We start from the raw sequence: 57671 nt of genomic DNA on the forward strand, positions 1-57671 counted from the left end.
CTAGGCAAAATTGCTGATAAGAGGTGTGTTAAAAGCAGTACTAGGCAAAATTGCTGATAAGAGGTGTGTTAAAAGCAGTACTAGGCAAAACCGCTGATAAGAGGTGCGTTAAAAGCAGTACTAGGCAAAATTGCTGATAAGAGGTGTGTTAAAAGCAGTACTAGGCAAAACTGCTGATAAGGGTAGTGTTAAAAGCAGTACTAGGTAAAACTGCTGATAAGAGTATCTATAAAAGCAGATTTGAATACAAAATGAAGCTTAAGACATAAATATCCTAAAACTTTAAAAAGAGCAGAAATTCAATTTTAATAATGAATTTCTGCTCTTATTTTTGAATAAAAATGAATATTCTCAACGATTTTGTAAAGTGCTGACGCCTGAGGGAATAGTATGAGTGAGAGACTACAGGCTCGAACCATACCCCTAGGCAAGCATGCACGAACAAAATCGTAAGATTGTATAAAAAGGTAGGCAAACATGCACGAACAAAATCGTACGATATGCTTATTTATTTTGATTAATTATTAAAATAGTAATATAATAATTAAATTCAGTAAATTAAGGAGCGTTACACATGAAGAAACTATTTTTAATCGTTGGAATATCTTCTATAGTGTTAAGTGCATGTGGCGTAAATAGTGATTCAAGCAATCATTCAAATACAGAAGATAAATCATCTACAGAAGAACAATCTAATGGTCAAAATAACAAAAATAATCAAAAAAATGAGCAACCTAATATTAAGAAGAAAGATGGCATAACTTATGTTGATGGTCATGTTTTCGCAAATAAGAAAGTAGACTTACCTAGTGATTACGCACCAGGCGAAAATAGAACTGCAAGAACTGATTTGAACCAACTGATTCAAGATGCTAGAAATGATGGATTAGATGTTGTTTTTAGAAGTGGATACCGTTCATATGAAGAACAAGAACAGTTATATAATGATTATGTAGCAAGAGATGGAGAAAAAGCAGCAAATCAATATAGCGCGAAACCAGGTAAATCAGAACATCAAACTGGATTAGCATTTGATGTGGGATCTAATAAAGCGACTGATGATTTTAGAAAATCTTTTGGTAATACAAACGAAGGAAAATGGATTAAAGAGCATGCACATAAATATGGTTTTATCGTTAGATATCCTAATGGTAAAGAGAACATTACAGGTTATCAATATGAACCTTGGCATTTAAGATATGTAGGTAAAGATTTAGCAAATGAAATAAATAAGCAAAATACAACATTAGAAGAATACTATAATTATGGTATGTAAGAAGCGAAAAGTTCGCTTCTTTTTTTATGTGAATCAACCTATTTAGTTTCGGAATTTAAAGGTAAAAATGCTATAATTAATCTTATGATATTTAAAGGAGTTTAACTATGTACGATATAAAGTTATGGAAACATGTGTTTAAATTAGATCCTGCTAAATCCATTACAGATGAGGATTTAATGATGGTATGTGAATCTGGTACTGACGCCATTATAATTGGTGGTACAGATAATGTTACAGAAGATAATGTATTAAATCTTATGAGTCGTGTTAGACGCTATCCATTACCATGTGCTTTAGAAATTTCTAATATTGAAAGTGTTGTACCTGGTTTTGATTTTTATTTTGTACCGAGTGTATTAAATAGTAATAAAGTTGATTACCACAATGGTATACTTCAACAAGCAATAAAGAAATATGGTTACATGATGGACTTTGATGAAATATTTCTTGAAGCTTATGTCGTCATGAATGAGGATAGTAAAGTTGCTAAACTGACAGATGCTAGAACTCATTTGGATATTGAAGATTTGATAAGTTATGCAAGAATGGTCGACAAGTTATATCACATGCCAATATTTTATTTAGAATATAGTGGGAAATATGGAAATGTTGATGAAGTGAAAGAAGTGAAAGAACATTTAGAAAATGCTCAGTTAATATATGGTGGCGGCATTAACAATAAAGAAAAAGCTAAAGAGATGGCTGAATTTGCTGATACAATCGTGGTTGGCAATATTATATATAAAGATTTGAAGAAAGCTTTACAAACAGTAAAAGTAAAACAATAAAGGAAGGTTTTTATGAACGCATTGTTAGATAGAATGAATGACGAACAAAAACAAGCAGTCCAAACAACTCAAGGCCCATTACTTATTATGGCAGGTGCTGGTAGTGGTAAGACAAGAGTGTTAACACATAGAATTGCATATTTATTAGATGAAAAAGAAGTTAATCCATACAATGTGTTGGCTATTACATTTACAAATAAAGCAGCTAAAGAGATGAAAGAAAGAATTAGTCATTTAGTTGGACCTGAAGCTGAAAGCATTTGGATTTCAACATTCCACTCAATGTGTGTAAGAATCTTAAGACGCGACATTGATCGTATAGGAATTGAAAGAAACTTTACTATTATTGATCCTACTGATCAAAAATCAGTTATAAAAGAAATTTTGAAAAAGGAAAACATTGATAGTAAAAAGTATGAACCTAGAACATTTATTGGAGCAATATCAAACCTTAAAAATGAATTAAAGACTGCCGAAGATGCAGAAAAAGAAGCAAATGATTTCTATGCAATGATGGTTGCACGTGTATATAAAGGATATCAAAATAAATTATTGAGAAATCATGCGTTGGATTTTGATGATTTAATTATGATGACGATTCAACTGTTTGATCGTGTACCTGAAGTATTAGAATTTTATCAAAATAAATTCCAATATATTCATGTGGATGAATATCAAGATACAAACAAAGCGCAGTATACACTTGTTAATTTATTAGCAAGTAAATTTCAAAATATTTGTGTAGTGGGTGACTCTGACCAATCTATTTATGGTTGGAGAGGCGCGGATATTAAAAATATTTTATCGTTTGAAGAAGATTATCCAAAAGCACAAACAATCTTTTTAGAACGCAATTACAGGTCTACAAAAACGATTTTAACAGCTGCTAATGAAGTAATACGTAATAATTCAGAGCGTAAACCAAAAGCTTTATGGACAGATAATACATCAGGTGAAAAAATTAAATATTATGAAGCTACAACTGAAAGAGACGAAGCGGAATACGTTATTCGTGAAATCTTAAAGAAAAAACGAGAAGGCTATAATAATCAAGATATAGCTATATTATATAGAACGAATGCTCAATCTCGTGTACTTGAAGAAACATTCTTGAAATCAAATATTCCTTATACAATGGTTGGCGGAACGAAATTCTATGATCGTAAAGAAATTAAAGACATACTTAGTTATTTAAGATTAATTTCAAACAGTAATGATGATATAAGTTTTGAAAGAATTATTAATACACCTAAACGTGGTGTAGGTCCAACATCTGTTCAAAAAATCGCACAATATGCAGCTATGAATAACTTGAGTTACTTTGATGCTTTAGGTGAAGTTGATTTTATAGGATTATCTAAAAAGGTCACTCAAGAAGGTGCTGATTTTTATGAGATGATGAATAACTTAATGCAACAGCAAGAGTTTTTATCTATTACTGAACTTGTTGAACAAATATTAGATAAATCTGGATATAGACGTATGCTTGAAAATGAACAAACGATTGAATCTCAAAGTAGACTTGAAAATATTGATGAATTCTTATCAGTTCCTAGAGACTATGAGAAAAATACACCTATAGAAGAACAATCACTTATGAATTTCTTAACAGATTTATCATTAGTTGCAGATGTTGATAATGCTGATCTAGAAGCGGGCGTTACATTGATGACAATGCACTCTGCAAAAGGATTAGAATTTAAAGTTGTCTTTATAATTGGTATGGAAGAAAGTATTTTCCCACACTTTAGAAGTTTACAATCTGGCGAAGAACATGAAATGGAAGAAGAGCGAAGAATCGCATATGTTGCTATAACACGTGCTGAACAAGAGCTTCATTTATCTCACGCCACAACGCGTACATTATTTGGTAGATCTCAAGCTAATATGAAATCTAGATTCTTAAAAGAAATTCCAGAAGATTTACTGGATGGTGTTAAGCCGAAAACTTCATTTAAAACAAAACAGACTTCTGCACCGAAACGTGGATTTGCAGGACGTATGAATACGCAACAAAAACCAGAAACTTCATGGAATGTTGGTGATAAAGTTACTCATAAATCATGGGGAGAAGGTATGGTCAGTGCTGTAAATGATAAAAATGGTTCAGTTGAATTGGATATTATATTCAAAAAAGAAGGACCAAAACGTTTATTAGCTCAATTTGCACCAATTGAGAAAAAGGGAGAGTAAACTATGGATGAATTAAAAACAAGAGTTGAAGAACTTCATCAACTGTTACATCGTTATAATCGCGAATATCATGTATTAGATAACCCAACAGTACCTGATAGTGAATACGATAAGTTATTAAATGAATTAATTTCTATAGAAGAACAGCATCCTGAATTAAAGACGGCTGATTCACCAACTGTTAGAGTTGGTGGACCACCGTTATCTCAATTTGAAAAAATTAATCATGACACGCCTATGTTGTCTTTAGGGAATGCTTTTAATGAGGAAGACTTAAAAAAGTTTGACCAACGAGTTAAAGAAAAAGTAAATCATGTTAAATACACTTGTGAATTGAAAATTGATGGGCTTGCAGTTTCACTAAAGTATGTTAACGGACGCTTTGTGCAAGGCTTAACACGAGGTGATGGCACAACAGGTGAAAATATAACCGAAAACTTAAAAACAATACATGCAATCCCTTTAACAATTAAAGAACCACTATCTATAGAAGTTCGTGGTGAAGCATTTATGCCTAGAAAGTCATTTATGTCTTTAAATGAATTTAAAGAGAAAAATGGTGACCAACTTTTTGCCAATCCTAGAAATGCAGCTGCAGGTTCTTTAAGACAGCTCGATTCTAAATTAACCGCAAAAAGAAAACTTGATATATTTCTATATAGTGTAAATGATTTAACAGAAATAGAAGCGGCTAGTCAATCTGAAGCATTGAATAATTTAGACGAATTAGGATTCAAAACGAATAAAGAAAGAGAAACTTTTGATGATATTGATGGGGTCTTATCTTTTATTAGTAAATGGACGGAACAAAGAAATCAACTGTCCTACGATATTGATGGTATAGTCATAAAAGTAGATGATCTCAGTCAGCAAGAAAAACTGGGCTTTACACAAAAGTCTCCGAGATGGGCAATTGCATATAAATTCCCAGCTGAAGAAGTGTTAACAACTTTAAAAGATATTGAGCTTAGTATTGGAAGAACTGGTGTCGTAACACCTACAGCATTACTAGAACCTGTTAAAGTAGCAGGGACAACTGTATCAAGAGCATCTTTACATAATGAAGACTTAATACACGAAAAAGATATTCGTATAGGTGATAAAGTTATTATCAAAAAAGCTGGAGATATAATACCTGAAGTTGTTAGAAGCATTGTTGAAGATAGAACTGACGATAGTGAAGTTTACCATATGCCAACGCACTGTCCTAGCTGTGAACATGAGTTAGTCAGAATTGAAGGAGAAGTTGCGTTAAGATGTATAAATCCTAAATGTCCTGCACAACTTGTTGAAGGTATGATTCACTTTGTTTCTAGACAAGCAATGAATATTGATGGTCTAGGTGATAAAATAATAGAACAACTTTATCAAAATGATAAAATTAAAGATGTTGCTGATTTATATTACTTAACAGCAGAAGATTTGTTACCTTTAGAACGTATGGGTGAGAAAAAAGTTCATAATTTATTGACTGCAATCGAAGCATCAAAAGAAAAGTCTTTAGAACATTTATTGTTCGGATTAGGTGTTAGACACCTTGGAACAAAAGCTAGTAGAATTATATCTGAAAAATATGAATCAATTGATCGATTATTTGAAGTGACAATTGATGATTTAACATTAATACCTGATGTAGGGCATAAGATGGCTCAATCACTTGTTACTTATATGGAAAATGAAGATATTAAAGTATTAATAGACAAGCTAAAAAAGAAAAATGTTAATATGTCTTATACAGGTACAAAACAATCTGAAATAGAAGGTCATCCTGATTTTAGTGGAAAAACATTTGTGTTAACTGGTAAAATGGCAGAGATGTCAAGACCAGAAGCTACAAAAGTAATCCAATCACTTGGTGCAAAAGTAACAGGAAGTGTAACAAAAAATACAGATGTTGTTATTGCTGGTGAAGATGCAGGTTCCAAACTAGAAAAAGCTGAAAAATTAAATATCGAAGTTTGGTCAGAAGAAGATTGGTTAAACAAATATCGTAATATCAATGAATAGAGGTTAAAGATATGAAAAAAGGGTTTCTTATTTTAGCGTCTGTAATATTGCTTTCAGCATGTTCATCAGATACTACTCAAAAAGCAGATCAAGAAAAATCTGATAAAGAAAAAGAGCAAACAAAACAAATATCTACAGGAATGCAAATTTCTAGCGATTATTACCGTACTTTATTACCATTCAAAGTCAGTGCTGCTAGAGGATTAACACAAGACAACATGATTTCAAGTTATAACAGTGAAGCATTCGAAAGTGGTTTGTTAGATATAAGTAAACAAACATTTTCACCAGATGATTACCTATATAGAGATGGACAGTTTTTAGATAAAGATACAGTAAGTGCGTATTTAGCACCTAAATATACTAAAGCAGAAATTAAGGATATGAGTGATGAAGAAAAAGAGCAAAGTAAAGCTAAAGAAAACCTAGGACTCAATCCAACGCATGATGGAGAAACAGATCCTGAAAAAATAGCAGATAACTCACCTACATACTTATCTCATATAATCGAACAAGACTATTTCACAGAAAGTGATGCTAAAAAACAAAAAATATCTGGAATGACAATTGGTTTAGCAATGAATAGTGAATATGTTTATCAAAAAGAAGATTATGGTGAAACTTATACTAAAAACTTAGATAATAAAGAAGTTCAGAAAAAAGGTAAAGAGATGGCTGAAGAAATATTATCTCGCTTACGTGTAAGAGATGATCTTAAAAATGTTCCTATTAATTTTGCTATCTTCATTCAATCAGGTGAAGGTGATATTAAACCTGGAAAATTTGTTGCCCATGCGTCTAGTGAAGGCGGTAAAAGAACAGTAAAAAGTTGGGAAAAAATTAATCAAAAAAATGTTACACTCCCATCTTCTGAAGCATCAAACTTAGACAAAAATTTAAATACTAATTTTGAACAGTTTAATCAAGACTTACAAAAGTACTTCCCGAATTTCACACAATCAGTTGGTACTGGTAAGTTTGATGATGACAAACTTACTGAACTTGAAGTGAAAATTCCACTTGATTATTATGGAAAAGCTGAAGTAATAGGGGTTACACAATATGTAGCTGATTTATCTCAAAAATATTTCAAAGGTGTAGATGATATTGAAATATCAATTGTTGATGGGGAAGAACCACAAGCTTTAATTACAAAAGATAAAGACGATGATGAACCACAAATTCATATTTATAAGTAGTGATTAGAACAGAAATTTATTTTATAAAAATGTTTCTCTATAACAAAAAAGCTCTGAACAACCTTTAATAGGGTGTTCAGAGCTTTTTGTTTAATTAGTCTTCTTTTAAAACACGATTCATATGATCTAAACTATCAATAACTTCTTTTGTTGGTTTTTTAGTAAATGAACTTACTACTACTGTAACAACGACGTTCGTAAAGAAACCTGGAATGATTTCATATAGTTCGAATATGCCGCCATGACTCTTCATCATAATCCAAAATAATACAACGATAGAAGAAGTAACCATACCTGCAATAGCGCCGTTCTTAGTTAAACCTTTCCAATATAATGACATTAATACAAGTGGACCAAATGCAGCACCAAATCCTGCCCAAGCATTACCTACAAGGTTTAAGATTGTGTCGTTAGGTGTCCATGCAAGTAATATAGCTATAACTGCAACTAATAATACTGCAAATCTACCTATCAAAACAAACTCTTTATCACGGTCTGCTTCAAGACCACGCTTTCTAGTTATGATTCTGTAGAAGTCTTGTGTTAAAGCACTTGATGTTACTAATAATTGTGAAGATATTGTACTCATAATAGCTGCTAAAATAGCTGCTAAGAAGAATCCACCAATTAATGGATGGAACAATACTTGACTCATTAAAATAAATATTGTTTCTGGATTATCTATTGTATGACTTGTTTCATGAATGTAAGCAATACCTGTTAAACCTACTAAACATGCACCAATTAATGAAATAGCCATCCAACCTATACCAAAACGTCTAGCTTTAGGTAATAATTTGTGAGATTTAATTGACATAAATCTTACTATAATATGTGGTTGTCCAAAATAACCAAGGCCCCATGCAATTAGACCAATAATACTAATAGCTGAAGTACCTTTAAATAAATCTAAGTTTGATGGTTTAACTTCTGCCACTGTATTAAAAGTGTCTAAACCATTTAATGTTAATAATGCCGCAATAGGTACCATTACCATTGCTATTAACATAATCACACCTTGGAAGAAGTCTGTAAGTGAAACAGCTAAATATCCTCCAAAGAAAGTATATAATACAACTATACCACCCGTTATGATAATACCTAGTCTGTAGTCAACTCCGAAAGCACTTTCGAATAAAGTACCACCAGAAACCATACCTACTGAGGTATACAACGTAAAGAATACTACAATAATAATCCCTGAAATAATTTTTAATACATGTGTATCATCTGCGACACGTTTCTCAAAGAAATCTGGAATTGTAATTGCATTTCCAGTATGTTCAGTATAAACACGTAATTTCGGTGCTACTAATATGTAATTTAACCATGCACCTACTGTTAAACCGATTGCTAACCATGTTGCTGATAATCCAATGTTGTAAACTTCACCTGGAAGTCCCATAATCATCCAACCACTCATATCGGATGCACCAGCGGATAATGCTGTTACATAAGGACCTATACTACGGCCACCTAGCATGTACTCATCTAAATTGCTTGTTGATTGTTTATAAGCATAATAACCAATTGCTAATAAAACTACAAAGTAGACTATAATCATGAAGTAAGTCTGCCAGCCTGAAGCAACTCCAGAACTAACGTCAATTTGTCCTAAAATAAACATATTCCCGCTCCTTTATTTTTTATATTTTTTAAAGTTGCACATTGACCATTATACACAACTGAAATAATAATCAAAGGGTAAAAAGTAACTTTTGTGCTTATCTAGTCTACCATGTTTATTAAATTGTGTCACAATTTGTCCACAAATATAAATTATGATAAGTTGCTTAATAGCTTGTTCTATAAGCGTTTTCGCAAGATGTGATTTAATATTTTTATAAGTCTAAATTTTAATGAATAAAATTTTAAAAAGAATTTTAATTTTTTAATATTTTTTCCATTTCGTCGAACTTTTTAATGTCTTCAGGAGCTTTCGTAAATAGACTGACTAATATTGTTAATACGAGACTTGATATAAATCCTGGAATAATTTCATAGAATTCAAAAATGCCACCGTGATCTTTCATGAATATCCAGAAAATAACAACGATTGAACCAGATAAAATACCTGCAATTGCTCCATATTTAGTGAGTCGTTTCCAATATAAAGATAACAAGACGAGTGGGCCAAAAGCTGCACCAAAACCAGCCCATGCATTACCAACTAAATTTAAAATCGTATCATTTGGGTTCCAAGCTATGTACATTGCAACTATTGAAACGATTAATACTGATAAGCATCCTACAAGTACGAATTCTTTTTCGTGATCTTTATCTTGTAATGTTTTGCCTCTTATTAACATATAAAAATCTTGAGTTAATGCACTTGAAGTTACAAGAAGTTGAGAAGAAATCGTACTCATTATGGCAGCTAAAATTGCTGCTAAGAAAAATCCAGCAATTAATGGATGAAACAAAATTTGGCTCATAACAATGAATATTGTTTCAGGATTATCCACTTTTACATTTGTTTGTTCGACAAAAGCAATGCCTAGAAGTCCTGTAATACAAGCTCCGATTAATGAAATTGCCATCCAAGATATTCCGATTTTACGAGCTTTAGGCATAAGTTTATGTGATTTAATAGACATAAAACGTACTATTATATGTGGTTGCCCAAAATATCCTAATCCCCAAGCAAGTAAACTGATAATGCCAACAGTCGTCGTACCTTTAAACCAATCTAAGTTCGTTGGCTTGAGTTGACCGACTTCTGCAAAAGTATCTAGTCCATTTAATTTTAATAAAGCTACTATTGGAACAAGGACTAAAGCAAGTATCATAATGACACCTTGAAAGAAATCAGTTAATGAAACGGCGAGATAACCACCAAATAATGTGTATAGAATAACGATACTCGCAGCTATTAATAGACCTACGTGGTAATCTATACCGAAAGCACTGTTGAATAACACACCACCTGCAACCATTCCTGAATGTGTGTATAAAGTGAAAAATATTATAATAACTAGTCCGGAAATCACTTTTACAATTCTTGTATTATCTGATAAACGCTTTTCAAAATAGTCAGGTAAAGTTATCGCATTATCGGTTAACTCAGTATAAATTCTTAATCGAGATGCAACGAGCATATAATTTAACCAAGCACCGATTGTAAGTCCTATCGCTATCCAAGTTGCAGATAAACCAGTGCTATAAACGGAACCAGGTAACCCCATGATCATCCAACCACTCATATCTGAAGCACCTGCTGATAGGGCAGTTACTAATGGCCCTAAGTCTCTACCACCCAACATATATTCATCGAGCGTACTCGTCGAACGTTTGTAAGCATAGAATCCAATTGCTAGTAGAATTGCAAAATAAACAGCAATCATGACATATGTTTCCCAAGTAGTTTCGACCTTAACATTCTTAAATGCATTTCCAAGTATAAACATGAAAAACCACCTCTCACTCATTGACATAAAATTCAGAAAAAATTCTGATAATTTATTATACACAATGTATGCGCTTTCATGAAGCTAATTTTCAATAACTTTAGATTTTTATATGAAAATTTGGTAAAATTGTATGATGTTAGATTAACTAAGGAGGCGTCGCACATGACGAAGGTAACATCTGAGCAAGTTGAACATGTTGCTAATTTAGCTAGACTTGAAGTTTCACAAGACGAAGTCAATGAATTCACAAAATCTTTAGAGAAGATCTTAAACTTTGCAGGACAATTAGATGAAGTTGATACTGAAAATGTTGAACCAACATTCCATGTATTGGATTTACAAAATGTTCTAAGAGAAGATAAGAGTGAATTAGGAATTCCTCAAGAACAAGCATTACTTAATGCTAAAGAAAAAGAAGCGGGACAATTTAAAGTTCCAGCTATTATGAATGAGGAGGACTAAGGCATGACAATTCGTTATGAAACAATTGAGCGTTTATCAGAAATGATTAAAAATAAAGAAATTAAGCCATCTGAAATTGTAAGAGATATTTTTGAAGCAATTGAAGCAGATGATATAAATGTCAAAGCATTCTTAGCTTTAAACAAGGAAGAAGCAATTAAAAAGGCTGAAGAACAAGATAAACTACAAGCTGAAGATAAAATGGAAGGTAAGTTATTTGGTATTCCAATGGGTATCAAAGACAACATTATTACTGAAGGTGTAGAAACTACATGTGCAAGTAAAATGTTAGAAGGCTTTATTCCTATTTATGAATCAACAGTGATGAAACAATTAAATGCTGAAAATGGTATTTTAGTTGGTAAATTAAATATGGATGAATTTGCAATGGGTGGTTCAAATGAGAACTCTTACTTTAAGACAACTGTTAACCCATTTGACCATAAAGCAGTACCTGGTGGATCATCAGGTGGTTCAGCTGCAGCAGTAGCAGCAAGCTTAGTACCATTTGCTTTAGGTTCAGATACAGGTGGCTCAATTCGTCAACCAGCATCTTATTGTGGTGTAGTAGGTATGAAACCTACATACGGTCGAGTATCACGTTTTGGTTTAGTAGCATTTGCATCTTCATTAGATCAAATTGGCCCAATTACACGTAGTGTTAAAGACAATGCATTAATTTTAGAAACTATTTCTGGACACGATGCTCAAGACTCAACAAGTGCGCCAATTGAAAATGTGGATTTCACATCTGAAATTGGTAAAGATATTATAGGATTAAAAATAGCTGTTCCAGAAGAATTTATTGGATCTGGTGTTTCTGAAGACGTTAAGAACTCAGTTAATGAAGCAGTTAAGACACTTGAGTCACTTGGTGCAACTGTAGACCGTGTATCATTACCAAATACGAAATACGGTGTTGCGAGTTACTATATTATTGCATCTTCTGAAGCTTCAGCTAACTTAGCTCGATTCGATGGTATCCGTTATGGTTATCATTCAAAATCAGCTCATACACTTGAAGAATTATATAAAAAGTCTCGTGGAGAAGGTTTTGGAGATGAAGTTAAACGACGTATTATGTTAGGAACATTTGCATTAAGCTCAGGTTATTACGATGCTTACTACAAAAAAGCTCAAAAAGTACGTACTTTAATAAAACAAGATTTTGAAAAAGTATTTAATGACTATGATGTTATCGTAGGACCAACTGCACCAACAACAGCATTTAACATTGGTGAACAAGTCGATGATCCATTGACAATGTATGCAAATGATATTTTAACAATTCCAGTTAACTTAGCAGGTGTACCTTCTATCTCAATTCCTTGTGGTAAATCAAATGGTCGTCCAATTGGTTTACAAATTGTTGGTAAACCATTCGATGAAAAAACATTATACAAAGTTGCTTATCAATACGAAACTCAATTTAACTTACATGATGACTATAAAACATTACAAGGAGTGTGAATCTGAATGCATTTTGAAACAATAATCGGCTTAGAAGTACACGTCGAACTAAAAACAGAATCAAAAATGTTTTCACCATCACCAGCTCATTTTGGTGCGGAACCTAATACAAATACAAACGTAATTGACTTAGCATATCCAGGTGTCTTACCAGTAGTTAACAAGACTGCTGTGGACTGGGCTATGCGTGCAGCAATGGCATTAAACATGGACATTGCTAAAGAATCTAAATTCGATAGAAAAAACTATTTCTATCCAGATAATCCAAAAGCTTACCAAATTTCTCAATTCGATCAACCAATCGGCGAAAATGGTTGGATTGATATTGAAGTAGACGGAGAAACAAAACGTATCGGTATTACGCGTTTACACATGGAAGAAGATGCGGGTAAACTATCACATAAAGATGGTTACTCATTAGTGGATTTAAACCGTCAAGGTACGCCATTAATTGAAATCGTATCAGAACCAGATATTCGTTCACCTAAGGAAGCTTATGCTTATTTAGAAAAATTACGTGCAATCATTCAATATACAGGCGTTTCTGACTGTAAAATGGAAGAAGGATCTTTACGTTGTGATGCAAATATATCATTACGTCCATATGGTCAAGAAGAGTTCGGTACTAAAGCAGAGCTTAAGAACTTAAACTCATTTAACTATGTACGTAAAGGTTTAGAACATGAAGAAAAACGCCAAGCAGAAGTATTATTAGCAGGCGGAGAAATTTTACAAGAAACACGTCGTTTTAACGAATCAACTGGAGAAACAATTTTAATGCGTATAAAAGAAGGTTCAGATGATTATCGTTACTTCCCAGAACCAGACTTAGTACCATTATATGTTGATGATGAATGGAAAGAGCGTGTTCGTAAGACAATTCCTGACTTACCAGACGTACGTAAAGAACGTTACGTAAATGATTTAGGATTGCCAGCATATGATGCTCATGTATTAACATTAACTAAAGAAATGTCAGATTTCTTTGAAGAAGCTATTAAACATGGCGCAGATGTTAAATTAACTTCTAACTGGTTAATGGGTGGAGTAAATGAATACTTAAACAAAAATCAAATAGAATTAAATGATACTGCACTTACACCTGAAAACTTAGCAGGAATGATTAAGCTAATAGAAGACGGTACAATGAGTAGTAAAATCGCTAAAAAAGTATTCCCAGAATTAGCACAAAATGGTGGAGACGCTCATCAAATTATGAAAGACAAAGGTCTTGTTCAAATTTCAGACGAAGCGACATTATTAGGATTTGTTACTGAAGCTTTAGATAACAATCCACAATCAGTAGAAGACTTTAAAAATGGTAAAGGTAAAGCAATGGGCTTCTTAGTTGGTCAAATTATGAAAATTTCAAAAGGACAAGCTAACCCACAAGTTGTTAACCAAATACTAAAATCAGAATTAGAAAAAAGATAAATATAAAGATATAAGTTAGAATTGAGAGACTTATATTAATTAACGCTCATTCATTAGCTAAACCTAATGAATGAGCGTTTTTTTATCGTGTAAGGGACAAAATTCTGAGAAATGTTCGTAAGAGGGGCTGTCACTAAGGAGCATAATTCAGAATTCTGCCAGTTAGCGCAATCTAAGGAGCATAATTCGGAATTCTGCCAGTAAGAACAATCTAAGGAGCATAATTCGGAATTCTGCTAGTAAGAACAGTCTAAGAAGCACAATTCAGAATTCTGCCAGTAAGAGCATTCTAAAAAGCATAATTCGGAATTCTGCCAGTAAGAACATTCTAAGGAACACAATTCAGAATTCTGCCAGTAAGAACAACCTATTTACGCTCTATTATTTGCTGAAAATAACTTTCTTCATTTATGTTATTGCTTGCATGGTCGTTGAGTTAAAGTACAATGGTAATAAATCATATTGATAATGGAGGACTGACTGCACATGACACAATTAAAAATTGCTAAAAATGAAAATGAAGTTAATTTAGAATTAAGTCAAGCTAATAGACATGGTTTAATTGCTGGTGCTACTGGTACTGGGAAGACAATTACTTTAAAAGTTTTGGCTGAGCAATTCTCAAAAGCTGGTGTTCCTGTTTTTATGTCTGATATTAAAGGGGATATTTCTAGCATAGCTGAATCTGGTTCTATCAATGATAAAATTCAAGAACGACTAGACTTATTAAAGCTTGATGATTATAGCAATAATGCGTATCCTGTAACTTTATTTGATATTTTTCAAAAAAATGGTGTTCCTGTAAGAACAACTATTACAGAAATGGGTCCTCTTTTAATTGGTAAATTATTAGACTTGAACAATACTCAGCTTGGTGTTTTAGATATTGTATTTAAAGTTGCTGATGAGAGTGGACTATTACTAATTGATATGAAAGACTTTAAAGCACTCTTAAAAGAAATAAATGCTAATAGGGCCGAGTATGCTGAAAAGTACGGAAATATTTCTTCTGCTTCTATAGGTGCGATTCAACGTTCGTTGTTAAGATTAGAATCTGAAGGTGCAGAAACTTTCTTTGGTGAACCAGCTCTAGAGTTAGAAGATTTTATTAAATTTGATGAGTCTGGTAAAGGTATGATTAACGTATTAGACGCATCTGTCTTATATCAAAAGCCAAAATTATATGCTACATTCTTATTGTGGTTATTATCTGAATTATTCGAGAGTCTACCTGAAGTTGGAGATCCTGAAAAGCCTAAAATTGTGTTCTTCTTTGATGAAGCTCATTTATTATTTAATGATAGTTCCAAGGAACTTATTGAAAAAGTTGAACAAGTTGTACGATTAATTCGTTCTAAAGGTGTAGGGATTTATTTTGTAACTCAAAATCCAATTGATATACCTGAATCTGTTCTCGGACAACTTGGTAACAGAGTTCAACATGCATTAAGAAGTTATACACCTAAAGACCAAAAAGCAATTAAAAGTGCAGCACAAACATTCAGACAAAATGAAAATTTTGATACAGCTCAAGTGATTGGAGAATTAAAAACTGGTGAAGCTCTTATTTCATTCTTAAATGAAGAAGGACAACCAAATATAGTTGAACGTGCATTTATCCGTCCTCCAGAAAGTAAAATTGGTGTAATTGATGAACATGTCAAAAAAGACCTTATAAATAATTCGCCATTGAACGAAACTTATAAAGAAACATTTGATCGAGAAAGTGCTTTTGAAATGCTGCAGAAAAAAATAGAAAAGCAACCAGAAACATCTGAAGAAAGTAAAAGTTCTAAGAAAACTAAAAATACACAAAAAGACTCAGAACCAAAGAAAAAAGAGAAGTCTTCTCAATTCCAAAAAGAAACATCAAAACTACTTTCTACGGTAGGGAGACAAATTGGAAGAGAAATTGTGAGAAATATTTTTGGAACAAAAAGACGCTAATCATTTTTTACTTTCTTATATTTAACATTTGCTTTAATATAAAGATATAAGAAAATACAAGAGGGATCACAATGAAGAAAAAAGCTAGGATCATTTATAACCCAACATCAGGACGAGAAGTATTTAAAAGGGCATTACCTGATGTGTTAATTAAATTAGAACAAGCTGGATACGAGACAAGTGCACATGCTACGACAAGTGCTGGTGATGCAACAAATGCAGCTAGAGAAGCTTTAAAGTACGATTATGATGTTATCATTGCAGCTGGTGGGGATGGTACATTAAATGAAGTGATTAATGGAATAGCAGAAGCTAAAAAACGTCCTAAATTAGGATTAATTCCTATGGGTACTGTAAACGATTTTGGTAGAGCGCTACTTATACCGAATAGTATTATGGAAGCCGTTGACACGATTATTAAAGGTGATTTAGTTCCAGTTGATGTAGGTAAAATGAATAATCGTTATTTTATAAACATTGCTGGTGGCGGAAAAATTACAGAAGTATCATATGAAGCACCAAGTAAACTTAAAACGATGGTAGGTCCATTAGCCTATTATATTAAAGGTTTAGAGATGTTACCTCAAATTAAAGCGACAGATATTCGCATTGAATATGATGGAAATGTATTTCAAGGTGAAGCAATGATGTTCTTAATTGGTCTAACAAATTCTATCGGAGGATTTGAAAAGCTTGTACCTGATGCAGATATTAATGATGGGAATTTCACATTGCTCATTTTAGAAAAAGTGAACATTGCTGAACTAGGTCATATTATGACGCTTGCTTCAAGAGGTGATCATATCAATCACCCTAAAGTTCATTATTCAAAAGCTAAAACAATAAACGTTTCATCATTTGAACAAATTCAATTAAATGTTGATGGAGAATTTGGTGGCGTATTACCTGCTAATTTCTTGAACTTAAAACAACATATAGAAGTATTCTCTAAACTTGAAAGAGTGAAGAGAGAACATGGTATTGAAACGGTAGAAAAAGAACGAGAAAGATTACACGAAGAACTAACAGAAGAATAAATACAGGGGGACATTATTTTGTCCCTTTTTTCTATGTTTAACGTGAAAGAAGGAGTTATTATGGCAGGTATAGTTAATAAAAACGAAATATACACAGGACAAGTGATCGATTTTACACATGAAGGACATGGTGTTGTTAAATTTGATCGTTATCCTATTTTCGTACCAAATGCAATAAAAGATGAAACGATTGAATTTAAAGTTATTAAAGTAAAAAAGCAATTCGCTATCGGTAAATTAATAACAATTAAAGAAGCATCTGAAAAAAGAATTGAACCACCCTGTGAGTATTATAGCGTGTGTGGAGGATGCCAACTTCAACATTTGAGCTATAGAGCACAATTAGAAATGAAAAAAGAACAAGTTGTAAACTTATTTAAACGTAAATCAAACTTTGAAGATACGGTTATTCATGAAACAATCGGAATGGAAAATCCATGGCAATATCGAAATAAATCACAAATACCAGTGGGTAAGAATGAACAAGGCGAAATTGAGTTAGGTTTCTATAGACAGAGAAGCCATGATATCGTAAATATTGACCATTGTATGATACAAGATGAAAAACATGATCAAATTATGATTAAACTTAAAGCTTTATTAGAGCAAATTAATATAAGCATTTATAATGAGCGAAAACATAAAGGTGAGTTAAGACATATCATATTGAGAAGCGGATATTATACTGGAGAAACAATGGTTATATTTGTAACAAACAGCAAACAATTAAGCCATAAAAACAAAATTATAGAATATATCACGTCAGAATTTGATAATGTTGTAAGTATTAAACATAATATAAACTTAGAAAAATCAAACGTTATAATGGGTAATACGTCACATACATTGTATGGACAAGACACGATTTCTGACAAACTCTCAGAATTTCAGTTTAAAATATCTGACTCTTCTTTCTATCAAATCAATCCAGTACAAACAGAGAAATTATATAACAAAGCTTTAGAATATGCACAATTAGATGGAGAAGAAACAGTTATAGATGCATATTGCGGAATCGGGACAATAGGATCTTATATGTCACCAAAAGCTAAACATGTTTACGGCGTTGAAGTTGTAGAGCAAGCTATAGAAAATGCGAAAGAAAATGCAGAAATCAATCATATAGATAATGCGACATGGGAAGCAGGAAAAGCAGAAGAAATCATTTTAAAATGGCAAAAAGAAGGTATAAAGCCAGAAGTCGTAATGGTCGATCCACCAAGAAAAGGATGCGATCAAACATTTATTGAAACTTTAATAGAACTTTCACCTAAGAGAATTGTGTATATATCATGTAATCCAGCAACACAAGTAAGAGATGTAGAGATATTAAAAGGAAGTGGTTATCAATTAAAAGAAATCACACCTGTAGATATGTTTCCACATACTACACATGTAGAGACAGTTGCTTTAATAGAAAAAATAACTGATTAAACAGCTAGCCATTATTACTAATATAATGAGAAGAGGCAGAGACAATTAATTTGTTTCTGCCTCTTCTTTTTGAGCTATTTTATTGTATGAATGCGCATACATCTGTATAAATAAATTAAGGAGGGTTGTTTATGAAGAACGTATTAATGAGTGCCATATCGGTCTGTTTTTTATTGTCTGCTTGTGGTAGTGATTCTAGTAAAGATGCTAGTGAGAAGACTGAAGAAACAAATAACCAAACCCAAAATAATGCAACTAAACAACAGGGTGAATCGGATAATCAAAAAGATAGCAAGGAAACTAAAGGTGTTGAAACAGTGGTTGATAACTTAGATACGCCATGGAGTATTGCGAAGACTAGTGATACTTTTTATTTAACTGAGCGTCCTGGCAAGATTGTTAAGATTAAAGGGGATAAGAAGATAGAACAGAAAGTGAACTTAGAAGAAGATGTATCAACTGCTGCTGAGGCTGGTCTATTAGGTTTAGTTCTTGCACCAGATTTTGAGAATTCTAATGAAGCTTACGCGTATTATACGTATGAAAATAATGATGGACAGTTCAATCGCATCGTGAAGTTGAAACTAGACGGTGATACATGGAATGAAGAAGCATTATTGTTAGATGATATTCCAAGTGGTCAATATCATCATGGAGGAAGACTGAAAATTGGACCTGATAATAAGTTATATGCAACAACCGGTGATGCTTCTGATGAACAAAATGCACAAGATAAAATTTCACTAGGTGGAAAAATTTTAAGATTGAATCTTGATGGTAGTAAACCAAGTGATAATGCATTTTCTAATTCTTATGTTTATAGTTATGGTCATAGGAATCCACAAGGCATGGTTTGGACTTCAGATGATAAGATGTATGCGAGTGAACATGGTAATCAAGCGAATGATGAAATTAATGAAATTACAAAAGGACATAATTATGGATGGCCAGTAATTGAAGGTAATGAAGAAAAATCTAATATGGAATCTCCATTATTCACTTCAGGATCAGATGATACTTGGGCTCCATCAGGTCTTGCTTATCATGATGGGATAATTTATTCTGCTGCTTTACGTGGTGAAGGTATAATGAAGTTTGATATAAATAATAACAAAATGAATAAAGTTGCTTCTGATTATGGAAGAATTAGAGATGTTTATATCGTAAATAATGAAATATATTTCATTAGTAATAATTCCGATGGTAGAGGAAACCCTTCAGGTAATGACGATAAATTGTATAAAGTATCTTTAAGTCAATTGAAATAATAAAATGACATAAATTGTGTAATGATTAGTAATAACGGCATTTATATTTTATAATAAGCATGTAAAGATTATTAAGAATTGGTTTCATGGGGGAGTTAGATGCTTAAAATTGACTTAATTAACAACGTTTCTATTTTAAAAAGATTAGCGTTATTACAGTTTGTTCTATTTCTTTCACTAATACTAATTAGTTTTAAAGTTATAGCAAATGTTGTATATGTTTATGATGAGGGGTTTTTAAGGAATATCGTAACCGGGATAATTAGTTTAATTGTATTAGTATTTGTACATGAATTGATTCACGGTATTTGCTTTAAATTATTTAATCCTTCTTCTAAAGTTAAATATGGTTATATGAATGGTATGTTTTTTGCGACAATGCCTCATGCTATATTTAATAGGAAGCAGTTTTATATTATTTTGCTAGCACCTTTTGTCATAATAAGTTTAGCTTTACTTGTCTCTTTATTATGGCTACAAGTATCTTCTATCATTTATATCTTTTCTTTTCATGGTGCAGCTTGTATAGGGGATTTCTATATGGTTCAAATTATTTATAGTAATAAACAGATGAAATACGTTGAAGATACTGAAGTAGGAATTAATCTATTTTCAGAGAACAAAGACTTACAATCAACAAGTTAATAGAAATTTTGATATAATATATAGGAATTTGGGCAACCAACTTCCTATTTTTTTGTAGAGGTGTATACAATGGAACGGCGAATAATTCATATCGATATGGATGCTTTCTTTGCTCAAGTGGAAGTGAGGGATAATCCAACATTAAAAGGTAAACCAGTCATTATAGGTGGACGAGCTTCTGGTAGAGGTGTGGTTTCAACAGCTAGTTATGAAGCTAGAAAATTTGGTGTACATTCTGCAATGCCAATGGCTCAAGCACATAAACTATGTCCTGATGGTTACTATGTTCGTCCAAGGTTAAATCATTATAGAGAAGTTTCGAATGACATCATGGCTATCTTTAAGAGTTATACAGATATCGTTGAGCCATTATCATTAGATGAAGCATATTTAGATGTTACAGAGCTCGTTAGAAGAGACTTACCAGCTTCAATGATCGCACAGTATATCCAAAGAGATATTTACGATAAGACGCATCTTACATCATCTGCAGGTGTATCTTATAATAAATTTTTAGCAAAACTCGCCAGTGGAATGAATAAACCGAGTGGAAGAACAGTCATAGATTATGAAAATGCACACGATTTATTGATGTCATTACCTATAGGAGATTTTGCAGGTATTGGAAAAGTAACCGAAGAAAAAATGAAAGAAAAAGGTATCCATACTGGGAAAGACTTATATCAATATAATCAAATGGAAATGATTCAGCTATTTGGAAAAAGAGGCGTCAGTTTTTATAATAAAGTGCGTGGTATTGATCACTCTCATGTTAAACCTACAAGAATTAGGAAATCAATCGGAAGAGAAACAACCTTTGAAACAGACCAAAATGATGATGATTTCATATTAAACACTATACGTCAGTTAAGTGGAGAAGTTGCTAATAGAGCAGATAGACATGAATTAGCCGGAAGAACAATTACAGTTAAGTTAAAAACACACGACTTTGAAACACTTTCTAAACAAACTAGTAGCAATACACCAGTATACGATGAAGTGGAAATATATAATATCGCATATGATTTGTATAATTCTCTTAAAGATACCGACATAGCTATCCGCTTAGTTGGTGTATCCATTGGGAATTTAGTTTCTAGAACTTACCGTAATTTAACGATATATGATTTCATATAAACACTTAACTTGATATTTAATTTTATCCTTAGTATTCTAATATAAGTTATGAACGAGTTTCATTTAAAAGAAAAAAGGGTATTATTTAATACTTACAAATAAGAAGGTAGAGATTGATATGAAATTTAAATTTTCAATTATAGCGATTACAGTGTTATTGATTATATTATTTATTAAAAGCTCCATTGATACAGGTACATTTGATGTAATAAAATTACTAGGAATTGTTGCAATTGCAATATTGTTATTCTGGTTAGATAAAAAACTAGAAAGACCTGTTAACAAAGCAAGCTTGAGAAGAGATTTAAAAAAAGAATTTCAACACAAAGAATAATATTGAAAAACAGTGAAGAAATATAACATTTCTTCACTGTTTTTTTATACATATTTTTTATCAGATAATGATTTGCCATATATACTTAGGACTGAATCTAAATCTGGGTAATGTTTTAAGAGTCGGTACGTTATGATCGCACATGCTTTTGCATCATTTAAGGCATGGTGATGTCCTTTAAAATCAATATTATAGTACGACATCATAGGTGCCAAGCCATATCGGGGGTTGTTTATAGTTTTTCTTGCTAATATACATGAACAAAAATAAGTTAAATCAGGAATCTCAATATCAAGTTTCATGAGTGATTTAAACAATACATTCATATCAAATTTAGCATTATGAGCAACGACTGGTAAATCACCGATAAAGTCCATCATATATGGAAAGACAATATCAAATGTAGGTGAATTAGTTACGTCTGAAGGTTTGATTTTATGAATTTTAATATTCATACTAGAAAAATAATCTTCAGGATTCACTAAAGTATAAAAATTTTCCGTAATTTGATGATCAACTACTTTAACCATACCTACAGAACATATACTTTCGGGACTACCGTTAGCAGTTTCAAAATCTAGTGCTACGAATGAAGACATTTCATCACTTCCTTTAGAACGTAATTATAATCATATAAGGACATAAAGTAAATCATGATGAATTATAAATATAAGGTGTTAAAAGTTGATTGAATGACCGTAAGTGAGTGTGTGTAAGGGACATAATTCCGAGAAATGTCCGTAAGAGGTAGTGTAAGGGACAAAATTCTGAGAAATGTCCGTAAGAGGTGCTGTAAGGGACAAAATTCTGAGAAATATCCGTAAGAGTGGTTGTAAGGGACATAATTCCGAGAAATGTCCGTAAGAGATAATGTCTAAGGAGCACAATTCAGAATACTGCCAGTTAGCGCAATCTAAGGAGCACAATTCAGAATTCTGCCAGTTAGAACTTTCTAAGGAGCACAATTCGGAATTCTGCTAGTTAGCGCAATCTAAGGAGCACAATTCAGAATACTGCCAGTTAGCGCAATCTAAGGAGCACAATTCGGAATTCTGCTAGTTAGCGCAATCTAAGGAGCACAATTCGGAATTCTGCTAGTTAGCGCATTCTAAGGAGCACAATTCGGAATTCTGCCAGTAAGCCCCACAACCAAGCCCCGCAACCAACCCTCACAACCAACCCTCACAACCAACCCTCACAACCAACTCCACCCTCATTTTCCACACAAAAACCTAGCTAGGACAATTAATTTGTCCTAGCTAGGTTATATAATTCTAAATAATCAATTTTATTCAGAGCCTTCATCAAAGCTACGTGATGCTAGTTCTTTTTCATATATAAATAGTGCGTTGTTGTCTTCTTGAATTCTTTCTAAGTAATCAATATGCGTTTCAAACATTGATTCTTCTTCAACTTGTTCATCTAAGAACCAATTTAAGAATGAAATTGTAGCAAAGTCTTTTTCATCTTTAGCAATTTCAGATAAATTATAGAAACGACGTGTTACATCTTGTTCTTGTGCTAAACCATCTTTAAATGTTTCTAATAAAGAATTGAATTCTGTTTTTGGAGCATCTAATGATGTGAAGATAGCTTTTTCACCACGATCATTAATATAGTTATATATTTTCATGCCATGGAAACGTTCTTCTTTAGCTTGTTGAATATAGAAGTTTGCAAATCCATCGTAACTCTTGTCTGCACAATAAGCTGCCATTGCCATATATGCATGTGCTGCGTAAAATTCATGATTTAATTGATTGTTTAAAGCATCTAGAATATTTTTTGATAACATAAAATATCTTCCCTTCTATAATGAAAATCTATTACATCTTTATTATACAATAACAACAATTGGAAACCAACGAATTAACATAGTGAAACTCTTTTTTTAAAGCTTTTGAACGTGGTATAATAATGTGACAGAATAAGGAGGTAACGTATGAAGAAGTATGTTGCGAAAAATGTAGCGAAACTTGCGCGTTATGCAAGTAGAAAAGTAGGTAAACAGGGTACGGATCTTCCGGGACAATTAGCACGTAAAATAGACCCACTTATTTTAAGAAAGTTAGCTAATGATGTAGATGAAATCGTGATGATCAGTGGTACGAACGGAAAGACTACAACTTCTAACTTAATCGGTTATACATTAAAGAAGAATAATATCGATATTATACATAATACTGAAGGTGCCAATATGGCCGCGGGTATTACTTCAAGTTTTATTGTGCAATCTAATAAAAATACTAAAATTGCAATAATTGAAATAGATGAAGGTTCAATTCCAAGAGTGTTAAAAGAAATGACACCTACAATGATGGTTGTAACAAACTTCTTTAGAGATCAAATGGATAGATTTGGTGAGATTGATACGATGGTTGATAATATTGCTAATTCTATTAAAGATAAAGGTATTAAATTATTACTAAATGCAGATGATCCTTTTGTTAGTAGATTGAAAATAGCTAGTGATGATATTGTTTATTATGGCATGCAAAAGGGCATTCATGACTTTGAGCAAAGTACGATGGTTGAAAGTAAATATTGCCCGAATTGTGGACGCTTATTAAATTATAGTCATGTCCATTACAATCAAATAGGTCATTATACATGTGAATGTGGATTTAACAGAGCAACGCCTCAGTATGAAGTAACTTCGTTTAAACAAGAACCTTTTATACATGTTGGTCTAAATGATGCACATTTTGATATGAAAATAGCAGGTGATTTCAATGTGTTTAACGTTATTGCTGCCTATACAGTATTAAGAGAATTAGGACTTAATGATCAATCTATCAAAACTGGGTTTGAATCTTATACATCAGATAATGGTCGTATGCAATATTATAGAAATAATAAAAAAGAAGCATTAATTAACTTAGCTAAAAATCCAGCAGGACTAAATGCTAGTCTATCTGTAGGTGAGCAAGTTGACGGTGAAAAAGTTTATTTAATTAGTTTAAATGATAACGGCGCTGATGGTAGAGATATTTCTTGGATTTATGACGCTGATTTTGAAAAATTATCTAGACAAAATATTAAAGCAATTATTTGCACAGGACAAAGAGCTGAAGAGTTAGCTTTAAGATTAAAATATGCAGAAGTCAATGCAGACGTTATAATTGAAAATTCAATAGAAAAAGCAACTGAACTTTCAATGACTTATTCGCAATTTACAGTTGCGATACCTAACTATACATCATTGGCACCAATGCATAGGACGTTAAATAAATCCTTTAAGGAGGAAGCATAATGTTACCTATAAAGATATTTCATTTTATGCCGGATAAATTAAATTTATATGGAGATATAGGCAATATTATTGCACTTAAACAACGTGCAAAATGGCGCGATATTGAAGTTCAAGTAGTAGATATAACAGATACTGAGAATTTGAACTTAGATGATTGTGATATCTTCTTTATTGGTGGAGGTAGCGATAGAGAGCAAAGTCTTGCTACAGAACAATTAAAGAAAATTAAAACACAACTTAAAAATGCTATAGAAGACGGTATGCCAACTTTAACGATTTGTGGAGGTTATCAATTTTTAGGTTCAGAATATGTAACACCAGATGGTACAAGATTAGAAGGATTAAATATTCTTGATATATACTCAGAATCTAAGAAAGATCGTTTAATAGGAGATATTGTAATTGAATCAGAAACGTTTGGACAAATCGTAGGATTTGAAAATCATGGTGGAAGAACATATCACGAATATCCAACATTAGGTAGAGTAGTTGATGGATTTGGAAATAATGATAATGACAAACGTGAAGGCATTCACTATAAAAATCTATTAGGTACATATTTACATGGGCCGATTTTACCAAAGAACCATGAAATTACAGATTACTTATTAAAACAAGCATGTATTCGTAAAGGACTAGAGTTTAAACCTGAACAATTAGACAATACTGTTGAAGAAGCTGCTAAACAAGCTATCATTAAAAGGTTGTTGAAAGCTAAATAGCAGAAGTAGAACATAATATAAACAACCTCCCAATCGAGATGATTGGGAGGTTGTTTATATTTCTAATGATTAAGATTAGTAAACAAATTCATTAGAGTGCATTTTGAATATTATTTAGATATTTTAGAATATCTATCATTCAATATTTTATTGATCATCAATAGCTCATAAATGACATGACTTTTAATTTGATTTTCGTCAAATTCATCAAGACCTTTCACACTATTTTTAAGTGTTGATGCTGCTTTTTTCTGTTTCATAAATTCATTGGTTGATTCTAGGTGTTCATACGATTTTAAGAAATTCGAGAGTGCTATACGCTCTTTTTCTGTAAAAATAATATGAGTGTTCTCAGGTAAATAAATTAAATTTAATAAATGTGCATTAAGTAAACGATTTGTATGATATTTCATTTCAACTTTTCTTATGTGCGATTTTGATTCTTTCTTTGTTCGATGATAATCATATTCTTCTTTTTGATATTTAATGAGCTGTTCAATTTTAGTAGCTGACTGTTGCAACGTTGTCATATTTTTCATAGAAGTAGCAGATTCATATTCACCAAGTAAAAGTTCTTTAAGTCTGTTTATGTATATCTTTAATATTTTATTATCCATTTCACTATTAATACTTTCAATTTGATAAATATATTTAGGAGGTAAAATAATAAAATTAACGATACCTGCAGTAGCAAGCCCAATAGTGGTAGTTGCTAATCGAGAAACAAAGTTATAAACAAATGCTTCATGAATAACAGGTACCATAGCAACTGCAGTAATAGCAGCCACTAACATACCATCCATTAATTTAAGTTGATAGCATATTAAAATAGTTACAGTAGCTGCTAATGAATAACTTAAAGGCGATTCACCAAAGAAATATGTACTAATGACAGCAATGAATGCACCAAGTATAGAAGCGGGAAAACGTACATAAGCTTTTTTTAAAGAAGCTTTAGCTGTAGGTTCTATTGTTACGATAGAAGTAATTACAGCAAATATAGGGTTTAAACTTAAAGACATACAAATTAATGCAGTTAAAAATGTAGCCAATCCTGTTTTAATAATTCTTGCACCGATAATTCGAGATAACCAATTTTCCTTCATACACAAAACTCCGAAATCATTTTTTTATAGTATAACATGCATTTTCTGATATAATTAAAAACGACAAAAAAATTTTAAAAAGAAAGAACGGGATTTAAATGATAATTCAAAACAATGAAGAACTTGAAGGCCTAAAAGAAATAGGCAAAATATGTGCAATAATTCGTGATGAGTTGAAAGCAGCAACTAAACCCGGCATAACTACTAAAGAAATAGATAACATTGCAAAGGAAAGATTTGAAGAATTAGAAGCTGAATCAGCTCCTATTGCAGAATATGATTTTCCAGGGTATACATGTATAAGCGTAAACGAAGAGGTAGCACATGGTATTCCAGGTAAACGTGTAATACAAGAAGGTGATTTAGTTAACATCGATGTATCAGCACGTAAGAATGGTTACTATGCTGATACAGGCATCTCATTTGTTGTAGGTGAAGCGGATGATCCTAAGAAACAATTAGTTGTTGATGTAGCTGCAATGGCGTTTGAAGAAGCTATGAAAAAAGTTAAACCTGGTTCTAAGTTATCTCAAATTGGTAGAGCGGTTAATTCTACAGCACGTAAACATGGCTTAAAAGTCATCAAAAACTTAACTGGACATGGTGTAGGTTTATCTTTACATGACTCACCACAACACGTCATGAATTATTTTGACCCATTAGAAAAACAATTACTAAAAGAAGGAATGGTTCTTGCAGTAGAGCCTTTTATATCTTCTAATGCAACAATTGTAAGTGATGGAAAAAATGATTGGGCATTTGAAACGAAAGATAAAAGTTATGTAGCTCAAATTGAGCACACAATTGTCGTTACTAAAGATGGTCCATTATTATTAACTAAACTAGAAGATTAATATTAGAGGCTGGGACAATTAATTTGTCTCAGCCTCTAATTAATATATTGGCAGTAGATGACTGGGACGACGAAATCTTTTTTATGAAATTAGATTTCTGTCATAATCTCTTTTCTAAGACTAAGGACCGATTGTAATTTCGTCCCTAGGTCCATTTTGAAATATTGAATAACATTTTATAATAGAGTTTAATCTGACAGAAGTAGGTGATTCTATGTTTAATGTTGTTTCAAATCAATTAAAACAACTCATTCTTGTTTCTTATTATGAAAGTTTAGATACATGCGCTAAGCATTTAGATGTTAAAATAAAAGCTATGAAGCAATATATAAGTTATTTAGAACAGAAAAAATGTCAATTAAGTAAATTAATTGATAATTATACTTTAGAATTAGACAATAAGTATATGGATAAAATAGAAGACTTTAAAATTACTTGTGCTAAAAAACTTGAAGACTATGATTTACAATTTTTGCAAAAACAAATTAACATGTTAGAAAGTGAATTAGCTAAAATAGAAGAAGCAATTAAATGTACTTTAGACCAAATAGCTAATACGATTGCAGAACGTTCTATGCTTACACAAATGAATTCACTTCTCTAAGATTGGGGTGGTAAGTTGAAGAATAAATTTATATCAACAGAATTGTTAATTATACTCACTGTATTAATTCTGTTGTCGAACATTTACTATATTTTCTTTGAAAAAATAGGATTATTACTTGTCGTAGTAATGGGGATTATTTTTATTTATGTAGGTTATTTATATTTTCATAAATTACGAGGATTAATTATATTTTGGATTGGCGCTATATTATTAATTTATGCCTTACTTTCTAATCCATATATGCTTGCCATTTTATTTTTATCACTCATTTTTTTAGTAGTAAGATATATTATATATCGAAAAAAACCGCTAAAAGTGGAACATGTAGAAAATACATCCAATGAAAATATAAATGAATCATTTATAAAACAGAGATGGTTTTCACCACAAAAAACACCTCACTACATTTATAAATGGGAAGATATACAAATTCAACAAGCAATTGGAGATATAGAATTAGATTTATCATTAGCTGCTAATTTATCCGAGAATAATGTAATTGTTGTAAGACAATATATTGGTAAGACACAAATAATTGTACCTTATAATTATCATGTGAATGTCCATATAACAGCATTATTCAGCAGGTTGTATATGAATGATCAAGTTTATAGAGTAAGAAATGAGACTGTGCATTACGAAGAAAACAGTCATAAAAATACTTTTAAAGTTAATATTTTCTTCTCAACATTTATGGGTGATGTTGAGGTGATATTCCGATGAATAACTACACTAGAATAATTGGGTCAATGCTCATTCTTATATATACAATTGTCGGTATATTATTTTTCTTAGATCGTATATTTATTAATATCATATATTTTCAAGGTATATTTTACACACAAATTTTAGGTGTACCTGCATTTTTATTTATAAATATAGTTGTCATCCTGTTATGTATTATTATAGGTTCAGCTGTAGCTTATAAAATTAATCAGCAACATCATTGGATAAAAGAACAAATAGAAAGATCAATACAAGGTGAAATATTAGGCGTAAATAATCATGAAATAGATTTACACCAAGAAACATTGGAAATTTACCACACTTTGATACCACTGCATGAAGAGCTTTATACTTTGAGATTGAAGTCACAAAAAATTATAAATGAATCGTATCAAATGAAAGACTCAGTCGTAAAAAAAATTATAGAAGATGAAAGACAACGATTAGCAAGAGAGTTACATGATTCAGTGAGTCAGCAATTATTTGCTGCTAGTATGATGCTTTCTGCTATTAAATCTTCAAATCTTGATGAACCACTTTCCAAACAAGTTGATTTATTAGAAAAAATGATACAAGATTCTCAATTAGAGATGAGAGCCTTATTATTACACTTAAGACCATTAGGACTTAAAAATAAATCATTAGGTGAAGGAATAAAAGATTTAGTAATAGACTTAAAACAAAAAATCCCTATGAAAGTTGTCTATGACATAGAAGATATAGATATTGCAAAAGGTACAGAAGACCATCTTTTCAGAATTACACAAGAAGCAATTTCAAATACATTGCGTCATTCTAAAGGTTCAAAAGTCTCAATCGAGTTAATTGAAACGAGTGATTATGTTATATTACGTATACAAGATGACGGAATAGGATTTGATACGTCGAATAGAGATTCACAAAGTTATGGTCTAAATACAATGAACGAACGCGCATTAGAAATTGGAGCAACTCTAAATATTATTTCAATGCCTAAATCGGGAACACGTATTGAAGTTAAGGTACCAAATAATAAGGAGGAACAGTATGACAATTAAAGTATTATTCGTAGATGATCATGAGATGGTTCGTATAGGTATTTCCAGTTATTTATCTACTCAAGAAGATATATCAGTCATAGGGGAAGCTGCTTCTGGTAGAGAAGGCATTGAAAAAGCCGAACAACTCGAACCCGATGTTATTTTAATGGATTTAGTAATGGATGATATGAATGGTATTGAAGCTACAGAACATATAAAGAAAAACCAACCAAGAGTTAAAATTGTTATGCTAACTAGTTTCATTGAAGATAGTGAAGTGTACCAAGCTTTAGATGCAGGTGTAGATAGTTATATATTAAAGACAACTTCTGCAGATGACATTGCAAATGCAATACGTAAAACATACAACAAAGAATCAGTATTTGAACCAGAAGTTTTAGTGAAAATGCGTAATAGAATGAACCAAAAAGCAGAATTATTTGAAATGCTTACTGAGCGTGAAATGGAAATCTTGCTATTAATTGCAAAAGGGTATTCAAATCAAGAAATAGCAAGTGCATCTCATATTACAATTAAAACAGTAAAAACACATGTAAGTAATATACTTAGTAAGTTAGAAGTTCAAGATAGAACCCAAGCTGTTATTTATGCATTTCAACATAACTTAATATCATAGGAAACATAGGCTGGACAAATATACTATATATTTAAAAGAGCAGAAATTCATTGTTAAAATTGAATTTCTGCTCTTTTTCTTGTATAAGTTTTTACACTTCTTTTGACTTGTGTAAATATAGGCATCCTATAAGAAAAGAGGCTGAGACAAATTAAATTGTCTCAGCCTCTATGCATTATTTTGTGAATTCATATCCATTTTGAATGACTTCTAAATCACCATTGTGCGGATCAATTACGAATCCATGAATTGGAACGGATTGATCAAATAATGGATGGTTATAAACTTTTTGAATATTAGATTGTACGTTTTGTGTGACATCATCAAAGCCTCTTAAGAACTGTTGAATATCAATGCCAGAATGTTCTATCGTATTCAATGTATTATCGGTAACACCACGACTTTTCATAGTATCAATTACTGAATCAACATCTAAATTACCCATTCCACAATCTTTATGACCCATTATTATGATTTCTTCAGCACCAAGTGCATAAATCGCAACTAATAAACTACGCATTGTTGACCCATAGGGATGTGAAATTGTAGCTCCTGCATTTTTAACAACTTTCACATCACCATTTTTAAATCCTAATGCACGAGTAGATAGTTCTGTTAATCGAGTATCCATGCAAGTTAATAATACTGCTTTAGCGTTTGGTTTCTTTGTTGTAATAAAATTTTTGTATTCTTGGTTGGATACAAAAGTTTTGTTAAATTCTAATATATCATTCAATAGAGGCATTAGTCATTTCACCATTTTCTGTTAAGTTATTAAATGCTTGTTCTTCCGGTGACCCGTTCTTAAGCATTTTCTTTTGATGTAATACAGCATTAATTTCTGCACCTATAATTACGATTAATCCTGTTAGGAATAACCAAAGCATAAGTACAATAATACCACCGATACTACCGTATGTTTTTGAATAGTTCGCAAAGTTATTTACATATAATCCGAAAAGTGCACTTGAACCAAGCCACATAATTGTAGTGAAAGCTGCTCCAGGAATTACGGATAATACTTTAATTTTAATGTTAGGTGCTAACGCATAAAGTGTAACAAATACGATAAACGTAACTATTAGTGGTAGCACAACTTTTATTAAGCTAAAGACCCAACGTAGTTCAGATTCTAATCCTAAAGGACCAAATAATAAATTACCTATTTGTTGACCGAAGATAGGTAATGCAATAGCAATACCAAAGACTACCACCATGATAACTGTGAAGAATACACTCATGATTTTTAGAATAACTGCATTTCTCCCATCTTCAACATCATATGCAACATTGAATGCGTTCATCAAGGCAGTCATACCATTTGAGGCTGACCATAATGCTGCAATTAAACCAAATGAGAATAGTCCGCCACTCGCATTACTCATGACGTCATCAATTATTCCAGTTATAAGTGAAGCTGTATCTCCTGGTGCATTATCTGAAATCATTTTTGTGATAGTGTCAGGATCAACTTGGAATATTGGAATTAACGTCAAAATAAAAATAAGAGTAGGGAATAATGCAAGTAAGAAATAATAAGATAGTTGTGCTGCTAATCCAGTAGCATTATCTTTACCTATTCTATAAATTAATGTAGATAATATATTTCCATCTTTAGTGAACTTTGCTGGTTTATTAATTTTAGATACGAAAAATATTTGGTTATCTTTCTTAGCTGTTTTCGATTCAAATCTCTGTGGTGGAATATAATTTTCTTTTTTTATAGATTTCTTTTGTTCATCTTTAAAGTTTTTAGCTTGTTCTAAAAACTTTGAACTTGATTTATCATTTCCCATAAGAATTCTCCTAATTTAATATAATGTTAAAAAAGACTAGGATATTTGAATAAGCCTAGTCTTTACTATAAATTATGAATGATTTGGACCTGAGATTTGTCTTTCGTTCTTTTTCTCAATGAATGTATCTTTTGCATCCATAATTGATTGTTCTAATTCTGGATTTTTACGACGAATTTCTTCTATAACATCTTTCCAATATAGAACTTCATCTTTAATTTGATTTACTTTAGAAGGTTCTTTAGAGCTTTTACCTTCTTTAACGTTTTGAACTTGGTTAGATAATGATTGGCGTGTATTCTTATCAGCTAATGCGATAATTGCGCCAATAGTACCACCTATTAAAATAGCAGGAACTAATTTGTTTTGCATAATGTTTTTCCCCTTTCATATATATAACTTTAAAATTAACATTGACCTACATATCATATCATAAATATTTATTGATTTAGAGAATATAGGCACTAATACATTAAAATTATCACTAATCCTATTCATTCCCATAATTTCAAAGATGTAAACACAATTGTAAATTATAATAAAGCATTAGACAATAACTTTTCAAAAGGCATAATATCTAAGTTTCTACCGATTTTAATTTTGAAATGTCCAGCTCGCGTCCATAAAGTGATTTCACCGCTTAAATCGAGCAATTTACCAGCGTTCTCAGTAGACCACATGAGTATGATGTTATAAGGTATAGAGTATGTTTCAATTTTTTTACCTGTAATACCTTGTATATCACGTATAATGATTCGTTTATTAGTAAATACAGCTGTGTCTCTAAATGTTTTGAATGCACTATATGCTTGTTCACCATCAACAAGATATTGACTTATATTATCAGGTACAGCAACTTGTTCGAATAGAGTCCATGAAAGGATATCTTGTACTGCCATAATAAATCACTCCTAATGTACCGATTTGTATATATTGTATAAAAGTTTCATATTAATTGTAAAGCGAATATACGAGTTTGGTAGTTTTAATTGTAAGCACTTTTTGCTAAACTTAAATTTGAAAGGATGATAAAAAGATGACTGAATCAATTGAACAAATGGTAGATGATATAAAAGGCAAGTTAAGGCTCGTTAATACAAGCGTATTAAATAAAGATACGATTCCTGAAGAAAAGAAAGATGAATTAAAGGAAATACATACTATGGTCATGTCTAGAAAAAACATTTCAGCTAGTGAAATGACTGCAATTACTCAAGCATTAGGCGACCTTAGAAAATAATCAAAGGGTGGTAATACAAATGGGATTTGAAAAGCAATTGCAAAAATATGCAGAACTATTAGTAAAAGTCGGGTTGAATGTTCAGGAGAAAGAACCTGTATATATTCAAGCTTCAATCGATGCAAGTGAGTTTGTTCACTTAGTTGTTGAAGAAGCATATAAAGTAGGGGCATCAGACGTTAAAGTAAAATATAAAGACGATAGAATTTCACAATTGAAATATCAATATGAGTCAGAAGAATTTTTCGAAGACGTTAAACAATATGATATAGATGAAAGAATGGATTATTTAAATAGAAAAGCAGCATTTTTATCTATTATTTCATCAAGTCCTGATAGCTTAAAAGAAGCAGATCCTAAAAAGATAAGTAAAGCGATGGCTGCTTATGGAAAAGCCTTTAAAGATTATATGGTAGCAGTGCAAAGTGACCATATGAGTTGGTGTATTGCATCATACCCATCAGTAGGTTGGGCGAAAATGATGTTCCCAGAATTAGATGATCAAGAAGCGGTGAATAAACTTCTAGAAACAATTTTAAAAACTGTTCGAGTTGATCAAGAAGATCCTGTTAAAGCATGGGAAGAACATGATCGATTATTACATGAAAAAGCAAATTACTTAAATCAAAAGAAATATAAATCACTACACTACAAATCTGAAGGTACTGATTTAACGATTGAATTACCAACTGGACAATATTGGTCTGGTGCAAGTTCAATAAATTCTAAAGGTAATAGCTTCGTTGCTAATATGCCTACAGAAGAAGTATTTACTGCCCCACATAAAAGTGGTGTTAATGGGACTGTAAGCAATACCTTACCTTTAAGTTATTCTGGTAATATAATTGATGATTTTACATTAACTTTTAAAAATGGCGAAGTTGTAGATTACAAAGCTGGAGTAGGTGAAGAAATTTTAAAAAGTATTCTAGAGACTGATGAAGGTGCTAAAAGATTAGGTGAAGTAGCCCTTGTACCTGTAGATTCACCAATATCAAATATGAATACTTTATTCTATAATACGTTGTTTGATGAAAATGCATCTTGCCATATTGCGTTAGGTTCTGCATATGCGTTTTGTATTGAAGACGGCAAAGAAATGTCAGCAAAAGAGTTAGCAGAGAATGGACTAAATGACTCTACAACACATGTTGACTTCATGATAGGAAGTAAATCGTTATCTATAGATGGCGTATTAGAAAATGGTGTGAAAGAGCCAGTATTTAGAGATGGTAATTGGGCATTTTAATATATAGCCATTTAAGATTACATCATGTATAATATAGATAAATAAGGTCATTATAGTTAGTCATTCAAAGGAGGGGATATCATGAGTACACCAATGGAATGGAGTGTTATGATTGCATTTGTGTTCGCAATATTTACATTTGGCGGAGCATTAATGATGTATCTAGTTGTTACATTCGATAGTAAAGAATCTGTACGAATTGATACTGCTGAAGAAGCACTAGAAAAGAAAGTTTTTGATGATGAGGAACATTATCATTAAAATAAGTGTTGGTGAGGCTGGGACAAATTAATTGTCTCAGCCTCTAATTATTATTAGTAAATAAGTAAACAACAAGTGGGGTTATTAAATTGGAAGAAAAAAAAGCAATGAAAAAATCAAGAAGTGTTAAATCAATACAAATTTTTCCAGAAGATACAAATCATCATAATACAATGTTTGGTGGTAAATTAATGGCTGAAATTGATGAAATAGCTGCTATAGCTGCGATGAGACATAGTGGGAACTCAGTTGTTACAGCTTCTACAGATTCAGTTGATTTTTTACAACCAATTAGAACAGGTGAAGTACTTTCGTTAGTGTCATTCGTTACACACGCTGGAACATCTTCAATGGAAATATGTGTGAAAGTAATCAGTGAAGATAATATAAATCATAAAAAACATTTAGCAGCTTATAGCTTTTTAACATTTGTAGCTTTAGATAAAGAAGGTAAAAAAGCAAAAGTACCTGCTATTTATCCCGAATCAGAAGATGAGAAATGGTTTTATGAAAGCGCAAAAGAAAGAGTTAAACTACGTCATGAAAGAAGACATGAAAGTAAGAAAACGTTAGACTTTATGTCAACGAAGTTATATATCTAATATAGGACATAAAAAACGCTCAATCTGTTGAAATACTTTACAGATTGAGCGTTTTTTTTATGAAGTGATTTACACTTTCAATAATGGTTATTGATTCATTCTTAATTCATTTGCTTTAAAGTCTACATCTTTATAATACATATCTTTTACAAGTAAGTTAGGACCAAGGCATCTTACTTTAGGGCAATGGCAATTTAAAGATTTTGCTAAAGATGAATTCATCCATGTTTGATAAACATCTTCTAACTTATCTTGCTTAATATTTGCGATTGAACCTGTTTCATCTCCGAAATCTGTAACGATTACGTCACCTGAAAAAACATTAACGTTTAGACGGCTTCTTCCATCTGGATCATTTCTTAAGCTAACATTTTTTGCATCTTTTAATCTAGATAATAAATTTTGATCTGATTCATTCATAAAGCAAGGATAGAAAGGTAACGTACCAAATAACATCCAAGTATCTTCATTTCTAAAATCAAGTATTTCATGAATCGTTTCTTTCATCTCATCTAAACTCATAATATTTAATTGACTAGCAAAGTCTGATGGATACATTGGATGAATTTCATGTCTACTACACTTCATATCATGGACAATCTCGTTATGAATTTTATGTAAATATGGTTTTGTACTTTTATTTAACATCGTCTCAGCAGATACAAACATACCTTGCTCTGACAAAGTAGCTGAGTTTTGAATCATTTGTTCATAAAGTTTATATCTTGCTTTTAAAGGTGGTTTTTTATCCATAACGTGGAATCCAACTTCACTGAATTCATCAATTGTTCCCCAATTATGAGAAATATGCATAACGTCTATATATTCAGCAATTTCTAAATAACGATCTAACGGTAAAGTTAAGTTAGAGTTCATTTGCGTATATATACCTCTTTTATGAGCATATTTCAAAAGTGGTACGACGGTTTCTCTAATTGATTTTTTACTAAACATTGGCTCTCCGCCAGTTATAGAAATTGTCTTTAAATGAGGTACTTCATCTAATCTTTTTAAAATAAGTTCCATTGGTAAAGTATCTGGATCTCGTAATTGTAAAGTATATCCAACAGCACAGTGAGCACATCTCATATTGCATAGTGTTGTTGTAGTAAATTCTATATTGCTTAATTGCAATGAACCATGTTGATCTATATCATTGTAAGCTTCCCATGGATCATTTTGAATTGAGATAGGACTTTTTAAGTCGTATATCATGCTATATCCTTCTTTCTGAATTTTTTCCTATCTATGAGCGTACCACTTGTGAATAGATTTTCCAATACTGTTTTATGATTGTTTTTATACTTGTAATCATTCATAATAAAATTATTAAAAATAAAAGGAGTATTTAAATGAGTAAAAAAACATCACTCAATGAAATTAAACAAAGATTATCTGAATTTTTAGATGAGATGGAAGCAATGAACCCAGAAGATATGGAAGTGTCTGACGTTGATGAATGGATTGCTTTATTAGACGAACTAGAGAAAAAAGTACAATCTATGCATGATTAAATGCTAACTACTAATTACTTTTTTTAAAAAAAGGTATTTAAAATGATGAGTTGTATATAAAACATACGTTTAAAACTTTTCATAAGTGGTATACAAGTATTAGAATCATTATGAAAGGAAGAGATTGATATTATGAGTAAGAAAATAGCAGCAGTTGTAACTGACTTATTTGAAGATGTTGAATTAACGAGTCCACAAAAAGCATTAACAGACGCTGGACATGAAGTAGTCATTGTTGGTGAAGAAAAAGGAAAAGAAATCACTGGTAAAAAAGGCGAAAAAGTTAAAGTAGACTTAGGTATAGATGAAGTAAATGCTGCAGATTATGATGCAGTCTTAATTCCTGGCGGTTTCTCACCAGACTTATTACGTGGAGATGAACAAGGTCGTTTTGGTGAATTTGTTAAACATTTCGTACAAAATGAAAAACCATCATTCGCAATTTGCCACGGACCTCAATTATTAATAGATACTGATTTATTAGAAGGAAAAACTGTAACAAGTTTCTTATCAGTTCGTAAAGATCTACAAAATGCAGGTGCTAAAGTCGTTGACGAATCTGTAGTCGTTGACAAAGGTATCGTCACAAGTCGAACTCCAGATGACTTAGAAGACTTTAACCGCGAATCACTTGCATTGCTACAATAGATGCTTTTGATTGCCACTCACCTTTATGGTGGGTGGTTTTTTTGTATTTCATATTATATATTTTTTTTATAATATGAAAAGGAGTACGAATTATGGAGATAATTAAAGATGAAAAATATTTAAAATCAATAATAGGACGTGCTGAATTAAGCGACAATTTATTTAACAAAGTACAAAATAAATCTAGTGGAAATGATGGTGAAAGATATTTTAACGCTATTTTGAAATGTATGGAGCATATCGTTTATATAAATGATTTTCAATTTACATTAAATAACCAAGTACAAATTGATATGTTAGTTATTGATGATCGAGCAATATATTTATTCGAAATCAAAAATTATAAAGGCATTTATTACTTGGAAGATACCTTCTTTAAAAATAATTATGGTAATTCTATCACATCACCATTAATTCAAATCGAAAGAGCAAAGAATGAATTTCATAACCTGTGTAAATATCTCGAGATAGATAGACCCATTATATCTAAACTAGTATTTACAAACCCTTACTTCAACTTCAAAAATCCAACCCCTTATAAAGAAAGAATCATCTTACCCTCGGAATTAGGCATTATAAATCAACTTTTTTCAAATCAAAATCCAGAAGAAAATATAAAAATAAAACAAAAGCTATTAGCAGAAAGAAATAGTTTTGATAATCAATACTATAAAAGCATTACATTACCATTTAAAAACATAAAACCTGGAATTAAATGTCCAAAATGTAACCATATGTTTACAGTAAAGATAAAACATAAAAGACAAAAATGTACTTGTATGTATTGCGAATCAATAATGGATAAGAAATTTGTATACGAATATAACTTGAAAGAATTATGGTATTTAAAACAAGACAGTTTCACAATTTCAGAAGCAATTTGGTGGTTAGGAGGGGGAACGAGTATATATTCCGTAAGACGAATTTGTGAATCGAGTTTTAAAGCTGTCGGTAGTCGATATAAAAAGTATTATTTATAGAAATGGAGTTTGTCTATATTTTTCTAAGGAGCAAAATTCAGAAGTTCTGCCAGTAAGAACAATCTAAGGAGCAAAATTCAGAATTCTGCCAGTAAGAACAATCTAAGGAGCAAAATTCGGAATTCTGCCAGTAAGAACAATCTAAGGAGCAAAATTCAGAATTCTGCCAGTAAGAAGAATCTAAAGAGCAAAATTCAGAATTCTGCCAGTAAGAAGGATCTAAGGAGCAAAATTCGGAATTCTGCCAGTAAGAACAATCTAAGGAGCAAAATTCGGAATTCTGCTAGTAAGAGCAACCTATGCACCACAATTCAGAATTCTGCCACTAAAACCAAACTTTAGACTCATACAAAAAAGTGCGGTTCGCGTCACATGTGAACCGCACTGCTTTATTTAGAAGAATCTTCTTATGATTGTTTTAAGAGGTGGCATTTTTTCGAGTCTGTTTTCTTCCATTGCTGTTCTTATTTCAAATTTTGCATATCCTTTAGCTTCATCCCATATGATTTTACCTGGGAGTGGAGCAGCGTCTGGATCTACTTTTACATTTATAACAACTGGTTTATTTGCATGTTTAGCTTTCTCTAATGTTGGTGCTAAATCTTCTACAGCTGCCACGTTATAACCAATACCACCACAGCTGTCTGCGAATTTAGCGAAATCAATATCACCTAAATCGATTGCATATTCTAGTTCACCGGCTGATTGTTGTTCATATTTTATGAATGATAATTCTTGGTTATTAAGTACAACTACAATAATTGGTAGTTTATAGTTAACAGCTGTAACGAAGTCTTGCATGACCATTGCGAAACCACCATCACCAGCTATAGCAATTGCTTGTTTATCTGGGTATGCTATTTTACTTGCGATAACACCTGGTAAGGCACATCCCATTGTTCCAAGCCAAGATGATGTAATGAATTGATGATTATGACCTAATTGTAAATATCTTGTACTCCATACTGTAGAAGTTCCGACATCAACAGAAAATACAGTGTCATCATTAGAGATTTTTTCAATCTCTGACATTAATAGTTCTGGTCTTATTGGTAAACTCTTATTATTACGATCTTCATCTAACCATTTATTCCAACTCTTCATATTTTGCTGACAGGCTTTAAGGAATTTACGGTCATCAACTTTATTACTTGCTAAAGTTAATGCTGCTAAGACATTTTTTGTATCTCCTATTAAGCCTACATCTACATTAAATCTGTTACCGATATTATTTTTGTTGATATCGATTTGAATACAAGGGATATCTTTGTCTGGTAAGTAATCTACATATGGATAATTAGTTCCGACTAGTATTAAGAGATCTGCATCTTTTGAAGCTTCAAAGGCTGGTTTAGTACCAATTTTACCTAAGTTCCCCATGAAGTTAGGGTGCTTATCAGGAATAATACCTTTTGCTGGTAATGTTATAAGTCCTGGTGCATCTATATGATCTATAAATTCTAACAGTTCATTTTTAGCGTTTTTTGCACCGGCACCAGTTAACACAACTGGTTTTTTACTATTGTTAATTAATTCTGCTGCTTTAGAGATATCTTGATCTTTAGCAAAAGTTACTGCATTTTCAAATCTATATTTTTCTCTTGGTACGTTATCTTCAATTTTTTCGCCTAAAATATCACTTGGAATAGTTAATACTGCTACACCTTTTTTAGCGTAAGCTGTCTTGATTGCTTCATCAACAATTTCGTGAACATTTTCAGCAGAGTCTAATTGTTTATTATAAACTGCTACATCTTCAAAAAGAGCTGTTAGATTAACTTCTTGGAAATATTTTGTGCCTAATAATTTAGAATCGGTTTGTCCAGCCAATACAAGCATAGGTACGTTGTCCATTTTTGCGTCATACATACCATTTAACATATGTATCGCTCCTGGACCTCCTATACTTAAAGCAACAGCTAATTTGCCAGTTAACTTGGCATAGCTACTTGCTGCTAATGTGGCAACCTCTTCGTGTCTAACGTCATAGAATTTAATGTTATCTTCTTCTGTTTTTAAGGCATCTACTACTTTATCTATAGAATCACCAGGAATACCATAAACATGGTCAATCTGCCAATTTTTTAAAACTTGTACAAGTGCATTATTTGCTTTAATTTTTGCCATTTAAAATTCCTCCTCATGTTTAATGTATACCCGAATAGGCTAAAAGTTATACTTCAATATAAGACTCTGGACTGATTTTAATGATTTTAAGTAAAAAGAAGTGTTTAAAATACATATTACAAGCTATAATGATGTAAGAAATACTAATAAGGGAGAATAAAGATGGGGCTATTTAGCAAAAAAAAGAATGATATTCCACAACCTAATTCTCAAGAAGAAGTTCAATATAGACGATATCAACACTATTATCAAGAACCTGTACAACCGAGAAAAAGAAAAAGGGGATCAAAGCTGTTTCTCTTTATAGCAATATTAATTATACTTGTTATTGCATTCTATTTAGCAGTAATGTATATGTTGTCAAGAACTTCTGATGTAGATGAATTAGTTAAAATAGAAGATAAATCAGCATTTGTTCAAGTTGAAGATATGCCTGACTATACTAAAAATGCTTTTGTTGCCGTTGAAGATAAAAGATTTTACGATCATGAAGGTATAGATTTAAGAGGTGTGTCTAGAGCACTTGCAGTTAGTTTGAAAAATGGACAATTAACACAAGGTGGTAGTACCATCACCCAACAAGTCGTGAAAAATTATTTTTACTCTAATGAAACGCAATTAACAAGAAAAGTTAAAGAAATGTTTGTTGCGAAACGGGTAGAAGATAAATATAGCAAAAATGATATTTTAAGTTATTACGTAAATAATATTTACTTTGGAGAAAATAATTATACTATTGAAGAGGCTGCAAATTATTACTTCGGTGCAACTGTAGATAAAAACAATCCGAACTTACCTCAAGTTTCAGTATTACAAAGTGCTATACTAGCAAGTGTTGTTAATGCACCATCTAACTTTGATATTAACAATATAAGTGATAGTTATATGACGAGAATAAAAACTACTCTAGAAAAAATGAAACAACAGAACTATATTACTGATTCTGAGTATACACAAGCTATAAATGAATTAAACCAATAATAAAACACACTGAGTTAAGTGATTAAACTTTTAAACTCAGTGTGTTTTATTGTATCCTATTAATATGTGTGGAGGGATGTAAAGTGCTTAAAATTACTAAAATAGAAGTACAGAAGAAAAATAAAGAACGTTTGAATTTATTTATTAATGATGAATTCGAAATGGGTATTGATCAAGCTACATACATCTACTTTAACTTAAGGAAAGATTTAGAAATAACTAAAAGTAAGTTGCAAGAAATAAAAAATTATGATCAATATAGACAGGCATTAAATCAAGCAATTATATATTTGTCACATAAAAAAAGAACGACACATGAAGTTGAAAAATACTTAGCAGAAAAAGAGTACTCCATAGAATTGATTTCTCAAGTTATAGATTATTGTAAATCAAATAAATACATAAACCACGAAGATTATATTGAAAGTCTAAAAAATACAATATTAAAGACAACTGATAAAGGTCCGGACCATTTCGAAAGAGTAGCAAAAGAAAAAGGACTTGAACCAGAATTGATTTTTACTTATAAAGAAAAATTCGAATTGGAAATGTCTGAAGATAGAATACCTAATATTGCTAAAAAAATAATGCAAAAAAAGAAACAGCCTCCAAATCGACTTAAACAAACAATCGTGCAAACTTTGCAACAAAGAGGCTATGCATTTTCACTAATTAATGAGCATTTAACTGATTTAAATATTGAACCCACATCTGATGATGTAGAAAATATTTTGATGAAAGATTTAGAAAAGGTATATAATAAATATCAAAAGAAATATAATGGATATGAACTCAAATCTCGTGTCATTCAAGCTTTAGTGAGAAAAGGGTATACATTGGATATGATTAATGACAAATTAAGAGAAAGTGGTATTGTAGATGAATAACGAAAAGAAATTAGTAGAAATGAATGAATTTGAACTTAAAAATGTAATCGCTGAATATAGGGAAAAGATGAGAAAATCAGAAATGATGGGTATACTTAATGAATATGAAGTATATAAAAGAAAAGCGCTCATAGCAGAAAGTTACCTTGTAGATACTTCGAAAATTGAAATTGGAAAAGTATATGGTTTAGTAGGTGACACACCGAGTTACTTTAAAGTTGAACGTATTAAAGGCGTATTTGCTTGGGGATTTAGATTAAAAGGTTCAAAAATTGAAGAAGGCATTCCTGTAAGTCTTCTACAACTATAATGGTGGTGCAGAATGACACAGCAAATATTACTAAGAGTTGTAAACGCAACTAAATATTACTATGAAAATAAACAACAAAATAAATTTAAATCATTATTTAAATTAAAACATTTAGATAAAAATATTGTGTTAAAGAATGTAACTGTTCATTTATATAGAGGTGAAGTTCTAGGAATTATTGGTGATCATGAATCAGGTAAAGAAATGATTAGTAAACTGATGATTAAAGAAGTTGCACCTAACTTAGGAAAAGTAACAAATAAAGAACAAACATTTTTAGCAGACGTTACTCATAAAGCTAATGATCATCAAACACTTAATGAATTGGTAATTCGGACATTGAGCTTATCAGGAGTTAAATTAGAAGATATCTCAACAATTCAGAAGCAGATTTTAAGCTTTGCTAAGTTAACAGATAAAGGGATAAAGACTTGTAAAGAAATAAACGAAACAGAATATGCACAATTATTAGTTAGTATTGCCAAGTATATGAGACCTACAGTAGCTATTTTCACTAATATTATTCAATATTTAGATGAATCATTTCAAAAAAAATTCAATGAATTTTTGAATGAACAAAAAGAATACGATAGAGCAGCTGTATTAATAGATGATCATCTACATTCAATTGAAAAAATGAGTAATTATCTTATTTGGTTAACGTATGGTCAAGTAAGAAAAGAAGGTACCGTAAATGAAGTATTAGGTGCTTATCGTGATTATCAAATGAAATATAATCAAATTCAAGACAAAAATCAAAAAGAATTATATGATCTAAAATGGAAAATCGATAAACAAGAATTACCTGTAGCACGTGGTGAAGGTTATAAAAGGATGCGTAAATATCAATATGGTAGAATTCCGAAATCCATTGAAAAAACAATATTATATGCTATTACATTTATAATTGGAGCAGTATTTGCAGCATTTTTTATGTTTATAGGAGTTGGAAGTTCACCGACAGATAAAGATGTAGCTACGAAGCAAGTTATTACAACGAATAGTGAACCTAAATACATAGATAAATCAGCATATGTACTTTCTTTAAAGCATGATACTTTACTAACACCTTCATCAAAAGGAAATAAAGTAAAAATTCCACAGTATAGCTTTTTAGATGTTACTGGTGAGAATCAATCAAACTACAGACTTGAAGTAGATAATAAAGCATATATATCTAAGATAAACAATTTGTATTACTTTAATCCAGCAGGACTTTATGAGGATGTTGACTGGTCAGAATTAGAAGACTATGTTGATGGAAGTTATTTAAACTATATAGATTTTTATAATAGCTTTATGCATCAAGATCATAAGAAAGTTTCAGAAACGATAAATGCTGATAAATCAAATCGTTTCAATGAGCAGATGGAAGGCCAAAACGTGCATATGGTGTTCAATAGTGATAATGAATTAACTGGATTTACTTTTGATATTAAAGATAAGCAAAAGTTAATTAAAAAATTTAATATTTCAAGTGATACTTGGGTAGTAAAATCAAAAGACGGTTATATGATAGCAGATTTAGTAGAAAATAAATGGATATTTATTCAATTGTAGGAGGACTTTATGAACGAATTATTTGAACAGCATATTAAACATTTTCCACATATGATCAAATATTGCTTCTTTGAAGTTAAAAATCATTATAAATATTATTTGTCTGCTTTTGCTATTATGTTACTTCTATTATTAATTACTTATTTTAAACTGTTCGTTACTGATGCAATAGATGTGCAACAATCAACTTCTTATTTTAAATTAGTAGGACTTTTTGCTTATATGTGGATATTTTTATCGCTCTTTAATTCTGAAAAGACAGTTAGAAAACAAGGGGCATTGTACAAACGGTTGTCAGTACCATATTACGTAGGTGCCTCATCACAAGTGTTATTAACGATGCTTATGTTCTTAATAGTCGTGACTTTGACAGGTATTGTTTCAACAAGTACTACTAACATTATAGAAATCAATCATTTAGGTTTCTTTTATTATTTAGTTATGGCTTATATTTTACTAGTGCCAATTGCTTCTATTATTGGATTGCTTGGTAAGTATTTATATTCCGCTAGATTCGTCGTTTTCGGATTATTAATATTATTGCTGTTTATAGTGCCAATCTTGTATGTACCTAATAACATGTATGCAGTATGGGTAAATGTATTAAAATTGAATCCACTATTTTATATTATTAATGGTTTTCAACAATCAATGATTCTTGGAAATGATTCAGTCACGAACTTACCTTATCACATACTCTTTTACTTTGAAGTAGCATTTATCTACTTATTCTGGATAAATATTAATAGAGCATATAAAACAAGATACTTTGAATAGAATATTGATATTAGTAAATTAATTAAATTCAAAAACCCTCTCAATCCAATAAATGTCGGATTGAGAGGGTTTTTATGTCTATTATATTTCTAGCTTTTTCATTAATTTTTCTTCGGTAAATACCCATCCAATATAAGAAGTAGTGACTTTCATATCATCATCTAAATGCAATATTGCCACAAATGGATAGTGGCCATTTTTTAAATATCTTAAATCGATAAATCTAAGTTCAGTTGTTTTTTTATCAATTCTAGTAACTTCCCAGCGATAAATAGAACTAAAACTTAAAAATGATCTTAAATTTTTATCATATTTTGCATATGCCATTATATGATCATTAGGAAATGATTGTCTTTTAAATACATCATTAAAAGCAACATTTCGACCATAACTTCGTCCTACATAATCATGTGTTTCTGTTTGTATAGCTATACGCCACTCCATAAATTTAATTGTAGGCGCAACAAATATTTTTACAGGATTATGCTCTTGTTGTATTTGTTTTAGTGCTTGATTCTTAATGGCTTTTTGTAACATGAAACGGACTACATAATAAAAAGCTAACAATAAATATAATGTTCCAAAGGCTAATCCAGGATGAACACCAAGTGTCCAAAATAAAATGGCAATTAAGTGTGCAACGAAAATAATAGGATCAAATGTATTAATAATACTTAATTGGATCCACTTATTGGATATGGGTCTGAGTGCTTGTGTACCATATGAATTAAAAATATCTACAAAAACATGAAAGAATACAGAAAACTGTGTCCATAACCAAATATGCAATACATCTACATTTGGAAAAATAACAAAAATTAGAAATGTTAATATCAAGGGCCATAATAATGTAAAAGGAATTGAGTGTGTTATACCTCTATGGTTTTTAACATAAACAGCATTATTTTTAAATTTTAAAACTGTGTCAATATCAGGTATTTGTGAACCAACCATTATACCAGTCGCCACTGCGGCAAATGTAGGTGTAACATTAGGATCCAATGTTGCAATACCAGTTAAAGCAACACCCATGACAACGTGTGTACCAGTATCCATAAAAATCACCACTTTACTTTAATCTATATGATATATATTATATATCATATATCATAAGTACGGTAATCTGAAAGCAATTCACAAGAAAGTAGTGTCATAGATGATAGAAAAGAATGAATTCAAAGATGATTTGCTTAACTGGTTTCATGAAAATAAGAGACAAATGCCTTGGAGAGAAACCAATAATCCTTATTACATTTGGTTAAGTGAAGTTATGTTACAACAAACACAAGTAAATACTGTAAGACCATATTACAATGCTTTTATAGATAGATTCCCAACAATTCAAGAATTGAGTAATGCTAAAGAAGAAGATGTTTTGAAATATTGGGAAGGACTTGGCTATTATTCAAGGGTTAGAAATTTTCATGAAGCAGTTAAAGAAGTCCAAAATGAATATAATGGAATTGTTCCTGATAATCCAGATGAATTTAAAAAATTAAAAGGAGTCGGACCATATACAAATGCAGCAGTTATGAGTATTGTTTACAATCACCCTATACCAGCTGTTGATGGAAATGTATTACGTGTATGGAGTAGGTTAACTTGCAATCAACAAGATATAGCGTTACCTAAGACGAAAAAAGATTTTGAAGAAGAGTTGCAACCATTTGTAAAAACCGAATCCGGTGATTTTAATCAAGCAATGATGGAATTAGGTGCTACGATATGTACACCTAAGAAAACGCTATGCATAATGTGTCCAGTACAAAACCATTGTTTAGCATTTGCTAAAGGACAAGTATCTGAATTACCAGTTAAAAAGAAAAAAGTGAAGAAAAAAACTATTGAGTATTCAGTGCTCTATATAACGAATAATGACGGAGAAATTCTAGTACGTCAAAGAGATACAAAATTATTAAATGGTATGTGGGAATTTCCAATGTTCGATGCTGAAGATAGCATACATACAATTGAGGAAGAACTTGAAGCGGTTATAGATGTTCAACAAGAACCAATGTTTACAACTAAACATATATTTACACACATGACATGGAACATGAAAATATATAGAGCATATACTCAGAAAAATAACTTTGAGCATCCTTATAAATGGATAAAAAAAGATGATAAAGATAGTTTGTCATTCTCAACTTCCATGACTAAAATTTTTAATAAAGTAAATGAGTAAATTAATAATAAACATAATTTTAGCTTATTTATTTAAATATGATATAATAACTTGGTAAATATTTAAAAGGTGGTGTGGAACATGGTCAAAGAATCCATACCAAAAGAAGGCCAGGTAATTAAAGTACAAAGTTATAAACATGATGGTAATATACATCGTGTATGGTCTGAAACAACAATTCTTAAAGGTACGAGTCATGTTATTATCGGTGGGAATAATCGAACACTCGTAACGGAAAGTGATGGCAGAACTTGGGTAACAAGGGAGCCAGCGATTGTTTATTTCCATGCAGAATATTGGTTTAATGTCATTTGTATGTTCCGTGATGATGGTGTTTATTATTATTGTAATTTATCTTCACCTTTTGTTTGTGATGAAGAAGCTATTAAATATATCGATTATGATTTAGACATCAAAGTTTATCCAAGTGGAAAGTATCATTTATTAGACGAAGATGAATATCGTCAGCATATGAAGCAAATGAATTATCCTAAAGACATTGATGTTATTCTGAGAAGAAATGTTGATATTCTTCAACAATGGATTGAACGTAAAAAGGGACCGTTTGCGCCAGATTTTATTAAAGTTTGGCAAGAAAGATTTCATTCAATTGATAGAAGGAATTCATGAGAATGAAAACGAAACAGCCTAGCAATAGCTAGGCTGTTTCGTTTGGACTATGATTGGGGGAACAGAAATGATCAAAAGGTATTTACAATTCGTTAAACCATATAAATGGCATATTGTAGGTACGATTATCATTGGGATTTTAAAATTTGGAATTCCGTTGTTGCTTCCATTATTAATAAAATATGTAATTGATGACGTTATAAATAATGGAGCATTATCAGTTGGTCAAAAAACAGAAAAATTGGCCTATGCGATGTTAATTATGGGATTTATCTTTGTGGTTTTAAGACCACCAATAGAATATTTCAGACAATATTTAGCGCAATGGACATCAAATAAAATCCTCTATGATATTCGAAAAAAATTATATACACATTTACAAGCACTCAGCTCGAGATTCTATTCTAATAATAAAGCAGGAGAAATAATATCTCGTGTAATCAATGACGTTGAACAAACAAAAGACTTTATTCTTACTGGTTTGATGAATGTCTGGTTAGACTTAGTTACTATCGTAATTGCTTTAAGTATTATGTTTGTGCTAGATGTCAAACTTACTTTTACAGCAATTGCAATATTCCCGTTATTTATTTTTAGCATTTATTATTTCTTCGGCAGATTACGTAGTCTTACGAGAAGAAGATCTCAAAGTTTAGCAGAACTTCAAGGATTTTTACATGAACGTGTTTCTGGCATGTCTGTTATTAAAAGTTTTGCTATAGAAAAAAATGAAGAAGAAAGATTCGACAAAAGAAACCAAAACTTCTTAACAAAAGCAACTGACCATACTAAATGGAATGCTAAATCTTTCGCTGTTATTAATACTGTTACAGATATTGGACCATTACTCGTTGTAGGTGTAGGTGGGCTACTAGTTATTCAAGGTAATTTAACAGTAGGTACATTAGCTGCATTTGTTGCATACTTAGAACAATTATATGGACCATTAAGAAGATTAGTTGCGTCATCAACAACCTTAACGCAAAGTATCGCTTCTATGGATAGAGTATTTCATTTGTTTGATGAAAAGTATGATGTAAAAAATGAAGATGATGCACAAAATATTAACATTAAAGAAGGACATATTTCTTTTGAAAATGTTTCATTCAAATACAATGAATATGAAGACGAGGTACTTACTGACATTAACCTTGATATTCAAAAAGGTGAGACAGTTGCCTTTGTAGGTATGAGTGGTGGAGGTAAATCCACCTTGATCAGTTTATTACCTAGATTTTATGATGTGACTAAAGGAAGTATCAGCATTGATAATCATAATGTAAAAGATTTCACGACTGAAAGCCTTAGAAATCAAGTAGGTATGGTTGAACAAGATAATATTCTTTTCTCTGATTCAATAAAAGAGAATATTTTATTAGGTAAACCAGATGCTACTGACGAAGAAGTCATCGCAGCTAGTAAAAAAGCTAATGCACATGATTTTATTGTATCTTTACCTAATGGTTACGATACCGAAGTTGGTGAACGAGGCGTAAAACTATCAGGTGGACAAAAACAACGTGTTTCAATCGCTAGAATCTTCCTTAATAATCCTCCAGTTCTAGTACTTGATGAAGCTACAAGTGCGCTAGATTTAGAGAGTGAAAAAATCATTCAAGATGCTTTAGAAATATTGAGTTCAGAAAGAACAACACTAATTGTTGCACATAGATTATCAACTATTACCCACGCTGACAAAATTGTAGTGATTCAAAATGGTCAAATTGATGAAGTTGGATCACATAAAGAATTAATGCAAGCTAAAGGTAGTTATTATAACTTATACAATATTCAATCCTTCGGGTAAAATTACAATCCTTCTTACTCTATGCTATTATTAATTTAATAGAGATAGAATAAGGGGGATTTTTTATGACATTTTTAAGCATATTGCAACTGATTGTGAATGTTTTATTTTTTGTAATCATTATAGGTGGATTGATTACATGCATAACGATTTACATTATAGATAAAAGGCAAAAAAATCACAGTGTATTAAGAAATTATCCTTTATTAGGAAGAGTTAGATACTTTTTAGAAATGATAGGACCTGAATTACGTCAATATCTTATATTAAATGATAACGACGGCAAACCATTTTCTAGAAAACAATATTTAAATATCGTTATGCCCGGAAAATATAAAAGCAGAATCGAAAGTTTTGGTTCATTAAGAAAATTTGAAGAACCTGGGTTTTATTTGCAAAATGCTATGTTTCCTGTAGATTATGACGAATTAGAAATTAACCAAGAAGAGTTAATGACTACATATGTTTATAATATTTCGAATGAAGGTCTTTTTGAGCGAAAAGAAAAACAAATACAACAAGAAGTAGAACCTTATAAATTAACACATAATAATGAAATAATAATTGGGGAGAACTTGAAATATCCCTTTAAAGTTAAAAGGTTAGTAGGACAGTCCGGTATGAGTTATGGTGCATTAGGTAAAAATGCAATAACAGCACTATCAAAAGGTCTAGGAAGAAGTGGTTCTTGGATGAATACTGGAGAAGGTGGTTTAAGCAAACATCATTTAGCAGGAGATTGCGATATCATCTTTCAAATTGGACCAGGTCTATTTGGTGTTAGAGATAAAGAAGGTAACTTTGATGAAGAAGAATTTATTGAAAAAGCCAATATTGATCAAGTTAAAGCATTTGAATTAAAATTAGCCCAAGGTGCTAAAACAAGAGGGGGACATATTGAAGGAGCAAAAGTTACAGAAGAAATTGCGGAAATTAGAAACGTAACGCCGTTTGAGACAGTGAACTCACCTAATAGGTTTGAATTTTTGCATAACAACAAAGAGTTATTAGAATTTGTAGATAAATTAAGAACATTATCTAATAAACCTGTTGGAATTAAAATTGTTGTAGGTAATATAAATGATTTAAAAGTACTGATTCACGAAATGGTTTCTACAAACATTATTCCAGATTTTATAACGGTAGATGGTGGAGAAGGTGGAACTGGAGCAACTTATCAAGAATTGGTTGATACTGTAGGATTACCACTCTTTACTGCATTGCCAATATTAGATGTAGAATTAAAAAAACAAAAGATAAGAGATAAAGTAAAAATATTTGCTTCAGGAAAATTAATCACGCCTGACCAAATAGCGATAGCATTAGGTTTAGGTGCTGACCTAGTAAATGTAGCAAGAAGTTTAATGATTAATGTAGGATGTATAATGGCACAACAATGTCATACTAATAATTGTCCAGTTGGCGTAGCTACAACAGACCCTAAAAAAGAAACAGCATTAGTCGTTTCAGAAAAAGAATATAGAGTTTCAAATTATATTGTTAGTTTACATGAAGGGCTGTTTAATTTAGCAGCTGCAGTAGGAGTCAAAAGTCCAACCCAACTCAATGAAAAACATTTATTATATAGAAGTTATAATGGAGATTTGATGAATATCATACAGTACAAGAAATATCTATATAAACAAGACTTAGTATAAATAGAACTCGAAAGAAGTGTTCATCTATAAACTAAAAACAACCCACCATTGATTTGGCGGGTTGTTTTTATAGGTCGAAATCTTCATCTTCAATTTTTATTTCACTATCATCAGGGTGATATTTAAAGTAACTAGATGATAGTTTTTCTAAATGTAATATAGTAGCTTTATAATCTAGCATTGCTGATAGGACTTGCATAACATTCTCAATATAATAGTCTTCTTGATTTGGATTATCTGTAATATCTTTTATAAAGATTTTGATTAAATCTTCTTTATAAGGTTCAACTAAATAATCAGGAACTTGGTCAACTTCATGTTTAGCATTTTGGGATATTCTAACCAATATCTGCTCATGTTGTGCCATCAGTTCATCAAGTTCAAATTTTATTTGGACTTTTATATCATCATTTAAATTATGGATATCATTTTCATAGCGATTCATTTTTCTTAAAACTTCATATGCTCTTCGTGTTGCTGCAATTATTTCTTTGAAAAGGATCTTTTTACGCATTTGAGCAAAAGATTGCTTTTTAGTGTAGGCTCTTTCTTCTTTATAATAAAGATAGAATTGTTCAAGCTTTACTATTCGAGTTCTAATATTCTCTAAGTCTTGTTTTACATAATGAAATTCAGTTGTTCCATTCAAGACTAATCTAAACCATTTGAATATATCTGTTGATATGTTCAATGAATTATAATACATTTTCGTTTCAAATTTAGGTGGTAGAAATGTGAAGTTAACTATAAATGCACTAAGTACACCAATCATTACTAATACAAATCGGTAAAATGCTGATATATAGAAATCTCCTTCATGATGCCCAAGTATAATTAGGGCTGTAACAACTGCTAAGTTTGAAACGTGTTGTAGGTTAAACTTGTATAATATTGAAATAATGATAATTGCTGTTAAACCAATAAATACAACATGGTTACCGAATATAGAAAATATTGTAACAGCAGTTATTGCACCAATAACATTACCTTGAAATTGCTCTACTATCGTTTTAAATGAGCGATAGACGCTTGGCTGCATTGCAACCATTGCAGCTACACCAGCTATTGAAGTTATCATTGTTGGCCCTGGCAGTAAATTTGCTAGAAATATTGCTAGGACAATCGCGATACCAGTTTTAAAAATTCTTGCCCCAAATTTCATAGAACCATTCCTTTTAGTTATTAAAACAGAGTTGTAACAAATATCACAAGCCTAGTATATATTGTTTATACATCGTTTTTAATAACTTTTCAAGTTTATAGTTGAGAAAATGCATGATCAACAGCAATTAATGTCTGTTTTATGTCTGATTCAGTGTGTTCAGTAGTTAAAAACCATGCTTCATATTTAGAAGGAGCCAAATTAATACCTTGGTTTAACATTGCTTTAAAGAATTTGGCGAATTTTTCACCGTCAGTATTTTCAGCTTGTACATAGTTTTCTATTTTTTCATCTGTAAAGTAAAGCGTTAGTGCACCTTTAACTCGATTAACTGTAGCTTGAACGTTATGCTTTTGAATTAATTCTAGCAATCCTTCTTCAAGCTGTTGACCTAATTGGTCTAATTTTTCATATACACCCGGTTGTTCTAAGATTTCTAACAATGCGATACCAGCTCTCATAGATAATGGGTTTCCAGCCATTGTACCTGCTTGATATGCAGGACCTAGTGGAGCGACATGTTCCATTATTTCTTGTCTTCCGCCATAAGCACCAATTGGTAATCCACCACCGATGACTTTACCAAAAGCTGTTAAGTCTGGATAAACACCTAATAAATCTTGAGCAGCACCATAATGGAATCGGAATGCCGTGATAACTTCATCATAAATAACTAATCCACCATGTTCGTGAGTAATGTCATTTACAGCTTCTAAAAAGCCTTCTTTAGGTTCAACCATACCAAAATTACCTACAATTGGTTCAACTAATACACCAGCAACTTGATCTCCCCAATGATCCATAGCTTCTTTAAATGCATCAATGTCATTAAAAGGTACAGTTATAACTTCTTGTGCAACACTTTTAGGAACACCAGCTGAATCTGGAGTACCTAGTTGTGAAGGACCACTACCAGCAGCTACCAGTACGAGATCTGAATGTCCGTGATAACAGCCAGCAAATTTAATGATTTTATCGCGATTTGTAAATGCACGCGCTACTCTTATAGTAGTCATGACTGCTTCGGTACCAGAATTTACAAATCTTATTTTTTCTAATGATGGAATTGCATTACGTAATTTTTTAGCAAACGTAATTTCATATTCTGTAGGCGTACCGAATAAAACACCATCTTCAGCAGCATTTTTAATCGCTTCAGTAATATGTGGATGTGCATGTCCAGCTATGATTGGACCATATGCTTGTAAATAGTCAATGTATTTATTATCGTCTACATCGTAGAAATATGCACCTTTACCTTTTTTCATAACAACAGGTGCGCCGCCTCCAACAGCTTTGTAAGAACGAGATGGTGAATTAACACCGCCTAAAATATATTCGTCTGAAAGTGTTTGTAAATATTCACTTTTTGTAAAATTCATGATATCAACCTCTTTTAATTTAATTATTTTCATTTATATCGTATCATAAAATGATAGAACTATCGTTTATAAGGAGTGTATATAATGATACAAATAGGTGAGAAATTTCCAAAATTCGAATTAAAAAATCAAAATGGTGAAATTGTTAATAGCGAGGATTTAAAAGGAAGTAAAACTATTATTTATTTTTATCCTAGAGATAACACACCAACTTGTACTACAGAGGCTTGTGATTTCAGAGATAATTTAGAGAGCTTTAATGATTTGAACACTAAAGTTTATGGAATTAGTGGTGATAGTGAGAAGAAACATTCTAATTTCTCAGAAAAGCATAGCTTGAATTTTGATTTGTTAGTTGATGAAGATTACAAGTTATCTGAACAAGTAGGCGTTTATCAATTAAAAAAATCGTTTGGAAAAGAATCAATGGGGATTGTTAGAACAACATTTGTTTTAGATGAAGAAGGAATAGTGATACATACGATTGAGAAAGTAAAAGTCAAAACACAAATAGAAGAATTGAAAAACATAATAAAGGGATGATAATGATGAAAGTCGTTACTTTAATGAGACTAAGAGATCAAGAAGAAAGACTGAAAGAAACATTTCCTAATATAGAGTTTACATTTTATAAGCATCCTGATGTTGCTGATGAAAAAGTGTTAGAAAAAGCAGATGTATTAGTAAGTTATCATACCGAAGTAAATGAAACATTTTTAGATAAGTGCAAAAACATTAAATTGATCGCTTGGTTTGCTACAGGTGTAAATCAATTACCTCTAGAATATATACGAGAAAGAAACATAAAATTAACTAATGCAAGAGGTGTACATGCTATACAAATAGCAGAATTCATATTTGCATATATACTGAATGATATTAAAGTGCTTAAACAATCTTATGAATCTCAAAAGAGAAAAGAGTTTAATCATAAACTTAATCCTGAATCAATAAATGATAAAACGATATTATTTATTGGAACAGGTAAAATACCACAAAGAACTGCAGAAGTTGCAAAAGCATTTAATATGAAAGTAATTGGTATAAATACAACAGGACATGAAGCACCAGGTTTTGATGAAGTATATTCTATAGAAGAAAGACGTCAAGTTTATAAAAAAGCAGATTTCGTAGTGAATGTATTACCTGAAACAGAAGATACTATACATTTGTTGAAAACAGAAGACTTTAAACAAATGAAAGATAGTACGCATTTTATTAATGTAGGTAGAGGCTCTGTTGTATCAGAAGCGGTTTTAATAGAAGCATTAGAAAACAAAGAAATAAGATATGCCTCACTAGATGTGTTTGAAGAAGAACCTTTATCACCTACATCTCAACTATATGATTTGGATAATGTGTTTATAACTGCTCACATAACAGGAAATGATAAAAATAATATAAAAAGAAGCACGGATATATTAGTTAAAAATTTAAATCTAATAAATAATGAAGATGTAGAAGGTTTATTTAATGAAGTTAAATCAAAAGCTGGATACTGATTAATTGTTTGACAAAATGCTACTAAAAGGGATATATTATAAATAATAATCATTATAAATTAGAAGGTGGGTGTAAGGATGCAACAAAATGTTGAGAATGTTGAACACATGTTAGACGATGCTATAGGTACTTTAAGAAGTACAGGTGTTAGAATTACGCCACAGCGTCAAGCGATTCTTCAATATTTAATAGAAACAGATAGTCATCCTACTGCTGATGAAATTTATCAGTCACTTTCACCACAATTTCCAAATATGAGTGTTGCTACAGTTTATAATAACTTAAAGGTTTTTAAAGAGACTGGGCTTGTTAAAGAATTAACATATGGTGATGCATCAAGTCGCTTTGATTTTGAAACACATAATCATTATCATATCATTTGTGATCAATGTGGTAAGATATCTGATTTTCATTATCCGAGGTTAGATGAAGTTGAGCAATTAGCTCAACATGTTACTAGTTTTTCAGTTACTCACCACAGAATGGAAATATATGGTGTTTGTCCAGAATGTCAAAGTAAGAATAAATAAAGAAAAAGCTAAAGGTATTTAACCTTTAGCTTTTTTTCTTTTCTTCATTAGTATCTTCTATTTCTTGTTCCTCTAACTTCTTAGATTTACGTTTGTTATTATAATCTTGATTAAATGCTTTACCTTCCAAGTTCTTATCCAAAGTAAGTGGTTGATTACAGTTTGCACAAATATCTGCACGACCTAACATTTTTGTATAATGATCACAGTTTGGACATTGAACCTGTATTGTTCGCGAACTAAGCATACCAATCCAGAAATAAACGACAAATGATAAACCAAGAGCCAGCATTCCTAGTACTAAGAAAATACTAAATACAATTTGGCTTTTGAAATAGTAAAAGAAGAATACACCTACATACATTACAATCATACCTAAAAAGATTAATCCTAATGCAAAAGATCTTATTCTGTTAATTTTACTAGTAGGTTTCTTTCGAAATAGCTTCAATTCTATTCCCTCCATACTAATTAATACTGATAAAGTATAGCATAATTTCTATTAAAATATATAGTACCTTATAAAGCGAAATAATACACAATTTTGTTTATATAAACCGTTGACGTGTTCAATATATCTTGATATTATATAAAAGTCGTCAAAACAGACAGACGAAACAAAATTAATACATTGTTAAAAAGGTTAATGAAGTGTAAATTTAACGCTTGAAATTAACTAAATAACAATGTAATATAAATTATGCAAGTTGATTGATTCGAAAAAGACATCTTGATAAGATTGGTTGATTTGAAAAAAACAAAATATTATTTTTTAAAAATAATACTTGCATTGATATTTAATAACTGGTATAATTGTTTCTTGTAGCGGTTAAAATGAACATTGAAAACTGAATGACAATATGTCAACGTTAATTCCAATAATTGAGTACTTATAGTACTTCAAAGAGTGA

56 protein-coding genes are annotated in these 57671 nt (G+C 31.3%); 41 read left to right on the top strand and 15 right to left on the bottom strand.

What is annotated here, in order from left to right:
• Nucleotides 1-574 precede the first annotated feature (574 nt).
• The 5 genes from CD129_RS06845 to CD129_RS06865 all read left to right on the top strand — a co-directional run bounded on the left by CD129_RS06845 (nt 575) and on the right by CD129_RS06865 (nt 7466).
• Nucleotides 575-1276 carry a M15 family metallopeptidase gene (locus tag CD129_RS06845; RefSeq protein ID WP_107509756.1) on the top strand — a complete coding sequence of 234 codons (702 nt, stop codon included), beginning with the start codon at nt 575-577 and terminating at the stop codon, nt 1274-1276.
• A gap of 107 nt (nt 1277-1383) precedes the next feature.
• Entirely contained in the window at nt 1384-2067 is a 684-nt protein-coding gene (gene pcrB / locus CD129_RS06850) for a heptaprenylglyceryl phosphate synthase (RefSeq protein ID WP_078358231.1), read from the top strand.
• A gap of 12 nt (nt 2068-2079) precedes the next feature.
• On the top strand, nt 2080-4260 hold the full coding sequence (gene pcrA, locus CD129_RS06855; protein WP_115337267.1) for a DNA helicase PcrA: 2181 nt from the start codon (nt 2080-2082) through the stop codon (nt 4258-4260).
• 3 nt (nt 4261-4263) lie between these two features.
• The gene (gene ligA / locus CD129_RS06860; protein WP_115337268.1) at nt 4264-6267 is read left to right on the top strand and encodes an NAD-dependent DNA ligase LigA; all 2004 of its coding nucleotides are present in this window, start codon (nt 4264-4266) and stop codon (nt 6265-6267) included.
• 11 nt (nt 6268-6278) lie between these two features.
• Nucleotides 6279-7466, top strand: a complete 1188-nt coding sequence (locus CD129_RS06865) for a CamS family sex pheromone protein (protein ID WP_078358240.1) — start codon at nt 6279-6281, stop codon at nt 7464-7466.
• A 94-nt stretch (nt 7467-7560) separates the two neighbouring features.
• Here CD129_RS06865 and putP (CD129_RS06870) read toward each other — a convergent pair whose 3' ends face one another.
• Both putP (CD129_RS06870) and putP (CD129_RS06875) read right to left on the bottom strand, forming a co-directional pair.
• Nucleotides 7561-9093 carry a sodium/proline symporter PutP gene (gene putP, locus CD129_RS06870; RefSeq protein WP_115337269.1) on the bottom strand — a complete coding sequence of 511 codons (1533 nt, stop codon included), beginning with the start codon at nt 9091-9093 and terminating at the stop codon, nt 7561-7563.
• A gap of 256 nt (nt 9094-9349) precedes the next feature.
• Complete coding sequence (gene putP, locus CD129_RS06875; RefSeq protein ID WP_115337270.1) at nt 9350-10873, bottom strand: sodium/proline symporter PutP; 1524 nt, start codon at nt 10871-10873, stop codon at nt 9350-9352.
• A gap of 165 nt (nt 10874-11038) precedes the next feature.
• Here putP (CD129_RS06875) and gatC point away from each other — a divergent pair, with 165 nt between their 5' ends.
• From gatC to CD129_RS06925, 10 genes are all read left to right on the top strand, one after another.
• On the top strand, nt 11039-11338 hold the full coding sequence (gene gatC / locus CD129_RS06880; protein ID WP_078358244.1) for an Asp-tRNA(Asn)/Glu-tRNA(Gln) amidotransferase subunit GatC: 300 nt from the start codon (nt 11039-11041) through the stop codon (nt 11336-11338).
• A 3-nt stretch (nt 11339-11341) separates the two neighbouring features.
• Nucleotides 11342-12808, top strand: coding sequence for an Asp-tRNA(Asn)/Glu-tRNA(Gln) amidotransferase subunit GatA (gene gatA, locus CD129_RS06885; protein ID WP_115337271.1), 1467 nt, complete (start codon nt 11342-11344; stop codon nt 12806-12808).
• 6 nt (nt 12809-12814) lie between these two features.
• A complete protein-coding gene (gene gatB / locus CD129_RS06890) occupies nt 12815-14242 on the top strand; it encodes an Asp-tRNA(Asn)/Glu-tRNA(Gln) amidotransferase subunit GatB (RefSeq protein WP_078358248.1) in 1428 nt (475 codons plus the stop codon).
• Nucleotides 14243-14728: 486 nt separating this feature from the next.
• Entirely contained in the window at nt 14729-16189 is a 1461-nt protein-coding gene (locus tag CD129_RS06895) for a helicase HerA-like domain-containing protein (protein WP_115337272.1), read from the top strand.
• Nucleotides 16190-16260: 71 nt separating this feature from the next.
• Nucleotides 16261-17226: a diacylglycerol kinase gene (locus CD129_RS06900; RefSeq protein ID WP_078358251.1), complete on the top strand. Its 966-nt coding sequence runs from the start codon at nt 16261-16263 to the stop codon at nt 17224-17226.
• A gap of 60 nt (nt 17227-17286) precedes the next feature.
• A complete protein-coding gene (gene rlmD / locus CD129_RS06905; protein WP_078358261.1) occupies nt 17287-18660 on the top strand; it encodes a 23S rRNA (uracil(1939)-C(5))-methyltransferase RlmD in 1374 nt (457 codons plus the stop codon).
• A gap of 131 nt (nt 18661-18791) precedes the next feature.
• The gene (locus tag CD129_RS06910; RefSeq protein WP_115337273.1) at nt 18792-19928 is read left to right on the top strand and encodes a PQQ-dependent sugar dehydrogenase; all 1137 of its coding nucleotides are present in this window, start codon (nt 18792-18794) and stop codon (nt 19926-19928) included.
• A gap of 99 nt (nt 19929-20027) precedes the next feature.
• On the top strand, nt 20028-20573 hold the full coding sequence (locus CD129_RS06915) for a DUF3267 domain-containing protein (RefSeq protein WP_115337274.1): 546 nt from the start codon (nt 20028-20030) through the stop codon (nt 20571-20573).
• A gap of 69 nt (nt 20574-20642) precedes the next feature.
• A complete protein-coding gene (dinB, locus tag CD129_RS06920) occupies nt 20643-21710 on the top strand; it encodes a DNA polymerase IV (protein WP_078358257.1) in 1068 nt (355 codons plus the stop codon).
• Nucleotides 21711-21828: 118 nt separating this feature from the next.
• The gene (locus CD129_RS06925) at nt 21829-22044 is read left to right on the top strand and encodes a hypothetical protein (protein WP_078358259.1); all 216 of its coding nucleotides are present in this window, start codon (nt 21829-21831) and stop codon (nt 22042-22044) included.
• 44 nt (nt 22045-22088) lie between these two features.
• Here the strand turns inward: CD129_RS06925 and CD129_RS06930 are convergent, their stop codons facing one another.
• The gene (locus CD129_RS06930) at nt 22089-22643 is read right to left on the bottom strand and encodes a 3'-5' exonuclease (protein ID WP_078358260.1); all 555 of its coding nucleotides are present in this window, start codon (nt 22641-22643) and stop codon (nt 22089-22091) included.
• Nucleotides 22644-23332: 689 nt separating this feature from the next.
• Nucleotides 23333-23839, bottom strand: a complete 507-nt coding sequence (locus tag CD129_RS06935; RefSeq protein WP_078358494.1) for a ferritin — start codon at nt 23837-23839, stop codon at nt 23333-23335.
• 147 nt (nt 23840-23986) lie between these two features.
• Between CD129_RS06935 and murT the strand changes: the two genes are divergently transcribed.
• Together murT and gatD are read left to right on the top strand one after the other, a co-directional pair.
• The gene (gene murT, locus CD129_RS06940; protein WP_078358495.1) at nt 23987-25297 is read left to right on the top strand and encodes a lipid II isoglutaminyl synthase subunit MurT; all 1311 of its coding nucleotides are present in this window, start codon (nt 23987-23989) and stop codon (nt 25295-25297) included.
• The gene (gatD, locus tag CD129_RS06945; RefSeq protein ID WP_115337275.1) at nt 25297-26019 is read left to right on the top strand and encodes a lipid II isoglutaminyl synthase subunit GatD; all 723 of its coding nucleotides are present in this window, start codon (nt 25297-25299) and stop codon (nt 26017-26019) included. Before murT ends, gatD begins: the two co-directional genes overlap by 1 nt.
• A 110-nt stretch (nt 26020-26129) precedes the next feature.
• Here gatD and CD129_RS06950 read toward each other — a convergent pair whose 3' ends face one another.
• Nucleotides 26130-27125, bottom strand: a complete 996-nt coding sequence (locus tag CD129_RS06950; protein WP_078358497.1) for an FUSC family protein — start codon at nt 27123-27125, stop codon at nt 26130-26132.
• 98 nt (nt 27126-27223) lie between these two features.
• Between CD129_RS06950 and map the strand changes: the two genes are divergently transcribed.
• The 5 genes from map to CD129_RS06975 all read left to right on the top strand — a co-directional run bounded on the left by map (nt 27224) and on the right by CD129_RS06975 (nt 30968).
• On the top strand, nt 27224-27979 hold the full coding sequence (gene map, locus CD129_RS06955; RefSeq protein ID WP_078358498.1) for a type I methionyl aminopeptidase: 756 nt from the start codon (nt 27224-27226) through the stop codon (nt 27977-27979).
• A gap of 214 nt (nt 27980-28193) precedes the next feature.
• Complete coding sequence (locus CD129_RS06960; protein WP_078358499.1) at nt 28194-28583, top strand: hypothetical protein; 390 nt, start codon at nt 28194-28196, stop codon at nt 28581-28583.
• Between the two features lie 15 nt (nt 28584-28598).
• Nucleotides 28599-29309: a cell wall-active antibiotics response protein LiaF gene (gene liaF / locus CD129_RS06965; RefSeq protein WP_078358500.1), complete on the top strand. Its 711-nt coding sequence runs from the start codon at nt 28599-28601 to the stop codon at nt 29307-29309.
• The gene (locus CD129_RS06970; protein WP_078358501.1) at nt 29306-30349 is read left to right on the top strand and encodes a sensor histidine kinase; all 1044 of its coding nucleotides are present in this window, start codon (nt 29306-29308) and stop codon (nt 30347-30349) included. The genes liaF and CD129_RS06970 overlap by 4 nt, the downstream gene beginning before the upstream one ends.
• A complete protein-coding gene (locus CD129_RS06975) occupies nt 30339-30968 on the top strand; it encodes a response regulator transcription factor (protein ID WP_078358502.1) in 630 nt (209 codons plus the stop codon). The genes CD129_RS06970 and CD129_RS06975 overlap by 11 nt, the downstream gene beginning before the upstream one ends.
• Nucleotides 30969-31143: 175 nt before the next feature.
• On the opposite strand, the gene CD129_RS06980 is transcribed toward CD129_RS06975, so the two are convergent.
• From CD129_RS06980 to CD129_RS06995, 4 genes are all read right to left on the bottom strand, one after another.
• The gene (locus CD129_RS06980) at nt 31144-31713 is read right to left on the bottom strand and encodes a beta-class carbonic anhydrase (protein ID WP_107509732.1); all 570 of its coding nucleotides are present in this window, start codon (nt 31711-31713) and stop codon (nt 31144-31146) included.
• On the bottom strand, nt 31697-32764 hold the full coding sequence (locus CD129_RS06985; RefSeq protein ID WP_115337276.1) for a YihY/virulence factor BrkB family protein: 1068 nt from the start codon (nt 32762-32764) through the stop codon (nt 31697-31699). The genes CD129_RS06980 and CD129_RS06985 overlap by 17 nt, the downstream gene beginning before the upstream one ends.
• Before the next feature lie 72 nt (nt 32765-32836).
• On the bottom strand, nt 32837-33136 hold the full coding sequence (locus tag CD129_RS06990; protein WP_078358505.1) for a YtxH domain-containing protein: 300 nt from the start codon (nt 33134-33136) through the stop codon (nt 32837-32839).
• 161 nt (nt 33137-33297) lie between these two features.
• On the bottom strand, nt 33298-33663 hold the full coding sequence (locus CD129_RS06995) for a PH domain-containing protein (RefSeq protein ID WP_078358506.1): 366 nt from the start codon (nt 33661-33663) through the stop codon (nt 33298-33300).
• Between the two features lie 137 nt (nt 33664-33800).
• Between CD129_RS06995 and CD129_RS07000 the strand changes: the two genes are divergently transcribed.
• From CD129_RS07000 to CD129_RS07015, 4 genes are all read left to right on the top strand, one after another.
• Nucleotides 33801-34004, top strand: coding sequence for a DUF1128 family protein (locus tag CD129_RS07000; RefSeq protein WP_078358507.1), 204 nt, complete (start codon nt 33801-33803; stop codon nt 34002-34004).
• 19 nt (nt 34005-34023) lie between these two features.
• Nucleotides 34024-35253 carry an aminopeptidase gene (locus CD129_RS07005; RefSeq protein WP_115337277.1) on the top strand — a complete coding sequence of 410 codons (1230 nt, stop codon included), beginning with the start codon at nt 34024-34026 and terminating at the stop codon, nt 35251-35253.
• Nucleotides 35254-35334: 81 nt separating this feature from the next.
• Complete coding sequence (locus CD129_RS07010) at nt 35335-35514, top strand: hypothetical protein (protein WP_078358509.1); 180 nt, start codon at nt 35335-35337, stop codon at nt 35512-35514.
• A gap of 107 nt (nt 35515-35621) precedes the next feature.
• On the top strand, nt 35622-36116 hold the full coding sequence (locus CD129_RS07015) for an acyl-CoA thioesterase (RefSeq protein WP_078358513.1): 495 nt from the start codon (nt 35622-35624) through the stop codon (nt 36114-36116).
• A gap of 87 nt (nt 36117-36203) precedes the next feature.
• Here CD129_RS07015 and yfkAB read toward each other — a convergent pair whose 3' ends face one another.
• Nucleotides 36204-37331 carry a radical SAM/CxCxxxxC motif protein YfkAB gene (gene yfkAB / locus CD129_RS07020; protein ID WP_078358510.1) on the bottom strand — a complete coding sequence of 376 codons (1128 nt, stop codon included), beginning with the start codon at nt 37329-37331 and terminating at the stop codon, nt 36204-36206.
• Nucleotides 37332-37468: 137 nt separating this feature from the next.
• On the opposite strand from yfkAB, the gene CD129_RS13185 reads away from it, so the two are divergent.
• The 3 genes from CD129_RS13185 to CD129_RS07030 all read left to right on the top strand — a co-directional run bounded on the left by CD129_RS13185 (nt 37469) and on the right by CD129_RS07030 (nt 39258).
• Complete coding sequence (locus CD129_RS13185) at nt 37469-37630, top strand: SE1561 family protein (protein ID WP_088369017.1); 162 nt, start codon at nt 37469-37471, stop codon at nt 37628-37630.
• Between the two features lie 132 nt (nt 37631-37762).
• A complete protein-coding gene (locus tag CD129_RS07025; protein WP_078358511.1) occupies nt 37763-38278 on the top strand; it encodes a type 1 glutamine amidotransferase domain-containing protein in 516 nt (171 codons plus the stop codon).
• Between the two features lie 92 nt (nt 38279-38370).
• Nucleotides 38371-39258: a nuclease-related domain-containing protein gene (locus CD129_RS07030; protein ID WP_115337278.1), complete on the top strand. Its 888-nt coding sequence runs from the start codon at nt 38371-38373 to the stop codon at nt 39256-39258.
• 393 nt (nt 39259-39651) lie between these two features.
• On the opposite strand, the gene CD129_RS07035 is transcribed toward CD129_RS07030, so the two are convergent.
• Entirely contained in the window at nt 39652-41385 is a 1734-nt protein-coding gene (locus CD129_RS07035; RefSeq protein WP_115337279.1) for a pyruvate oxidase, read from the bottom strand.
• A 162-nt stretch (nt 41386-41547) separates the two neighbouring features.
• On the opposite strand from CD129_RS07035, the gene sgtB reads away from it, so the two are divergent.
• From sgtB to CD129_RS07060, 5 genes are all read left to right on the top strand, one after another.
• Nucleotides 41548-42366, top strand: a complete 819-nt coding sequence (gene sgtB, locus CD129_RS07040; protein ID WP_115337280.1) for a monofunctional peptidoglycan glycosyltransferase SgtB — start codon at nt 41548-41550, stop codon at nt 42364-42366.
• Between the two features lie 83 nt (nt 42367-42449).
• The gene (recX, locus tag CD129_RS07045) at nt 42450-43253 is read left to right on the top strand and encodes a recombination regulator RecX (protein WP_115337281.1); all 804 of its coding nucleotides are present in this window, start codon (nt 42450-42452) and stop codon (nt 43251-43253) included.
• Entirely contained in the window at nt 43246-43563 is a 318-nt protein-coding gene (locus CD129_RS07050; protein WP_078358480.1) for a YfhH family protein, read from the top strand. The genes recX and CD129_RS07050 overlap by 8 nt, the downstream gene beginning before the upstream one ends.
• A 12-nt stretch (nt 43564-43575) precedes the next feature.
• On the top strand, nt 43576-45123 hold the full coding sequence (locus CD129_RS07055) for an ABC transporter ATP-binding protein (protein WP_115337282.1): 1548 nt from the start codon (nt 43576-43578) through the stop codon (nt 45121-45123).
• 9 nt (nt 45124-45132) lie between these two features.
• The gene (locus tag CD129_RS07060; RefSeq protein WP_078358482.1) at nt 45133-45900 is read left to right on the top strand and encodes an ABC transporter permease; all 768 of its coding nucleotides are present in this window, start codon (nt 45133-45135) and stop codon (nt 45898-45900) included.
• An 81-nt stretch (nt 45901-45981) separates the two neighbouring features.
• Here CD129_RS07060 and CD129_RS07065 read toward each other — a convergent pair whose 3' ends face one another.
• Complete coding sequence (locus CD129_RS07065) at nt 45982-46956, bottom strand: metal-dependent hydrolase (RefSeq protein WP_115337283.1); 975 nt, start codon at nt 46954-46956, stop codon at nt 45982-45984.
• Between the two features lie 100 nt (nt 46957-47056).
• Here CD129_RS07065 and mutY point away from each other — a divergent pair, with 100 nt between their 5' ends.
• The 4 genes from mutY (at nt 47057) to CD129_RS07085 (ending at nt 52183) form a co-directional block, all read left to right on the top strand.
• On the top strand, nt 47057-48088 hold the full coding sequence (gene mutY, locus CD129_RS07070; RefSeq protein WP_078358484.1) for an A/G-specific adenine glycosylase: 1032 nt from the start codon (nt 47057-47059) through the stop codon (nt 48086-48088).
• Between the two features lie 81 nt (nt 48089-48169).
• Nucleotides 48170-48718, top strand: coding sequence for a nucleoside tri-diphosphate phosphatase (gene ntdP / locus CD129_RS07075; RefSeq protein WP_078358485.1), 549 nt, complete (start codon nt 48170-48172; stop codon nt 48716-48718).
• A gap of 67 nt (nt 48719-48785) precedes the next feature.
• Entirely contained in the window at nt 48786-50525 is a 1740-nt protein-coding gene (locus CD129_RS07080) for an ABC transporter ATP-binding protein (protein ID WP_078358486.1), read from the top strand.
• Between the two features lie 65 nt (nt 50526-50590).
• Nucleotides 50591-52183 (top strand): FMN-binding glutamate synthase family protein, encoded by a 1593-nt coding sequence (locus CD129_RS07085; RefSeq protein ID WP_115337284.1) that lies wholly within the window; start codon nt 50591-50593, stop codon nt 52181-52183.
• A 67-nt stretch (nt 52184-52250) separates the two neighbouring features.
• Here CD129_RS07085 and CD129_RS07090 read toward each other — a convergent pair whose 3' ends face one another.
• Together CD129_RS07090 and CD129_RS07095 are read right to left on the bottom strand one after the other, a co-directional pair.
• A complete protein-coding gene (locus CD129_RS07090) occupies nt 52251-53345 on the bottom strand; it encodes an FUSC family protein (RefSeq protein WP_107509721.1) in 1095 nt (364 codons plus the stop codon).
• Between the two features lie 95 nt (nt 53346-53440).
• A complete protein-coding gene (locus CD129_RS07095; RefSeq protein WP_107509720.1) occupies nt 53441-54727 on the bottom strand; it encodes a glutamate-1-semialdehyde 2,1-aminomutase in 1287 nt (428 codons plus the stop codon).
• Nucleotides 54728-54811: 84 nt separating this feature from the next.
• On the opposite strand from CD129_RS07095, the gene bcp reads away from it, so the two are divergent.
• From bcp to perR, 3 genes are all read left to right on the top strand, one after another.
• Nucleotides 54812-55270, top strand: a complete 459-nt coding sequence (gene bcp, locus CD129_RS07100) for a thioredoxin-dependent thiol peroxidase (protein ID WP_078358490.1) — start codon at nt 54812-54814, stop codon at nt 55268-55270.
• 5 nt (nt 55271-55275) lie between these two features.
• Nucleotides 55276-56229: a phosphoglycerate dehydrogenase gene (locus CD129_RS07105; protein WP_078358493.1), complete on the top strand. Its 954-nt coding sequence runs from the start codon at nt 55276-55278 to the stop codon at nt 56227-56229.
• 78 nt (nt 56230-56307) lie between these two features.
• Entirely contained in the window at nt 56308-56760 is a 453-nt protein-coding gene (gene perR, locus CD129_RS07110) for a peroxide-responsive transcriptional repressor PerR (protein WP_078358491.1), read from the top strand.
• Nucleotides 56761-56785: 25 nt separating this feature from the next.
• On the opposite strand, the gene CD129_RS07115 is transcribed toward perR, so the two are convergent.
• Complete coding sequence (locus CD129_RS07115) at nt 56786-57226, bottom strand: YgzB family protein (protein ID WP_078358492.1); 441 nt, start codon at nt 57224-57226, stop codon at nt 56786-56788.
• Between the last annotated feature and the right edge of the window lie 445 nt (nt 57227-57671).

It is taken from the genome of Mammaliicoccus fleurettii (assembly GCF_003970575.1).
GTDB classification, from domain to species: domain Bacteria; phylum Bacillota; class Bacilli; order Staphylococcales; family Staphylococcaceae; genus Mammaliicoccus; species Mammaliicoccus fleurettii.

Bases quoted from the DNA above. Each gene is read 5' to 3' on its own strand.
- CD129_RS06845 (WP_107509756.1), top strand. From the start codon at position 575: ATGAAGAAACTATTTTTAATCGTTGGAATATCTTCTATAGTGTTAAGT.
- pcrB (WP_078358231.1), top strand. From the start codon at position 1,384: ATGTACGATATAAAGTTATGGAAACATGTGTTTAAATTAGATCCTGCT.
- pcrA (WP_115337267.1), top strand. From the start codon at position 2,080: ATGAACGCATTGTTAGATAGAATGAATGACGAACAAAAACAAGCAGTC.
- ligA (WP_115337268.1), top strand. From the start codon at position 4,264: ATGGATGAATTAAAAACAAGAGTTGAAGAACTTCATCAACTGTTACAT.
- CD129_RS06865 (WP_078358240.1), top strand. From the start codon at position 6,279: ATGAAAAAAGGGTTTCTTATTTTAGCGTCTGTAATATTGCTTTCAGCA.
- putP (WP_115337269.1), bottom strand. From the start codon at position 9,093: ATGTTTATTTTAGGACAAATTGACGTTAGTTCTGGAGTTGCTTCAGGC.
- putP (WP_115337270.1), bottom strand. From the start codon at position 10,873: ATGTTTATACTTGGAAATGCATTTAAGAATGTTAAGGTCGAAACTACT.
- gatC (WP_078358244.1), top strand. From the start codon at position 11,039: ATGACGAAGGTAACATCTGAGCAAGTTGAACATGTTGCTAATTTAGCT.
- gatA (WP_115337271.1), top strand. From the start codon at position 11,342: ATGACAATTCGTTATGAAACAATTGAGCGTTTATCAGAAATGATTAAA.
- gatB (WP_078358248.1), top strand. From the start codon at position 12,815: ATGCATTTTGAAACAATAATCGGCTTAGAAGTACACGTCGAACTAAAA.
- CD129_RS06895 (WP_115337272.1), top strand. From the start codon at position 14,729: ATGACACAATTAAAAATTGCTAAAAATGAAAATGAAGTTAATTTAGAA.
- CD129_RS06900 (WP_078358251.1), top strand. From the start codon at position 16,261: ATGAAGAAAAAAGCTAGGATCATTTATAACCCAACATCAGGACGAGAA.
- rlmD (WP_078358261.1), top strand. From the start codon at position 17,287: ATGGCAGGTATAGTTAATAAAAACGAAATATACACAGGACAAGTGATC.
- CD129_RS06910 (WP_115337273.1), top strand. From the start codon at position 18,792: ATGAAGAACGTATTAATGAGTGCCATATCGGTCTGTTTTTTATTGTCT.
- CD129_RS06915 (WP_115337274.1), top strand. From the start codon at position 20,028: ATGCTTAAAATTGACTTAATTAACAACGTTTCTATTTTAAAAAGATTA.
- dinB (WP_078358257.1), top strand. From the start codon at position 20,643: ATGGAACGGCGAATAATTCATATCGATATGGATGCTTTCTTTGCTCAA.
- CD129_RS06925 (WP_078358259.1), top strand. From the start codon at position 21,829: ATGAAATTTAAATTTTCAATTATAGCGATTACAGTGTTATTGATTATA.
- CD129_RS06930 (WP_078358260.1), bottom strand. From the start codon at position 22,643: ATGTCTTCATTCGTAGCACTAGATTTTGAAACTGCTAACGGTAGTCCC.
- CD129_RS06935 (WP_078358494.1), bottom strand. From the start codon at position 23,839: ATGTTATCAAAAAATATTCTAGATGCTTTAAACAATCAATTAAATCAT.
- murT (WP_078358495.1), top strand. From the start codon at position 23,987: ATGAAGAAGTATGTTGCGAAAAATGTAGCGAAACTTGCGCGTTATGCA.
- gatD (WP_115337275.1), top strand. From the start codon at position 25,297: ATGTTACCTATAAAGATATTTCATTTTATGCCGGATAAATTAAATTTA.
- CD129_RS06950 (WP_078358497.1), bottom strand. From the start codon at position 27,125: ATGAAGGAAAATTGGTTATCTCGAATTATCGGTGCAAGAATTATTAAA.
- map (WP_078358498.1), top strand. From the start codon at position 27,224: ATGATAATTCAAAACAATGAAGAACTTGAAGGCCTAAAAGAAATAGGC.
- CD129_RS06960 (WP_078358499.1), top strand. From the start codon at position 28,194: ATGTTTAATGTTGTTTCAAATCAATTAAAACAACTCATTCTTGTTTCT.
- CD129_RS06970 (WP_078358501.1), top strand. From the start codon at position 29,306: ATGAATAACTACACTAGAATAATTGGGTCAATGCTCATTCTTATATAT.
- CD129_RS06975 (WP_078358502.1), top strand. From the start codon at position 30,339: ATGACAATTAAAGTATTATTCGTAGATGATCATGAGATGGTTCGTATA.
- CD129_RS06980 (WP_107509732.1), bottom strand. From the start codon at position 31,713: ATGCCTCTATTGAATGATATATTAGAATTTAACAAAACTTTTGTATCC.
- CD129_RS06985 (WP_115337276.1), bottom strand. From the start codon at position 32,764: ATGGGAAATGATAAATCAAGTTCAAAGTTTTTAGAACAAGCTAAAAAC.
- CD129_RS06990 (WP_078358505.1), bottom strand. From the start codon at position 33,136: ATGCAAAACAAATTAGTTCCTGCTATTTTAATAGGTGGTACTATTGGC.
- CD129_RS06995 (WP_078358506.1), bottom strand. From the start codon at position 33,663: ATGGCAGTACAAGATATCCTTTCATGGACTCTATTCGAACAAGTTGCT.
- CD129_RS07000 (WP_078358507.1), top strand. From the start codon at position 33,801: ATGACTGAATCAATTGAACAAATGGTAGATGATATAAAAGGCAAGTTA.
- CD129_RS07005 (WP_115337277.1), top strand. From the start codon at position 34,024: ATGGGATTTGAAAAGCAATTGCAAAAATATGCAGAACTATTAGTAAAA.
- CD129_RS07010 (WP_078358509.1), top strand. From the start codon at position 35,335: ATGAGTACACCAATGGAATGGAGTGTTATGATTGCATTTGTGTTCGCA.
- CD129_RS07015 (WP_078358513.1), top strand. From the start codon at position 35,622: ATGAAAAAATCAAGAAGTGTTAAATCAATACAAATTTTTCCAGAAGAT.
- yfkAB (WP_078358510.1), bottom strand. From the start codon at position 37,331: ATGATATACGACTTAAAAAGTCCTATCTCAATTCAAAATGATCCATGG.
- CD129_RS13185 (WP_088369017.1), top strand. From the start codon at position 37,469: ATGAGTAAAAAAACATCACTCAATGAAATTAAACAAAGATTATCTGAA.
- CD129_RS07025 (WP_078358511.1), top strand. From the start codon at position 37,763: ATGAGTAAGAAAATAGCAGCAGTTGTAACTGACTTATTTGAAGATGTT.
- CD129_RS07030 (WP_115337278.1), top strand. From the start codon at position 38,371: ATGGAGATAATTAAAGATGAAAAATATTTAAAATCAATAATAGGACGT.
- CD129_RS07035 (WP_115337279.1), bottom strand. From the start codon at position 41,385: ATGGCAAAAATTAAAGCAAATAATGCACTTGTACAAGTTTTAAAAAAT.
- sgtB (WP_115337280.1), top strand. From the start codon at position 41,548: ATGGGGCTATTTAGCAAAAAAAAGAATGATATTCCACAACCTAATTCT.
- CD129_RS07050 (WP_078358480.1), top strand. From the start codon at position 43,246: ATGAATAACGAAAAGAAATTAGTAGAAATGAATGAATTTGAACTTAAA.
- CD129_RS07055 (WP_115337282.1), top strand. From the start codon at position 43,576: ATGACACAGCAAATATTACTAAGAGTTGTAAACGCAACTAAATATTAC.
- CD129_RS07060 (WP_078358482.1), top strand. From the start codon at position 45,133: ATGAACGAATTATTTGAACAGCATATTAAACATTTTCCACATATGATC.
- CD129_RS07065 (WP_115337283.1), bottom strand. From the start codon at position 46,956: ATGGATACTGGTACACACGTTGTCATGGGTGTTGCTTTAACTGGTATT.
- mutY (WP_078358484.1), top strand. From the start codon at position 47,057: ATGATAGAAAAGAATGAATTCAAAGATGATTTGCTTAACTGGTTTCAT.
- ntdP (WP_078358485.1), top strand. From the start codon at position 48,170: ATGGTCAAAGAATCCATACCAAAAGAAGGCCAGGTAATTAAAGTACAA.
- CD129_RS07080 (WP_078358486.1), top strand. From the start codon at position 48,786: ATGATCAAAAGGTATTTACAATTCGTTAAACCATATAAATGGCATATT.
- CD129_RS07085 (WP_115337284.1), top strand. From the start codon at position 50,591: ATGACATTTTTAAGCATATTGCAACTGATTGTGAATGTTTTATTTTTT.
- CD129_RS07090 (WP_107509721.1), bottom strand. From the start codon at position 53,345: ATGAAATTTGGGGCAAGAATTTTTAAAACTGGTATCGCGATTGTCCTA.
- CD129_RS07095 (WP_107509720.1), bottom strand. From the start codon at position 54,727: ATGAATTTTACAAAAAGTGAATATTTACAAACACTTTCAGACGAATAT.
- bcp (WP_078358490.1), top strand. From the start codon at position 54,812: ATGATACAAATAGGTGAGAAATTTCCAAAATTCGAATTAAAAAATCAA.
- CD129_RS07105 (WP_078358493.1), top strand. From the start codon at position 55,276: ATGAAAGTCGTTACTTTAATGAGACTAAGAGATCAAGAAGAAAGACTG.
- perR (WP_078358491.1), top strand. From the start codon at position 56,308: ATGCAACAAAATGTTGAGAATGTTGAACACATGTTAGACGATGCTATA.
- CD129_RS07115 (WP_078358492.1), bottom strand. From the start codon at position 57,226: ATGGAGGGAATAGAATTGAAGCTATTTCGAAAGAAACCTACTAGTAAA.